A 57,671-nucleotide genomic window follows, 5' to 3' on the forward strand; every position below is an offset into this window, starting at 1 on the left:
GAAAGTTCATTTGAATTAACTCTTCATGGCTATACCCAGTAATTTCGCATAGGGCAGGATTAACTTGCAGAAATCGTCCATCCAACCCTACTAAAGTAATACCGACAGCTGCCTGATTGAACATTGCCCGAAACCTTTCTTCGCTTTCTCGCAAAGCAACTTCTGTTTGCTTTGCTGCTGTCACCTCTGCCAAAATAATCCCAATTCCTACCGTTTCACCGATTGCGTTATCAACTGGGTAATAGTTGCCCAGCCAGTAACCGTAACGTCTTGGTTGTCCTCTTGTCTCACCGCTGATTTCCATATTCAGCAGGGGTTCTCCAGTATCTAACACGCGCTGTAACTGTGGCTCTAACTCAGCCGCCATCGCTGCCAACACTTCCCTAAATTTGCGTCCTAGATGTTCTTCTATAGCTAAACCGTTAATGTCAGCGAAAACTTGATTAATGCGGATATATCGCAGTTCTTGATCCAAAAAGCATACAGCAATAGGAGCCGCTTCTAGCAGCGCATCTAGAAGAGATAGAGATTCAGCATAATGGACTAAAGCTTGGTGGATGTCTCGATAAAGTTGGGCATTTTCCACTGCTAAGGCAGCACGATGAGTAATATCTGTTGCTAAAGTTAGGTCAGTGCGATCGTAGCGATGATCCGATTGGGTGTTGATAAAGGTAATACAGCCGAGTATGCGCCCTTTTGCGATTAACGGCACAATCATTACAGACTTCATCCCCAATTGCCGAACAAGTTCTAAGTGTTCCTGATTCTGAGTAGTTGCTACTAATAGCGAGTCAGATACCTCTGAGATTAATTCGCTTTGCCCGGTTTGCAGTACTCTGGTAATTGCACTTGCACCCTTGTAATCTGTCACATACTCCTGAAGTTTACGCGCCAACTCTGCTTGCGATGGGTCTGCATGGGCAATGGGTAGGCGGCGAATGGAACCATCTTCATTTAAAATATCGACGCTACACCAATCAGCTAGCTGAGGAACTGAAATTTTGGCGATCTGTTGTAAGGTTTGTTCATAATCTAACGAAGTAGAAAGTACACTACTAATTTGGGCGATATAGCGGAGTCTTTCCTCAGCCTGTTTGTGCTCTGTAATATTTACACCTGCACAGGTAATACCTAAAATACTATTGTCTGCATCCCTTAGTGGTTCAACTAGCAAATCATAAAAACAGTCTTTTCCAGAAGTTGTCAGATAAACTTCTTCACGGGTTGCAACACCAGTCTCTATTACCTTTAGCTTAATTGCCTGCAATTGCGCTGCTACTGAGGCTGAAAATAGTTCATTATCAGACTTACCTAACATTTCCTCAGCAGTGTCTAGACCTTGAGGATTATGAATCCACTGATATCGCAAATCGCGATCCTGCTGAAAGACCACGATATCTGAACTACTTAAGGCTAATCGAAATCGCTCCTCACTAACTCTCAGCTTTTGGAGATTTTCATCAGCCCGTCTTTTAGCAGTTTTTAATGCCTCACATAAGATACTAAAGAGCAATCCTTGTAATGCAAATAACCCAATTCGCACAGAATTGGATAAATCAAAACTCAGCTCATAAGCTGGAGGGAGAAAAAAGTAATCGCTCAGTAACGCAGACAAGGAAGTTGCTAATAGCCCTGATTTCAAACCACCATACCAAGCGCTCACCATGACAGCGCTAAAAAATAGCAGGAAAGAAGTTCCATTCATGCTTAACCAGGGGTCTAGCATTAACATTAGCACTAATGCAAGTGCGACAATTAATACAACGATGCCATAACGCAATAACTGAGAATAATGAATATGGGGCATGAAAAGTTCTTGGAACAACCAATACTCATTGCAGAGGCTGTACATACCCTAAGCTAGTTTGCAAACTTTAGTAACTTATCTCAAGATAGATTTTTGCTGAGTTATAAAAACATCTTTTGCTAGAGGTTAACTTGTTATTTATCTGATATGTAAAGGAAAAATCTAACTCGCTCCCTCAAGATAAATGATACTGTTTTGCTAAAATAAAATACTAAATATACAAAGCTAATTAATTTATAACAAAAACTATAGAATAATATCTGGCTCAGGATCGAGATAAACAGAAAATATTGGCTGTAGTTGTGAGATAACCTATTTATCATCCAACTGCTTTTTTAATTATAGCTATAGTCACACAGGTTAGGACAGTGTTGATTGCTCAAACTTTTGAAAAAATTAGATTTTTACTCAGCACGGGCTAAACCTTAGCTATCCGCTAACAGCACTCAGCAAGCTATACCTGATCATTTGCCTGATTTACCAGAGGATAAATACATACTTTGACTTGCTAGAAGTACTTCTGCTGTCTCATATCTAAGAGGTTTAGAGAACACATAACCTTGACCAAATTCGCATCCAAGTTCCTGTAACCATTGAAGTTGTTGTGGTGTTTCAATACCTTCTGCAATCACGGCTAATCCGAGTTGATTGCTTAAAGCAATAATAGTACTAACAACCTGATAATTCCGGTTCCCTTCTTGCATCTGACTTACAAAAGAGCGATCAATCTTCAAATTATCAGCAGGTAAACGATGGAGATAATTGAGCGATGAATAACCGCTACCAAAGTCATCAATGCTGATTTGAATCTTTCTGTCCTTTAATTGGGTTAATAAATCAATTGTTTGACTGATATTTTCAATTAACATGCTCTCGGTAATTTCTAGGGCTATGGAATCGCCTTCTAAACCCGTTTGGGCTAGTGTTTGATCGATGCTATTAATTAAACTAGCTTGGCGAATATCTTGAGCAGAGAGATTAATACTCATCTTGAGTGGGAAGTGACTAGCAAACTTGGTTTTCCAGTTTGCTAGTTGTTGACAAGCTTTGTAGAACATCCAGCGATCGATTTGCACAATTAGCCCCGTTTCTTCGGCAACAGGAACAAATTCCTCCGGCAAAATAAACCCGCGAGTTGGGTGTTGCCAGCGCACTAATGCCTCAAATCCAATCAGCCGAACTGCTTGCTGCAATTCTCTACTAACGTGTTGGGTTGACCCGCCATAGGCATCGCCAAGTATGTCAACAATCGGCTGATAGTATATAACAAATTCTTCTCGTTCGAGAGCTTTACGGATATCGGTTTCTAGAGTTAGCCGATTTACGGCTTGAGTGTGCATTCCTATATCAAAAATTTTGTAGGAACTTCTATCTTGGGCTTTGGCTCTATACATGGCAATATCGGCATCTCGGAGTAAATCGGAGGCGTGAGCATAGTTCTTTGTTTCTAAGACGATACCGATGCTCGTACTGATAACTACTTCAGAATCATTAAGTATCAATGGTGTTTGAAAATCTTTCAGAATCCGCTCAGTAATTTGAATAGCTTTTTCAATACCAGAAATATCTTCCAGCAGAATTACGAATTCGTCACCACCGATTCGAGCAACTAAATCAATCTTTCGCAGATGAGTTTTTAGCTTCAAAGCAATGGTTTTAAGTAGTTGATCTCCAGCTAAATGTCCTAAGCTATCATTGATCACTTTGAAGCGATCTAGATCGAGAAATAAGACGGCGTAACGATAGGTTTCTATGCGTTTGGCTCGGTCAATCGATAATTCTAGCCGTTCTACTAAAAGCGTCCGATTTGGTAAATCTGTCAATGGATCGTGCAAAGCGTTGTGAATAATCAGTTCTTGTGCTTGTTTGCGATCGCTCACATCTAATAAAACACCATGCCAAACAATATCCCCGTTTTCTCGACACTCCAAACGTGCATTTGCCTGTACCCACTTGAGTTTACCAGAGGGTGTAACTAATCGCCATTCATAAGAGAATGGGTTTAAAGTTTGAGCGCTTTGTTTAGCAGCCGCATAACATCCGGCACGATCATCAATATGGATTTGTGCCAAGCAAAGAGAGGCATTTTCTAAAATTTGATCTGGTGTTAATTCTAGAAGATCCAGACAGCCGAAACTGATGTATTCAAAGACAATAGAACCATCAAAATGATATACAAAGCTATAAATTATTCCCGGTATATTAGATGCTAATGTTTGTAACAGATTTTGGGCTTGTTGGTGCTCTGCCCGCACCTGAGCATCCCGAAGTTCTCGACGCACCGCCACTGACAATCGGCTTAAGTTATCTTTCATTACATAATCATGAGCACCTGCTTTCATCATTTCCACAGCAGATACTTCGCCGATTGTGCCAGAAACGAGAATGAAAGGAATATCTTTCTGACTCTGCTTTGCTATTTCCAGAGCCATAGGAGCATTGAATCCAGGCAATCGGTAATCTGAAATTATCACATCCCAGGTACGGCTATTGAGGGCTGTGTGTAGCTCTTCGACCGTTTGGACACGTTGCCAGATTGGATTGAAACCACCGCGACGCAGTTCACGGATAACTAACATGGCATCGATTTCTGAATCTTCAACCATCAGGACGTTCAAGGGTTCACTCATGCCTCATACCTCATCATCTTTTTGGTAAAATTTGAGTTAATCCGCCACATTTTCATCCCAAACAACACCGATTAGCTGCTAGGAAATATGGCTAATAGATGCACCAACGATTTGCAAGCTGGTGAGTAAACGAGCGTTCAAGTGGCTGGCTAATCTCGCCCTTGTCTGCGCTCAAATGAGAAATGAAAAATAGTTTCTTTTAAGATACCTGCTTAGTTAACTCGACACTCCTCCTAGTAAAGATTCGGGGAAGTTTGCCTACCTTTAACCAGTTGCTTTGAGCAACTTGTCTGGTTAATTGAGATGGTAGCTGGATTGACGCCGTACTGTACTAGTAGCATAAGGCAGAATTTACGTATTCACGCATTCAAACAGGTATACAGCGTAAGCGTTTCATTAATTTGGAATGGTCTGTTTATTTCCGCCGTGTTGTACTAGTGTAAATATATAAATAATCAGAGGTTTGACTATTGTATAATCTGGCTTGCGAGTCAACCCTACTTTGCTCCTCAATGTCATAATTGAAGGCGGTTGAAGTATGCTAGAAATTCCTGAATATAAAATTTGGGCAAAAATCCATGAAAGTGCTAATTCACGGGTCTATCGGGGAATTCGGGAACGGGATCGTTTGCCTTTAATCTTCAAGATTTTGCAGAAAGACTACCCTACGCCAGAGGAAATCACGCGCTATAAGCTGGAATACGAAATTACCCGCAGCTTATCATTGGAAGGTGTTATCCAGGCTTACGACTTGCAGCAATATCAAAGTACTTTTGCGATCGTTCTGGAAGATTTTGGAGGCGAATCTTTAACAAAAATTATTGCAACTAGAAGGTTTTCCTTAATCGAGTTTTTGAAGTTAGGTGTTCAGATTGCTGAAATTTTAAGTGAAATTCATAGTGCAAATATTATTCATAAGGATATTAATCCATCCAATATTGTTTTAAATCTAGAAACACAACAACTGAAAATTATTGACTTTGGGATTTCAACTGCCCGATCGCGGGAGACATTAACTCTCAAAAATCCAACCGTATTAGAGGGAACATTAGCTTACATATCTCCAGAGCAAACAGGCAGGATGAACCGTTCTCTGGACTATCGAACTGATTTTTATTCATTAGGTGCTACCTTCTATCAACTGTTGACCCATCGGCTGCCCTTTGAATCTAGTGATGCTCTGGAGTTGATTCATTACCATCTGGCTCTAAATCCTGTTCCACCAGATGTTATCGATCCAGAAATTCCTGCAATAGTTTCAGAAATTATTCTGAAACTATTAGCTAAAACAGCAGAGGAGCGATATCAAAGTGCCTGGGGAATTAAAACTGATTTAGAACAGTGTCTAATTCAGCTACAAGATACGGGACGAATTGAGCCTTTTTTGTTAGCGCAACAAGATATTTATGATAAGTTTTATATCCCGGAAAAACTTTATGGTAGAGAAAGGGAGGTTGAGACATTATTAGCAGCGATCGCCAGAGTCGCAGGTAATAGAGTTGATCGGGAAAACTCTATTTCCCTACCTGCTTGTGGCAATCTGTCTGCTTCTCAAGTTGAACTGATGCTGATAGCAGGATACTCCGGGATTGGTAAGTCAGTATTGGTGCAGGAAATTTATAAGCCGATTACCCAACAACGGGGCTACTTTATTTCAGGCAAATTTGATCAGTATCAGCGCAATATTCCTTACTTTGCGATCGCTCAAGCCTTTGAGTCACTGATCAAACAATTACTGACTGAAGAAGAAGTACAGCTGTGTCAGTGGCGAGATCACCTCTTAGCTGCCCTTGGCTCAAGTAGTCGCGTCATTACCCAAGTAATTCCTACATTGGAATTAATTGTCGGCAATCAACCAGACGTACCAGTTCTACCGCCAATAGAATCCCAAAATCGCTTTCACCAAGTCTTCCAAAATTTCATTCGCGTCTTTACCCAGTCAGAACATCCACTCGTCATTTTTTTAGACGATCTCCAGTGGGCAGATAATGCCTCGCTAAAGCTGATTCAACTGCTAGCTACCTCCACCGAGAAACAATCTTTGTTGTTGATGGGGGCATACCGAGATAACGAGGTGAATACAGCTCATCCCCTGACCCAGATGGTTGAGGAAATTCGCCAAGCTGGAGCAGTAGTGAACCAACTTTCACTGACAGCATTAAGTCTACCTGATATCAATCAGCTGATTGCCGATACATTGCACTGCCAATCAAAGAATTCCCTGCCCTTGGCGTCACTGTTGCAACAAAAAACTGGTGGTAATCCCTTTTTCATCAATGAATTTTTGAAATCTCTCTACACTGAAGGGTTACTGGAATTCGATCGCCAAACCAAGAAATGGCAATGGTCGATAGAACTAATTCAGAATCGGGGGATTACCGATAACATTGTCGAGTTGATGGCAGGCAAAATTCAGAAGCTCAACGAAAAGACGCAGCAAGTGTTGCAGCTATCTGCCTGCATTGGCAACTCATTTAATCTGGAAACCCTGGCATTTGCCGCCCAATTATCCCAACAAGAAGCCGCGCAAGCTTTGGGAGTGGCGATCGCTCAAGGGTTGATTTTGCCCATGAGTAATGCCCACAAATCGGTTGTATTGGATGTGCCCCTCCCTAGCAATCCTGCCATTGAATATAAATTTGTTCACGATCGCATTCAGCAAGCAGCCTATTCTTTGATTCCAGAAGTTAAGCAAAGAATTATCCACCTGCAACTTGGACAATGCTTGCTACAAAATACTCCAGCCGAGCAACGAGAACAAAAGATATTTGATATCACTAATCAACTCAACTTGGGCAAAGCACTGATTCAACAGCAGTCAGAGCGGAATGAACTAATAGAGTTAAATTACTTGGCAGGTAACAAAGCCAGCGCCTCCTCTGCATATAATTCAGCCTTGCAGTATTTTCAGACGGGCTTGGCTCTATTAGGAGAAGATTGCTGGCAAAGGCAGTATGACCTTACCCTAAAGCTCTACATCAAGGCGGCGGAAGCAGAATATTTGAATATTCATTTTGAGCGGGCAAATATCCTGGCACAGATGGCTTTAAGCAACACTGCAAACTTACTTGATCGCGTCAAAGTATACGAATTGCAGATGCAAATTTGCATGGCACAGCTCGAAATGGTGAAAGCGACCGAGATTGGTTTACAAGTTTTGGAACAACTCGGTATTTCTCTGGTGATTCTAGAAAAAGAAGAGAGCCTGCTGATCAAGTTGCCTAGCCTTACTAACTTATCAGCCATATCTGTGATGACCGATCCCTACAAACTTTCTGCTATGCAGATTTTGAAAATGCTATGTAGCTCCGCATTTATGGCGAAGCCGGAAATTTCTCCCCAGATTATCATCACCATGATCAATCTTTGTATTGAGCATGGCAATTCACCACTATCAGCGTTTGCCTTTGGTATGTATGGCTTGCTGCTGTCTGCAACAGGTAGCATTAATGAGGGATATCATGCTGGAAAAGTTGCTCTAGAGTTACTCGAAATTTTTAACACCAGAGAACTCACCGCGAAAATTTATAACTTATTCAATTCCAACATCAGAGCCTGGAAAGAACACGTGAGAAATAGCATTGCTCCTCTGCAAGAAGCAGTGCAGATTGGGCTGGAGACTGGAGATATTGAATGGGCTGGTTATGCTGCCGCCAACCTCTGTAGCTATATGTTTTTCTCTGAAGAGAATCTGGCATCTACTGTACAACAACAGGCAATCTATATCGACCTCTGTATCAAAATTCAACAAGATATCCCAACCCACTTCACTCAAATATGGAGACAGCTAGGGTTGAATTTGTGCGGATTAGCTGAAGATAAATATCGATTGATTGGCGAAAGCTTTGATGAAACTCGTATGCTGCCACGTTTAATTGCAGCGAAAAGCGGCACGGTTCTGTACATTTTTTATGTTGCTAAGACTATTCTGCTGTATCACTTCAGCGAGTATGACCAAGCACTAAAACAGGCAAAATTGGCACAACAGCAAGCCGGTGCTGCCTTTGGGTTTATGCAGGTGGCAATTCTTAACTTTTACCATTCTCTGGCGCTTTTGGCGGATTATTTGGAAGTTCAGCCTAATTACCAACAAACTTATCTACAACAGGTTGAGGCAAACCAGAAACAGATGCAATTCTGGGCACAGCACGCCCCGATGAACTATTTACACAAGTGGCAGTTGGTAGAAGCAGAACGGCATCGGCTATTGGGTGAGATAGTAGTAGCAATGGATGCCTACGATCGCGCGATCGCCCTAGCAAGAGAAAATAAATACCTGCAAGAAGAAGCGCTGGCCAACGAACTAGCAGCAAAGTTTCATCTGGCAAACAACCGGATGACAATTGCTAAAGCCTATCTGCAAGAGGCAAGGTACGCTTATTTAAGGTGGGGTGCAACCGCTAAAGTCCAAGACTTAGAAAGACGTTATCCCCAACTGCTAGAACTGCGATTTGAAAGAACTGGAACAGGTAAAGTTAACACTACAGAATCGGCTGCAACCAAATTAGAAGCACTTGATTTAGAAACAGTGTTGAAAGCCTCCCAAGCGATCGCCAGTGAAATTTTGTTAGATAAACTCCTGGCAAAACTGATGACTATCCTGATTGAGAATGCCGGGGCGCAAAAGGGTTATCTGATTTTGCCAACACAAGATGAATGGCGGGTTGAGGCGATGGGGTCGATTGGCAATGAAACAGTAGCCGTTTTGCAATCAATTCCCCTAGAAGCAATATCAGCAGACAGCACTCCTTACTTGCCAACTGCCCTGATTAATTACGTAGTTCGCACCCAAGAAAGCATCGTCCTCGATAATGCTGCTCAATTGGGCAACTTTCAATCTGAACCCTGGATTGTGCAGCACCAATCGAAATCAATTCTTTGTGCGCCTCTTTTGAACCAGGGAAAACTAACTGGAATTGTCCTTTTAGAAAATAATCTCACCACCAGCGCCTTTACCCCAGAGCGAATTGAAATCTTCAGTTTACTTTCTACTCAGGCAGCTATTTCCATTGACAATGCCCGTTTGTGGAAACAGGAGGCAGAACTAAATGAATCCTTACGGGCTGAAATTGCCGAACGCCAACGAGCCGAGAAAGACCGCGATCGCCTAATTACCATCCTAGAAGCATCCACCGATCATATTGGCATGGCTACTCCCCAAGGCAATGTTTTTTGGAATAATACTCAAGCCAGAAAATTGGCAGGCATACCACTGGATGCAGACATTACTACCATGAATATCCCCAAATACCATCCCCAGTGGGCATTAGAGATTATCCAAAATCAAGGCATTCCAGCAGCTATCCAAAATGGGATCTGGGTTGGTGAAAGCGCTTTGTTGGGCGGTGATGGCAGAGAAATTCCGGTTTCGCAAATGATCATTGCTCACAAAGCCACAGATGGCAGTCTGGAATATTTTTCTACGATTATGCGCGATATCAGCGCCCTGAAAGCGGTAGAGGCAGAAGTCCGCCAACTCAATGCTGAATTGGAAGAACGAGTAATCCAGCGGACAGAGCAATTGCAAGCTGCTAACAAAGCCTTAGAGGCTTTTTCCTACTCCGTTTCTCATGATTTACGAGCACCGCTGCGGGCGATCGTTGGCTTTGCGAGAATGATGCAAGAAGATTACGGTGAGCAACTCGATGCGGAAGGCAATCGTTACCTAAAAATTGTCCGAGAGAATGCCAAACGCATGGGTGAGTTGATTGACGATTTGTTGAACCTATCCCGCCTAGATCGTAAAGAAATGTCCCGGCAGCCCGTCTTGCCAAATGATATAATTCAACACGTGCTGAGTGATTTAGCCCCAGATTTGCAGGGTCGTCAGATTGAGTTTGCGATCGCCGATTTACCTATATGTCAGGCTGACCCTTCACTGCTCAAACAAGTCTGGATAAATCTATTATCGAATGCGATTAAATACACCCGCTACAAATCCCCTGCTTATATTCAAGTAGGCTATGAGGTTATGAATGGGGAAGGAGTGTATTTCATTAGAGATAATGGAGCCGGATTTGATATGCGGTATGCCGATAATCTGTTTGGGGTATTCCAACGTCTACACCGCGAACAAGAGTTTGCAGGTACGGGGATCGGACTAGCGATCGTGCAACGCATTATTCAACGCCACAGTGGACGCATCTGGGCCGAAGCAGCGATCGATCAAGGCGCAACCTTTTATTTTACCCTTCAAGGGTAAATTAACCCATGATATCAAGTCCGGTTAATCACTTATGATTACTGGATCTATGCAAAAATCCCAAAAGCCTCTTTCCCCCTGCCCTCTGCCCCCTGCCCCCTGCGGTCTAAATGATAAGTCTTTGACCGGAGATGATATGAGTGACCAACCCATCGATCAGCCCAATGACCCATCTTTAAAGCAACCAATTTTCATTGTATTAGTTGAAGATAATCCTACTGATGCCGAGCTAACTATCCGAGCATTGCGTCGCGGTAGAATTGGCAACAATATTCAACTACTTCAAGATGGAGCCGAAGCCCTAGATTTTCTCTTTTGTCGGGGAGAGTACGCCCACCGTAGCATGACGAATCAACCCAAAGTCATTTTGCTAGATTTGAAACTGCCAAGGGTAAGTGGATTAGAAGTTTTACGGCAACTCAAGTCTGATCCACGCACACAAATGATTCCAGTTGTGGTGCTGACCTCTTCTGCTGAAGACCAGGATATAATCGAGAGTTACCAGCTTGGGGTGAATAGCTACATCGTCAAACCTGTTGATTTTGAACAATTTAACCAAGCAGTCCAACAACTTAGTTTTTATTGGATCTTGTTTAATCAATTGCCAGCTTTGTGAAAGGGATTGAGGATTGGGGATTGGGGACTGGGGATGGTGGGGCCCCCTCTGGGGATAAGGGGTAATGGGGATTGGGAAGAATTTTTCCAAACTCCTAACTCCTAACTCCTAACTCCTAACTCTCCCACTCAGCATTCAGCAATGTGATAGTACTGCTACCAATTTTTCAATATGTACTACTTCATGAGTTGCCATCACAGATATTCTGATTCGACTTGTGGGCACTGTCGGGGGACGAATTGCTGGGGCAAAAATGCCAGCATCTCTTAGCTGTTTTGCAGCTTTGAGGGCATCTGTAGCATTAGGCAATTGAAAACATAATATGGGTGATTCAGAAGGCAGCAATTTCAGGTTAGGTAACTGTTGCAGCAAAGTTTTCAAGTAATGTATATTCTCCCACAATTGGGCACGATGTTGCGGTTCTTGTTGCACAATCTTGATTGCTGCTAAGGCTGCGGCTGTATCAGCAGGTGAAAGCCCAGTGGTATAAATCCAACTGGGTGCGCGGTTCCGCAAAAAGTCAATTAGGGCGCTACTTCCTGCTACGTACCCGCCTAAACTGCCTAAAGCTTTACTCAAAGTGCCAATTTGAATTAACTGCTTTCCTGTACACCCAAAATGTTCAACACATCCAGCACCAGTTTTTCCTAGTACCCCACTGGCATGAGCTTCATCGACTAGCAGCATACAGCTAAATTCATTAGCAAGATCCAACAGTGCAGGCAATGGACATAAATCGCCATCCATGCTGAAGACGGTATCAGTAAGAATCAAACAGCGTCGGTAATTTTGCCGCTGCTGGTTCAACTGAGTTTTTAATACTGCCATATCACAGTGCGGGTATTCCACAACTGCTGCACCGCTGAGAATCGCTCCATTTTTCAGACTGGAATGATTGTACTGGTCAGAGAATATTAAATCACGCTTGCCCACCAGGGCGGTAATTGCACCCAAATTGGCTAGATACCCGGAACTAAATACCAGGGCATCTTCTGTTTGTTTGGTAAATGCGATCGCCAACTCTAAATCTCTGTGTAATTCTCGATGCCCACTGAGTAATCTCGAACCAGTACTACCAGTGCCAAATTCAGCAACGGCTGCGATCGCCGCTGCCATCAAACGCTCATCTCCAGCCAATCCCAAATAGTCATTGCTGGCAAAATTAATTACCTCTTGCCCAGCTAAAACCACCGTTGCACCCGAACGACCATTGATCGGTTGTACTGAGCGATACCAGTCCGCCCGATGAATTGTTGCTAAGGACTGTTCTAGCCAAGCATAAGGGTCAGTGGGCATGGGGAGCAGGGGAGGCAGGGGAGGCAGGGGGAGAATAAGAAATAACTAATGACTAATGACTAATGACCAATGACTAATGACAAATGACAAATGACCAATGACAAATGACTAATGACAATTAAACTTGTTCGCTGCTGAGATGAGCGATCGCTTGTTTAATCCAGTCTTCGACATAGGCATCTTTAGGTAGTCCGATGTCTTCGCTGACCACATGCAGGGCGTGACTGACTTCATGGGCAGTATATCCCAAGGCGAAGAGGGTCATTTGCACTTCTTCGAGAATTCCCGGTGCTGGCCCGCCTGTGGCAACGAAGAACCCGGCTGATTTGCGCCACTCGACTAATTTGCTTTTCAGTTCCAAACAGATGCGTTCGGCGATTTTCTTACCGACACCGGGAGCCTGAATTAATATTTGTGTATTGCCAGCGATAATTGCTTGGACTAAATCTGGTAGTTCCAGAGTGTCTAAGAGTGCGATCGCTAAGGCTGCACCAATACCTGTGACAGTCAGCAAGTGGCGAAATAAATCGCGTTCGGCTGGGGAAGCAAAGCCATATAGAAAGGGCACTTCTTCACGAATTTGCAAATGGGTAAAAATTTGCGCCACTCCTCCCGACTCTGGTAATTGATTTGCTAGCCGTTGAGGAACTTGCAAATCATACCCCAAGCCATTTACTTCCAAAGTCAGAATTACGCGATTAACACCAATTGTTTGGATACCAGCCACTATACCTTTTAAATAACTAATCATTACAAGAGACCAAAATAATTTAACAAAGTGTAGGGGTTTAAATCCCCGGCTTCTATCAAGCCGCAAGTGTTGTGGCGGGGTCTAAATCCCTGTTACAACACGGAAAAAGCGAATTGCGTTAGCGCAGCGTTAGCGAGTCTTCGAGCGTCATTGCGAATTGCGAATTGCGAATTGGTTTAAGCCTTCGATAATTCCACCTGCACAAAAACATGAAGCCAGGTAGCGGTAGTCTGCGGGATACTCATTGTGCCATTGGAGTAACTCTTTGCGGGCATTCCCCACAATGATTCCGCGTTCGTTGCCTACAGCAAATAAAGCAATATCATTACCTAAATCACCACAGACAACTGTTTGTTCTGCTGCAAATTTCCACTTTTGGCGCAAAAACTGCATTGCTTGACCTTTATCGCTGGTCAGGGGTACAATGTCAAGGTCTATTCCGCTACTGTAGATTAACTTTACATTTAATTTATATTTCTGCAACTTTGCTTCAAGTTGTGGTAATATGCTTTAGTTTTAGCAGTTCTGCCGGGGTATAGTAGGGGGTGCAGTGTGAAACAATTTCTTTTAGTCACCGACCTGGACTATACCCTAGTAGGTGATGACCAAGCAATGGCAAGGTTAAATCAACGGCTAGAACAGCATCGTCAACAGTACAAAACAAAGATTGTTTATTCAACTGGGCGATCGCTTTTTCTTTATGAAAAGCTTACAGATAAAAAAGCACTTTTAGAACCAGATGTACTTATATGTGCTGTAGGTACGGAAATTTACTACAGTAGCACTAATACTATAGATCCCAAGTGGTCAGATAAGCTTTCTGAAGGTTGGGATAGAGACTTAGTTGTAAAGATATCTAAAACTTTTAGTGAATTAAAGCCCCAGCCAGAGAGCGAGCAAAGACCTTTTAAAGTTAGCTATTGGTTTGAAAAAGAAAAAGAAATCTCTGGAAATTGTTTGTCAGACCTAGAGTCTCGTTTGCTAGAGCAAGGATTAGATATTCAAGTTATCTGTAGCCTTGGTAGCTCTACTCATATCAACAACCTTGATAATAATTACAAAGATGGTAAAGATTTAGAGATTCAAGTTCTAGATATTCTGCCACGTAAGGCTAATAAAGGTATGGCAATGACCTTTGTACGTGAAAATCTAGAAATAGATGTAGCACAAACTGTTGCTTGTGGCGACTCCGGTAACGATATTGCCCTGTTTGCTGACAAGAAAGAAAAAGGTATTATCGTCGGCAATGCAAAACAGGAATTGCTGAAATGGCACGAAGCTAACCCAAACCAAAATCGTTACTTAGCAAAAGCTCAATTTGCGGCTGGAATTGAAGAAGGTTTGCAGCATTTTGGATTTTTTGAAGGATAAAACTTAATTGTTGAGTTCAATTTAATTCGACACACTAGAAATTTTTCTATCCCTTGAAGCCCCCAATTCTTCCAGCGCATCAATTTGGGCTTCGTCTAAACCTTTAACGCCCAAAATATTCATACCCTGATATAGTTTACCAAGTTCTATGGTATTAATACTAATATTAATATAGGACTATGATTTGATTGCGTGAAAAAACTCCGTACAACTCGAAAAGCCTTCAGCCCTATTCCCTACTCCCTACTCCCCATTACCCCTTATCCCCAGCTACGTAAATAATTTCAGAAATCAAATATGATTCCTATATCTCCCTCTACATCCCAAAACTTAATAGTCTGATCTTGGCTACAGCTAATAAGTCTCTTGCCATCAGGACTAAATACTACGATTAGCATATCCTTTCAGGGTCTGTTTAGATTTCCATTTGTCGTTTTCGTTTTCCCAATGCCAAAGTTTGACGGTACGTCCATCACTACCGTTTATTAAAAGTTTAGGTTCGTTAGTAGGGTTAGGGCAAAATGCAGAAATGTTGAATATTGATATAAAACTTTACATTTTTAATTATACTAAACCTAAAAAGCCTAAAATTGTCAACATAACATCATCTCTTCAAACCAATGAATATAACTGATTTTCTGACACATACAATACTGAAGATAGCGGAATTTATCTAATAATGTATTTCCCCATTGTTCGGGAACAGATAAAATCTGTAAAATTAGATAAGCTATCAAACTTACATAGATTTGTATGGTGATACCATTGACGTTTTTGGTAATTAATTTGTCAAGTTTTAAGTGCATCTTTAAAAACTTCCACAACAATTCAACTCCCCAACGTAATTGATAAATCTCTCTAATTTAATCATCACTAACGGCGGTTTCTTCCGACGCTGGTAAATTAGTCACATTAACGTTGTTTCATGAATAAACAAAAGGATCAGATTTATCGTTTGATTTCTTTTTGAAGGATCAAAGCGATGTCTACAACAAGCTCGTCTACACACCTCTATATGCACAAATTTGCTCGTTTTTGTGTTGAAATAGCCGAATATTATCAGTACATATTATTACTAGATTCTTTTTTTACTCTGCACACTGTATAAATGCTAGAATCCTCAAGTAGACAGTTAGGATACCTAGATGCCAGTTGTAGCTAACTCAATCAAGTTTGGTACAGACGGCTGGCGAGGCGTTATTGGTGACGAGTTCACCTTTGAACGCCTAGCCCTGGTCGCGCCAGTTGCAGCCAAAGTATTATATAATACATATTTTTCTACAGTGGGTAGCCGGACAATAATTGTCGGTTATGATCGCCGATTCATGGCAGAAGACTTTGCTCGTGCTGTTGCCGATACTGTTACTGCTGTCGGTTTTGATGTGCTGTTGAGCGAGAGCTATGCTCCAACCCCAGCTTATAGTTGGGCGGCAAAACAACTCAATGCTTTAGGGGCACTGGTAATTACAGCCAGTCATAATCCCGGTTCATATTTAGGGTTAAAAGTCAAGGGTTATTTTGGTGGGTCGGTACCGCCAGAAGTTACACAAGAGATAGAAGCACTGTTGGCCGAAGGAGTACCACCCGCAGCAACTCCAGGCAAGCAAGAGAAATTCGATCCTTGGCCTAGTTATACCAAAGCACTAGAACGTAAAGTTGATATTGCCAAAATTAGAGAAGCGATCGCATCTGACAAATTGACGTTATTTGCTGATGTCATGCATGGCGCTGCTGCGACTGGATTGGCGAGACTATTAGGCAATCAAGTCAAAGAAATCAACAGCGAACGCGACCCCCTCTTTGGTGGCGGTGCGCCAGAACCCTTGCCTAAACACCTTTCAAAGCTATTTGAAGTCATTAAGACTCACCGAGAAACCAATAAATCAGGTTTAACGGTGGGATTGGTATTTGATGGAGACTGCGATCGCATTGCAGCGGTGGATGGAGAAGCCAACTTCCTAAGTTCCCAAGTCTTAATCCCAATATTAATCGACCACTTAACCCTGCGGCGCAACTTTAAGGGTGAAATAGTTAAAACTGTTAGTGGTTCCGACTTGATGCCCCTTGTAGCAGCACTACACAACCTGTCAGTCTTTGAGACAGCCGTTGGTTATAAATACATCGCTGACAGAATGTTAGCAGCAAAAGTGTTGCTGGGTGGCGAAGAGTCGGGAGGAATTGGCTATGGCAGCCATATTCCCGAACGCGATGCCCTGCTGTCAGCCTTGTACGTTCTAGAGGCGATTGTAGAATCTGGTTTGGATTTAGGTGAGTATTATCGCCACTTGCAGCAACAGACAGGGTTTAGTTCAGCTTATGATCGCATCGATTTACCCTTAGCAAGTATGGAAGTGCGATCGCGTCTTTTGCAACAACTGCAAACCCAACCCTTAACGGAAATTGCAGGTAAAACAGTGATTGATTGCCAAACAATTGACGGCTACAAATATCGCCTAGCTGATAAAAGCTGGTTAATGATTCGGTTTAGCGGGACTGAGCCAGTTTTACGGCTATACTGCGAAGCCCCAACAATTGAGCAAGTGCATCAAACTCTTGCTTGGGCGAAACAGTGGGCGGAGTAAAATTAATTATTAGTCATTAGTCATTTGTCCTTTGTCCTTTGTCCTTGGTAAATGACCAATGACCAATGACCGATAACCAATGACTAATGACCAATGACCAAATTACTTGTAGTAGCCACAGGAAATCCAGGTAAGTTACTTGAAATGCAAGCTTACCTGGAAAATTCTGGTTGGGAATTAGCCCTCAAACCGGAAGAATTGGAAATTGAAGAGACGGGCGAAACTTTTGCCGCTAACGCTTGTCTAAAAGCGTCACAAACTGCTAAAGCTACGGGAAACTGGGCAATTGCTGATGATTCAGGCTTGCAAGTAGATGCCCTAAATGGCGCACCAGGGGTGTATTCTGCACGTTACGCCAAAACCGACTCAGAACGCATTGCTAGGGTACTCAAAGAATTAGGCAACGAGGTAAATCGGCAAGCTCAATTTGTTTGTGCAGTGGCGATCGCTCGTCCTGATGGTGCGATCGTATTACAATCTGAAGGTATTTGTCGCGGCGAAATTCTCCACGTACCTCGTGGTGATAGTGGTTTCGGCTACGATCCAATTTTTTATGTGCAAGAGTTGCAATTGACCTTTGCTGAAATGACACGAGAATTGAAGAGGTCAATTAGCCATCGAGGCAAGGCTTTTACGGCTTTACTTCCGCAACTAGGCACATTGTTTAGTCCTGAGTCCTGAGTTAGGATGAAAAACTGATTTAAGAAATGAAAAGCTATCTAAGAATTAGTACTTTTGGCGTTGCAGAATAATCAGACTAAATATAGCAATCAAGTAAAATACAACAAAGGCTTATGGTATCAAAGCTAAAAGTGATTTACCACAAATTTTCAAAGTGTAAATGCTATTTACCTTTATTGCTTGGTTGAGGCAATTGCCTCCCTAAGTTTTTGAAGAGTTGCTTCTGACCATTTATTTATGCAGCTGGTTTTTCCAGCAGGAATACGCATATGGTAAATTGGATTGTTACGTAAAGCTAAGATTTTTATTCTCTGAAGAACATCATGGTTACGTATATTTAAAAGTTCAGCTAAATGAGTACATGTATAAGGATAATGTTCTTCTTTAGGAAGGCTAATCGCACTCAAAGCAATATCTGTATTATCGAGATTAGTTGTGACTCTTAAAGCAGCATCTTCAGAGCTTCCATTTCGTACAGCTTCAAACTGACCTACTACTCTGTTAATACTGTTCTCCAATCGAGTCAGCTTTCGTGTCAATTGATCGCTAACAACTGAAGATAAAATATCTCTGAGCCTATCTTCAGACACCTCAATCATAGGGCTAGTACCCTTACGATTGAGGCGTGCTTGGCTTAATGGGGTTACATTATTAGCTTCTGAGTTCGGCTCAGATGACATAAACAAATCCTCACGCTACATTGGAATGTTGGAATTTTTGTTGAAGACAATCCAAAATATCATTTTCGGTTTTTTGAACGATTTCTTCAATTTCTTCCTGCGATAATATGTTACCCAACTCTTCCTGCAAAATTGCTATTAATTTTTCATAACTAATATGAGCTTGAGTTTTAGCCAAATATTTAGCTAAATTTTGACCTAAATCTAACCCCGCAGATACATCACAATCTACTTCATCTTCAAGTTGAACCGCCCACTGTAACCAAGAATTACTCGATAAATACTGCATTGCTCTACCCCTTCCTGACTATCCATAACCAAGTTAACCAGCTAACTAGATTGGCTGAGTATTTTCTCAGCTTGGTCTGATGAAATCTCAAAGTATCTTAGTCCTTGTTTATTGGAATCATATCCCAAATCAACCATTCCAAATTTTCTGTAAAAATTTTCTGCGCCAGGTAAGGAATGTAAACCAATCCTACCTTTGTAATCTAAATCAAAGCTATGTTCTATAGCGAACTTTAGTAAACTAGTTCCAACACCTTTATACATTGGTGGATTTTCTATAGAGCGACGATTCCAAGGGGCTATAGTTAAGTAATCTACATAAACAAGATTCTTAGTAGATTCTAAAAGGGAACGATAGCAATCTAACTCCAAAATCATAAGTCCTTGAGTAATCGCTTCACATTCTAATGCGAGCCTTTCATAATTCGGCGTTGAAAGCTTAAAAAATTTATCTATCCATGACCAATGACTGTCTTCTTCAGATGAGTTTTGAAGTCTTTGTTTCCAAAAGGTTTCAAAGTCTGAAATATGTTTAGAAGATAGATTACATAATTCTGCTTCAACTAAGGCTGAGTCTTTAACACGGAATAAGGGGAGCTTAACAATCGCATTCAAGGCAACAACTCACAAGTTTAAATTAAGCTAGACAAGTAAAAGTTCAGATTTCTTCTCGTCTACAGTTTCAAAATAAAATTTTTCACCTTGCTCTATACGTTGCTCAATCAGCCCCATCATCCGTAAAGCTTGCCGTAACACTGCTGACTTATTCATGTCCTTTTTTGCACTAAGACTATTTAGTAGCTCAAGCTCAGTGTCCGACAAGTTAAGCGTGATTAAAGTTTTTTTGCTCAAAACATTTTTACCTTACATTTTTACCTTTATTTTTTATATATAGATTATATATCAAATATACATAGTACATGCGTTCTATGTCAAGAGTAAAGCTAGTTTTTGTCGTAGCCTGTAGCCAGTAGGACATGGGAATATGCCTATATGTAACTTACGGAGTCATATATAGGCATATAGTTCAGAAGCTGATCAAAACTTAAACTGCTTCTGTGTTCTTTTCGCCAGTGCGAATCCGAATCACTTGCTCAACAGGCGAGATGAAAATTTTACCATCGCCGATTTCACCAGTGCGGGCAGCAGCAATAATTTTGTCTACCACCATATCAACCTGATTGTCGTCAACTACGATTTCCACTTTGAGTTTTTGCAGAAACTCAACGGTGTACTCAGAACCACGATACCGTTCAGTTTGACCTTTCTGCCGTCCGAACCCCCGAACTTCAGAAACAGTCATGCCAACAATACCAGCGTTAACTAAGGCAATTTTCACCTCATCTAGTTTAAATGGGCGGATAATAGCTTCTACTTTTTTCATCTTCTTGACTCCTGACTTCTACTAGCTTCGTTTATATATCTAACCAGATCCGCTGTCTGAAGCTGTAACTAGCAGTGCTTTTCCTAAAAAATATGTAATAATTACAACTTTTTTAAAGTGTAAGTGCTTTACTTGAGGGTTTATAACATGAAAAGTGGCAAGGATTTATTAATTGGATAATCTTTAAGGTTCTAACATAAAGAAATTGCTGTCAATTTAGCATTTTATGTAGCTTTTATAACCTAAAAATAAATTGTTCCCGCCATTTAGCAGATTTGCTCGGATATTTTAGAGAGTGATTGCAGACAAATTGCACGGTAGCCCGAAAGCCTGCTATTGCTTCTGACTGTGGGAATGTCAACTAACGTTTCTGATGTTCAAACAAGGGACGCACAACGAAATACCCAGCACTAAAGGCAGTTAGCATGATTAACAAGATGGTAATAATTAACCACCAGCCATTGAGTCCCTTGACATCTGGCTCAGTAGTGGAATAATAACTGACTTGTTGCTCTTCTATAAAAACTGGTTCTGATATCGGAAAATTCATTTCCATTACAGGTGCAGAAAAGTCTTGGTGGCGGCTTTTTTCGGCTGGTTGTTTGGACACAACAGATGGATGCGAACGAGAAACCTGCTGAGGTGAACGCGCTTGTGTTACTGGCTGTTTGACAGCACTTTTAACGTCGCCAGAAGCTTGGTTAGCTTGGGGATAATTAGCTGTAGTAGCATGGGAATCCACAAAATTTTGCAAACGAGAAAAAGACTCAACGACTTTGGTAATTTCTTGGCGTAATAGTTGATTTTCTTGTGCTAGTTGCTGATTTTGGGTGGTGAGTGCATTTAGCCTCGCCTGTGCTGCTTGCAACTCTGTTGACAATTCCCTGTATACAGATAGTGGTACAGAGGGAGGGTAGGGTTGAGTAGTCGGTATTGGCGAATTTTTGTGAACAGAACCTATGGTTGTTCGCATCGGGGGCTTGGTATTAAAAATCAAAGTAATTAGATCGTACAGAGATGCTAACAGAGATAGTCACCCCTGAAACTATGCCCAAGAATAATAGAAAAATACCGAAAGGGCAAAGATTTTTTATTTGAGCATTGGGGATGAAGTACTGAGAAAACTTTTCTCTAGTCCCTAATCCCCAGTCCCTAATCCCCAGTCCCTAGCCCCTAGTCCCCATTGCCCCTTATCCCCAGAGGGGGCCCCACCTTCCCCAGTCCCCACAATGGGAAGAAGTGTCCCACAGGGCCTTGCCCTTCGCCAATATCTAGGGCGTAAGTGAGTGCGGTAGTCACATACTCCTTTGCCTGTTGCACTGCCTGCCACAAATCTTTTCCTTTAGCTAGATTAGCAGCGATCGCAGCTGATAGTGTACAACCAGTACCGTGGGTATTTTTTGTCTCTACTGGTTGGCAAGTCAAAACTTCCAACTTGTCCCCATCAAACCAGATATCAACGCCACGCATATCTGCCTGCATACCTCCGCCTTTGACTAAAACAACCTTCGTCTTTAAAGTCTTGTGAATAATTTCTGCAGCGGCTTGCATATCCTCTAAAGAATTAATTTGTAAACCGCTCAAAATTTGGGCTTCATAGCGATTAGGCGTGATCACAACCGCTTTGGGAATCAGGGTATGGCACAGAGTCTTTATAGCATCATCATCAATCAATTGTGCTCCCGTGCGTGACACCATTACTGGATCAACTACTAAATTATTGATTTGTAAAGCTTCTACTTGCTGGGCAACAGCAAAGATAATTTCCTGATTGAGCAACATTCCCGTTTTGGCAGCTTGGACGCCAATATCCTCAACTACTGCCTGAATTTGCGCCACAACAGCCTCTGTTGGCATAGTATCGACCCTTTTCACTCCTAGAGTGTTTTGTGCCGTGACGCAGGTTATAGCACTAGTACCGTGGACACAGTGAAAAGCAAAGGTACGTAAATCAGCTTGAATTCCTGCACCGCCACCGCTATCTGAACCAGCAATGGTTAAAGCAACAGGTATTCTGGAGTTGATTTCAGTGTTCATATTATAAAGATTAAGTAAGTTGGCGTTATCAAACCAAACTATCTCAAAGATTGATGAACTAGGCTAAAAGCCTCTTCCTCTTGCCGATTTCAAGACTGATTCCACTAGACACTTCCATAGTTTTTTTAAAACTGCTGTAAAAAACTTTACAACATTCAGGATATTCACTGATATCAAGTGCTATTTGTAAAGGTTACTTTTAACTAAGTTCACAAAGCTCAGTTACACCGCTTAAAACAGGTTCAACTAAGTTGTTACATTAGTCTCCTTAAGTTAAAGGGTCAACCTAACTAAAGTTTCAACTAATTTAACTTTGATCGCTTTAACTTTAAGTCCCCAGTTATCAGCCAAGGGTGAATTTTACCATGCAGATTTGGCAACCTCCTCACCTAAAACAACACAGAAAGTTCAGAGGAATTACTATGCCAAATACGATCGTTTTATTGAAAAAAGCAGATGCTAAAGCTGGTTTGCAAAGAGCAGCGATGTCTACGACGGGCTACGCCTACGTGGCTGTTAAAGATGAAGATACAATTCAATTCAACTTTATCCAGTCTAGCTAAAAGGATGTCTGACGACAAGTCTGAAGTAGAAGCATCTACACGCTAATCGTCCAATTACTCTCAACAAAACTCTGACGATTGACGGTATCAATATTCCTGATTTAACCATCAACGGTTGACAGGAGAAAAATTTTTCAGGTTTACAACAGCGTTTCTATAATCGACGCAATTTTAAGTTGCGATCGGACAACTCTGACTGTCCTTAACAGTGCAGATAGATGACTCATTCAAATAACTACTTAGCAACTGAAGAAAGTTGCTGAGATTGTACTACCAATTTCCCTTACACATATTCGGAGTAAACAAATGGCTGGCAATACATATTACGTTTCTGCAACAGGTAGTGATAAAAATAAAGGCTTAGACGAAGAATCTGCATTTCTCACCTTGGGTAGAGCTGTGTATGAGATGAAAACAGGCGACACGCTCTACGTCATGAATGGAAATTATCAAATGAAAGGGGTTACGCTTTTAAACTTGAATGGCTCACCAGATAACTGGACAACAATAAAAGCTTATCCAGGGGCTACGCCGACGATAACAACAACGGGAAGTGGCATTAATATATTGAGTTCATCCTACGTGCGGATTGAAGGACTTGATATAAAAGGCAATCGGGAAAACATCACTCTCGAATATGCCTTGCAAGAGAAGGATAACCTTAAAAATCCCTTGACCAATAGTAATGGAATTGCTGTTAATGCATCGAAAAACGACGCTGGTGTAATAACTGGTACTAATCCCCATCATATTGTCATCACTGGTAACACAATCCGTAACTTTCCAGGTGGAGGCATAGCATTCAGTAATTCAGACTATATAACTGTTGAAAAAAACATTGTGTCTGGAAACGCTTGGTATTCGGCTCACGGCAATCAGGGAATAACCTCTCTCCACAGTTTTAATTTTGATAACAATACCACTGACTACAGAACTATTTTTCGAGACAACATTGTCTACGATAACCAAAGTTTAATTCCGTGGAAAAATGGAGGCACTGACAAAATCACTGAGGGACATGGGATTATGCTTGATACTACCAATATCAGCAAAGATAATGTGGCCTATACAGGTAAGGCATTAATTGCAAATAACATTACTTACAACAATGGAGGTGCAGGCATTAATGTTTTCAAAGCTACCAATGTTGATGTTATCAATAACACGGCTTACAAGAATGCCCAGGTTCTTCCAGCTTCTGGAGAGATTGGTGTTACTTACTCGGAAAATGTACGTGTATACAACAACATTTTGTATGCAAGCGACAATCAAAATGCTAATAGAGTTAAGTATGCCACAAATGTCACCTTCGATCGCAATCTTGTTTATAACTCGGACCAATTCCAAGCTTCAGATAATTTAAACGCTACAGGGTTACAAAATCTTTTGGGTCAAGATCCTCAATTTGTTGATGCAGACAATGGAAATTTTGCACTCAAACCTGGAAGTGTTGCGATTGATGGTGGTTCCAATGCCTTCAATAGCATCACTAAGAGGACTCCTCAGGATGGTGATGGTAATGGTAGTACAGTCGTTGATATTGGTGTATATGAAGCTCCCCGCAACTCTACCAAAACCCCAGAAATTCAAGTTCTTAATGGCACAGTTAATATTACAGATGGCAGCACTACCCCCATTAACTTTGGTGAGACTCTCGTTGGTGAAACCGTAACTAAAACCTTTACCATCAAGAACACCGGTATAGCTGCACTCAAGCTGAGTAATCTAAAACTTCCCGACGGATTTAGTTTGGTTGGAACTCTTCCAACAAGCCTAGCTGCCAATGCTTCCACCACCCTTTCGGTGGCACTCAACCCCACTACAACCGGCGTCTATAGTGGCAGCCTCAGTTTAAACAACAACGATATTAATGAAAGCCACTTTGACTTTGCCATTAGTGGCACAGTTAATGCCCCAGAAATTCAAGTTCTCAATGGCAATGTTGATATTACAGATGGCAACACCACTGCCATTAACTTTGGTGAAACGACTGTTGGTGACAGCTTAATCAAAACCTTTACTATCAAGAACACCGATACAGGCATACTCAAGCTGAGTAATCTGAAACTTCCTGACGGATTTAGTTTGGTCGGAACTCTTCCAACGAGCGTGGCTGGTAATGCTTCTACTACCATATCGGTAGCACTCAACCCCACTACAGCCGGTACTTATAGTGGCAACTTCAGTTTAAACAACAACGATAGTAATGAAAGCCCCTTTAACTTTGCTATTAGTGGCACAGTTAAACCCGCTCCTGCCTCGGAAACTCAAGTTCTCAATGGTACTAACTCCAATGACACCTTTGTTATCCGACGAGGCGATGGCAGTTACAGCATCACCAACTTTGGTGCTGTAGGTACTGGCTCAAATCCTTCGGCTGCGGTCATTGCCAAGATAGATACCTTACAATTTATTGGGGCTGAATTGACTGCAAGAAATCTGCAATTAACTCAAAATGGCAACAATTTAGAAGTCAGCTTTGGAAATGTGGCTAATACCAAAGTCACTCTGCAAAACTTTAAGTTAGAAAACCTAGACAACTTAGCCGCATCGTCAACAAGACCTGCTATTGGCAATATCATCTTTGACGGAGAAGACAGTGTTACCAAAAGCTTTGATGTGATTAATGGCAGCTCCACTCAAACATATATTTCTACAGCAAACACTGTCACTTTCCTCAATGACTTGAACAATAACATCAGCGGTTTTTACAGTTCCAACGATGTGATTAATGGTCAAGGGGGTAATGATACCATCGATGGCAGCGGTGGTGACGACCTGCTGCGGGGTGGTACTGGCAACGATCTTCTGATTGGTGGACAGGGCAACGATACTCTTGTGGGTGGTACAGGTGCTGACTCTTTCCTCTACGACACCAATTCTATTTTTAATAGCGCTGTTGTGGGTATTGATACCATTGCTGACTTCAATCGCTCTAGTGGTGATAAGATTGTCCTCGATAAGACTACCTTTAGTGCTATTACTTCTGATGTAGGAACGGGTTTTAGTAACGCCAGTGATTTTCAAATCACCAGTTCAGGGGCACTTAGCAATGGTGTAATTGTCTACGACCGGATGACTGGGCAGTTATTTTACAATCAAAATGGTAGCGATGCTGGTTTCGGCAGTGGTGGTCAATTTGCACAACTTACTGGTGCGCCTAATCTTACTGCCTCTGACTTCATTATTCAAGCATAGCTGGGTCGGGTCAACCGAATGCAAGTGTAATCCAAACATGAATCGAGTTTTAAGGCGGCTTTCAATTAGATAGACCACACCCATAGGAGCGCAACATTTGGTGAAAAAGAAGGTAGAGATGTAGCCCGTGCTACGTCTCTACAAAGGTTTTTGGATAACGTATATTTAATTTATGGACATGTTGAATAAATGGCAGTCAAGTAAAAGCCATTCCAAAAAACATCTTTCTAATAAAAACGTCATTGCCTATGAATAATATCACTACTAGCGATCTAACTTTTTGACCAGAAATAGCCGTCTTATTTGTCACTTATAGTTTTAATATAATTACTGCTGTGGTTGCGATCGCAAGTCTTGTAATCGCCCCTGCAAAAACTTACCCCATTCTGTTGCCAAAGGGACTTCTGTAAACGGAACCCGCACTGAGTTAGTAGATTCAGAAAATAGAAATTCTAATTCTATAGAACGACCTCTTTCAGGTGGATTGTTTATATCTACTGATTTTTCATCTACTAACACCTGGATTTGTTTGATATCAAGCAAGGAGAATGTTTCTAGTTTAATCGGCCCTTGAGGCGTGGGTTTTCCCCAAGTTATATTGTTATCTTTTTGACCCAATACAGCATAAATATCATACTTAGCCCGTTCAAATTGCTCCGCCCAAGTGCGATAGGCTTCGACTTTTTGATACTCCTTCGAGCCTTGCCAAGCCAACCAGAAAAACATTACTAACAGGGGCAACCACAAAAGACCACGTTCCATCGTTAAAAAAATCCTGATTCCTGAATACAACTTGTAACTAAAAGTGCAAAATCTACCAACAAGGGGTGCAGATAAGTTATGGTAGTGAGCAAACTGGCAAAAAGCGGTGATGAGTTAATATGAGAAAGCTTATATTATTGTGCTTGTTTGTCATTGGGCTGGGAGCTACCATATTTAGTTTCCTGAATTTTCAGGGATTGGCAGCCAAAGGAGAGTTTGAGACGATTTTGCTTGATTTTCGGGAAGATATTCCATCACTTGTAGTGGAACAGGATTTGCAAGCGATCGCCAAACAATACAACGTTACACCCCAATTAGACAACAAGTTTTCCAAAAAAGATAATGTATATATTATCAAGGGCGATCGCCAACGGCTCCAAGAACTGAAAAAATCTCAGTTTGCCCAAGCTACAGAATTCATTGAACCAAACTATATCTACAGCAAGATTCCACAACCAGGTAAAGCCGCTTGGCTAGCTGAATTTTTAACACCCCAAGAAGATGAAGAAGCAAATCCTTCATTAACTGGCCCCAATGACCAATATTACAGCAAGCAGTGGAACTTGCACAAAATCGGTGTTGAAGGGGCATGGAGTCAAACCAAAGGCAGTGGCATTACAGTCGCAGTGATTGACACTGGAATTACCAAGGTTCGCGACTTGTATGAGACAAAATTCGTCAAGGGCTATGATTTTGTTAACGACAGAGAAGAAGCCACAGACGATAATGGTCACGGTACCCATGTTGCTGGAACTATTGCCCAAGCCACAAATAACAAATATGGCGTCGCTGGAATTGCCTACGAAGCCAGTCTGATGCCGCTGAAGGTACTCAGTTCTTATGGCGGTGGTACTGTTGCCGATATTGCCGAAGCGATTAAATTTGCTGCTGATAAAGGCGCAGATGTGATTAATATGAGCTTGGGTGGTGGCGGTGAAAGCAAGTTGATGAAAGAAGCGATCGAGTATGCCCATCGAAAAGGTGTAGTTATCATTGCCGCTGCGGGGAATGAAAATGCCAATGGGGCAGGCTATCCAGCCCGCTATCCCTATGTTATCGGCGTTTCGGCAATTGGCCCAGATGGCGAAAGAGCGCCCTATTCTAACTTTGGTGCAGGGGTAGATATCTCTGCTCCTGGTGGTAGTGAAGCTGGTAAGATTCTCCAAGAAACCATCGATGAAAAAGGCGAAGGTGTATTTCTGGGCTTCCAGGGTACAAGCATGGCTTCTCCCCACGTTGCTGGTGTTGCGGCATTAATCAAAGCTGCTGGCATCAAAGAACCAGATGAAGTTTTAAAAGTTCTCAAACAGTCAGCACGAGTGATTCAGGATGATGGTTTGAACTATTATGGCGCTGGACAACTCAATGCAGAAGCAGCAGTCAAACTAGCCTTCACGGGACAAATCAGTTTTCCAGATTTCTTCCGGTGGTTACGGGATAGCGGCTATCTTAACCCCGGCTTTTGGATTGATGGTGGTGCGATCGCACTCCTACCCAAGATTTTAATGGTAGTTGGTTCCTATCTGCTAGCTTGGTTTTTACGCGTTTACTTCCCCTTTACTTGGAGTTGGTCTTTATCCAGTGGACTAATTGCCGGCAGTTCTGGCTTATTCTTCCTCAAGGGAATCTATATTTTTGATCTTCCCCAATGGCCTTTCCGGGTTTTGGGCAGTTCAATTCCCGAATTAGGAAATACTCTCCAGGGAACTGATGCATTAAATCCCCTATTTGCCAGTGTACTGATTCCCATTGTGTTGATGGCATTGCTGCTGGGACATCCTAGTTGGAAATGGTTTGCCATTGGTTCAACTTTAGGTGTAGCAGCGTGCTTAACTACAAGTGCGTTTTTCGAGCCGGCAGTTTGGGGATTGGGAAGTGGTAACTTAGCACGCCTCTTCCTCATTGCTAATGCCCTAGTCTGTTATGGACTTGTTCGTTTAGCATTGAAAAACGAAGAAAAAACGGCATAAAAAGTGACTGGGGAGTGGGGAGTGGGGGAAGAATTCTTAATAACTCCCTACCTCCCTACCCCCTACCCCCTACTCCCTACTCCCTACTCCCCACTCCCCCACTATGATTACACTTACAGGTACAGTCGAACGTCGTGATATTGGTACAGGCGCATGGGCATTAGTTACAGAAGAGGGCGTTACTTACGAAATCCTCAGAGGAGCTGACAAAGACTTACTCAAAGCTGGACAAAAAGCAAAAGTTAAAGGACAGGTGCGTGAAGATATCATGACAACTGCCATGATTGGCCCTGCCTTAGAGGTCAAATCTTTTGAGGTAATTAGTTCTGATTAGCTGTGGAATTCAGAACTTCTTGCAGACGGCTTCTAAACTCCCCTTTGGGATGACCTCCTTTTACTTCACCAACAATCTGAAATTCCCCCTCTGGAGAATTGCAGATAATGTAAGTAGGCCATCCCATTTCTGATTTATCGGGATATTGAGTCAATAAAATCTTGCGATACTTGCGGTAAGCAGTCGTATCTTGCATCTTTACATCAATAAATTCTAAACCCAGTTCTTCAGCCACCTTTTTGTCATAAAAAGACATTTTGTGGCAGATGCCGCACTCTTCTGAAGAGAACTTAATTACAGCTAAACTCATGGGTTGGCTACTCTTTGATTATAAACAAAGTTTTTTAGCATAATGCCATGAAATATTACCATATAGCTGGTCATTAGTGTCAATCTTAGGCTGAAACCCCGATCCAGTATTTTTCCCTAATAGTAGCCTCTTAAACCAATTCGCAATTCGCAATTCGCAATTCGCAATTCGCAATTACGTGTTGTAACGGGGATTTAAACCCCGCCATAACACTTGCGGCTTGACAGAAGCCGGGGACTTAAACCCCTACACTTTGTTAACTTTAAATTGATGGGTTCATCGGTGACAAATCAGTTCAATGTCTACGACGGGCTACGCCTACGCCAAAATATTAAGTAGGATGTGAAGATCAGTCCAAAGCTATTCACTATCTGGATTTGAGCTTGTATTTAACATAATACAGTTCAGTTAAGCATTTCTCCTTCTCTCTGTGCTGCGCCAGTTGCTTCAAGTCTCTTAACCGCAAGGGCGCACTGGCTTCTCTGCGCCTGGAGTGGTTCGTTAAAAAAACTGACTTTGACAAAGAGTTTTAGCTTTAACCCAAGCGTATTGGTATTTAACAATATCCAAATTTCGATTCAAAAAAATAAGGTGCGTTAGCTGTCTTTGTAACGCACCATCTACTCGCAATTGCAGATTAAGAAATCCAAATTCCTTATTCTTCTGGCTCTAAATCGGCTTCTTCCTCTTCATCGTCTTCACTGGCTTTAGCTACGGAGTTAGCAGAAACAACAGCGCCTTTATCTAACTTTTCACGCACTAGTTTCTTCATTTCCTCAGCAAATTCAGGTTTTTCTTCTAGATACTTAATGGCGTTGTCTCGTCCTTGGGAGATATTATCGCCGTTGTAACTGTACCAAGCTCCTTTGCGGACAATAATGCCAGTTTCTTCTGCTAAGTCAACAAGACAACCCAAGGTAGAAATACCTTTACCAAAAATAATGTCAAACTCCGCTATTCTAAAAGGCGGTGCTACTTTATTTTTGGCGACTTTGACTTTAACGCGATTACCAAATTCATCAGTACCTTTTTTCAAGGTTTGAATTCGGCGAATATCCAAGCGCACCGAAGCGTAAAACTTCAATGCATTACCACCAGTTGTGGTTTCTGGGCTACCGTAAGTAACACCGATTTTTTGCCGCAACTGGTTGATAAAAATTACTGTACAACCGGATTTACCAATATTGCCAGTAATTTTACGTAGTGCTTGGCTCATTAACCGCGCTTGCAGACCAACGTGAGCATCACCCATATCGCCTTCAATTTCAGCACGGGGAACCAGCGCTGCTACTGAGTCTATAACTACAATATCAACCGCAGCAGAACGAACGAGCTGATCGACAATTTCCAAAGCTGATTCGCCTGTATCAGGTTGGGAAATCAGCAAATTGTCAATATCTACACCCAATGCAGCAGCATAAGTAGGGTCTAGGGCGTGTTCAGCATCAACAAAGGCAGCAATACCGCCATTTCTTTGCACTTCGGCGAGGGCGTGTAGCGCTACTGTAGTTTTACCGGAACTTTCCGGGCCATAAATTTCAATTACCCGACCCTTGGGTAAACCACCACCCAATGCTAAATCTAGGGTAAGCGCCCCACTGGAAATCGTTTCCACCCGCATTCGGGTAGCATCGCCCAAGCGCATGATTGCTCCTTTACCAAAGCTGCGCTCAATCTGGTTGAGCACCATAGTCAGCGCTTTTTGCTTGCCTGAAGTATCTGTGTTGATAGCCATTCCTGCCTCTAATGCCTCTAAAATATATGGTTTTAAGGAGTGTTGCTCTGGGAGTTTGAGTAGAACAGATATACTATTTTAACCAGAAAATTCTGGAATAGGACTTCTCAAATCAAAAAAGGGGTGTGACAAGATCGTAACTCGATCGCTACCAAATTAGGGTAGCTCTGCACAATGATACCAACTTGCATTCAGAGATAGCTTTTTTTTGGCTGAGTAAGCAAGGGATTTTAAAGAAAAAATTACCTAAACAACTGACCTTACGCAGTGTACATAGTTAGACTGCTTGATTTTAGAGAGATAAAAGCTTAATACAATGCGGCACGATCAATCATTCAACCGTTGAATTTTGCTCATTAACAACATAAACCGTAGTCTCCAGCATCGATAAGTTTAGTAAAGTTAGCGTCTTTGTTGAATCTGGCCTGTTGGCATGGAAATTATATACTGGTAAGATAGTAATATAAATCACATTAACTATTCTAAGCAAACGTGAATAAGTCACAGGCTATTAAGCTACTTGAAAGTGAGGCATGGACAAAAGCAGATGCTATGCGTGCTTTGGAAGTAATTGACTTTAGTACCAATCCTGATGAGATTACCATTCGCAGAGCTATTTCGTCTTTTGCTGGTTCTGAATTAATTAAGCGTCAGCGTCTTCAAGCGGTCCAGAAAGGTCTGGTAACGAAAAAAACTAGAGAGATTGAGTTAAAGGAAAAGGAGTATGCTGCCAAAATTGACCAAGTTAAAAAGTATCCAAAACAGGAAAGAGAAAAATACGAAGCTGAAATTAAAAGCTTGTCTCAAAAAAATAATATTTTAGAAGTTGAGATCAAGACAATATATTCTCAAAATAAAAACTTAATAGAAGTTAATGAACAACTCAAAAAAGACAATAAGTCTCTAAAAAATTTAGTCGATCAAATTAAACTTAAGTTAGCTATTAATACTAAAGAAATTCTCAAATATGAAGATAGTGAAATTCGGAAAGCAGTAATTACTTTTTTCAAATGGACTTTAGGATAAAGCACTGAATATATGACTGATCAAAAAGGTAAAAAAAGGAATTTTAGAGGAATGAGTTATCGGGTTGTTCAACTCGCTAACTCCAAGAATCGGAGTAAGCTTCATGAAAAAGATCAAATTTGGCTAAAAGAAAACTTTTATAAGAATATTGGCTGGGATAATGTTGTTAATCTTTATCAAAAAATAGAGGAATTTATAAATAATTATCAGTTGGAAGCATTGACACTTGAAGAATTATTTATCGAGGCTGATCGTATTGGGAATAGATATCTCACTAATCAAGAAATACAAGACTATAACCAGAGCTTATCTAAAGAAGTTAACGAGGTAGCAGAAGAAATAGATAAGCAGTTTCCTGAGACAGAAATGGAATTTATCGATTTTAGTCAAAATACTAATATTAAATATAAAAAGAAGCAGAATCAAAAGACATATAGAACAGTGAAGATTTAGCTGTAAATATGGTGAATATTGAATATAAAGAACTTAAAGAATTATTTGAGCTTGCGGACACAATTGGTAACAAACGATATCACAAGCTAACTCATCAAGATTTTGAAACTTATAGGAAATTCGATTTTTGGCGCTATATTAATGGTGATTATGAGTGTGGTACAACTCAAAATAGTAAAGATTGGGTAAGAGAAAATTCTAACTGGTACTGTCCAATTTGTGGGTATCATTACTCTGACAAAGGTGGTAAGACGATAGATCACAAGCTACCTCGATCGCAGTATCCTTGGTTATCAATGGAATTCAAGAATTTATGGGTCATTTGCCAGGTTTGCAACAAAGAAAAGGGTGAAATGCATTGGTACAAATATGAACACTATATATTTGTTCGCTATCCGAATCTTTATCTTGCTGTGAAAATGGCACGTCCTATCCAGTTACTCCAGTCTCTAAAAGATTAAACCAAATAGTATAATCAGTTATTGCTTTAACCCCCACTGAGAAATCTAACATTCAATAAAGAGTTTTACATCTGCATTAGAGCATTTAGCTAATGGCGAAGCTTGATGGCACTTCATCCATCACCCTTGTTACTATAAACGCCAGTTATCTAGTCTTAGTGAATAATCTAAATCCTTTGATAATGAGATATAAATTAAAACAATTCGTTGGATAATTTACTAAATTCATTTATGTCTAATGGAATTTGAAAGTATTTCCAATTTGATAATTCAACACAATAGCTATCAATTAACGTTATTTGCTAAAATTTGACTAGGTTTTTGCTCCCGTGCATCTTTGATGACTCTCGATCTTCCCGACTCTCTGATTCTCGATACTGCACTTTCAGTATCTGGATTAACTGACTATATCCGCTTGCTGTTAGAGCAAGATGAACAATTACGGCAAGTTTGGGTAACTGGTGAAGTTTCCAGTGCTAACCACCATCGCAGTGGTTTATTTTTCACGCTGCAAGATCCGGATCGCACCGCCGGAATTAAGTGTGTAATATGGAATAGCCAATTGCCAAAACTTGCGCAGATACCTGTTCCTGGTGAGCAGATAATCATTTTGGGCAGCATTCGCGTCTATCCGCAACGGGGAGAGTATCAGTTATCAGTTTGGCAGACTTTACCTGCTGGTGTTGGTTTACAGGCGCTACGCTATCAACAACTCAAAAATCGCTTGCTGGCTGAGGGGTTGTTCGACGCGCAAAGAAAGCGATCGCTTCCCACTCATCCCCAAACGATCGCTGTCGTCACTTCACCAACAGCTGCTGCTTGGGGTGATATTCAAAAGACTCTCAAGCAAAGGTATCCAGGTTTACACGTTTTATTTTCTCCCGCGACAGTACAAGGCGAGCAAGCGCCGGAATCTATCGTCAAAGCAATTGAGCGAGTGGAAAGAGATGGACGCGCCGAAGTGCTAATTTTATCGCGGGGTGGTGGCGCGGTGGAAGAGTTGGCTTGCTTTAATGATGAACGAGTGGTGCGATCGCTTGCTAGTTGTTCTATTCCTGTAATTACTGGTATCGGCCATCAACGAGATGAATCTTTAGCAGATTTAGTTGCAGATGCTTGTGTCCATACACCCACTGCGGCAGCGGAAATGGTTGTGCCAGCACTTTCAGAGTTGTATACTGAGCATCGCCAGCGAGTTGTCGCTTTACATGAAGCGGTACATGACTTTAGAGAAAATGCTGAGAATAAACTGCAAGTATTACGGAACCGTTTGCGACGTTTGCGGTTAGATCGACAAGTGCAGCAGGAGGTGGAAAAGCTAGCTTGGAAGCGTCAGCATTTGGTGCAAATGACGACGGGGCGATCGCAGCAAGCAACGCAGCATTTAGAATTATTGCGGCAGAAGTTGGCTAGTCTTGACCCGAAAGCGGTGTTACAGCGTGGTTATGCGGTGGTGAGGCGGGAAGATGGAGCGATCGCTCGTTCGGCAACGGAGTTGGCTGTGGGGGAAGAGTTAGTGATTCAATTGGGGCAAGGTGGGGTTAAAGTGAAGGTTATGGAAGTGAACGAACCGCCAAGACGCCAAGGACGCAGAGAGTTGAATGGTTAAACGTAAGGGTGCTTCTAGTTCTGAGGAAGGTTGGAATTATGAAGCGAAGGTTGCTGAGATAGAGGGAATTATTACTCGCATTGAGGCGGGTGAGTTGGAATTAGAAGCTGTGTTTGACCAATTTGCAACTGCTGTGGAGTATTTGCGTCAGTGCGAAGGTTTTTTGCAGCAGCGACAACAGCAGGTAGATTTGTTGATTGAAACATTAAATCAAGAATAGAAGCTAGAGCCTGCCATTAAGGCTGAAACAGTCAAATCTCAACCTGCAGATCCCCAAATTTTTGGAAAAGTCAGGGACTTGTTTATGCGCGTTTGATTCTGGATTGCTATAGTTAAAGTATCTATTTAAAACCTGTATATTTTATATAGGAATCCGGTTTAATTTTTGAACAAAATTAAGTATTTTTAGTGGCGTGTCAAGGTTAAAATAGTGCAATAGAAAATGTTCGTAGTTGCGCTTTAGCGCTAAACAAAGCTAAAATCTATCGCAACATTTAACGACTTGCCACGCCACTACGTATTTTTTCAAAAATCAAATAGTAGTCCTATAGAGAGTATTACTAGTCAGTTAAATATAATTAAAAATTTAAACAGCTAAAAAGAAATAATTTGACTATATATTAAACATTTCTGATTTCTGCCAGAGTTCTAATGAGGAGTTTAAGAAACTGAGAATGACTGATGAGATCATTGATTTGACAAACTGCGATCGCGAACCAATCCACATTCCCAATCTGATCCAGCCTCACGGGGTTTTACTGGTTTTGCAAGATTCTACCTTGGAAATCCTTCAGGTGAGCAGCAACACCCAGGAAATTATTGGCCGTCAACCTGATGAATTGCTGGGGAAGTCGCTGTCAGATTTACTCGATGCCAAGCAAATAAAGCTGATTCAACAATGTCTGTCCGAGGATTTTGAAAGCGTTAATCCCCTCAATCTGTCTATCAAGTATTTGAATAAATCACTTTATTTTGATGGCATTGTTCATTCCTTTAATAATATAATTATTCTGGAATTAGAGCCGAAAAAAGCCAGGGGCAAAACAAACTTTTTTGACTTCTATCAACAGGCAAAAGGAAGTATCACTCGCATTCAGAAAGCACCAACGCTGCTAGAAATGTGCCAGGTTGTGGTGACAGAAGTTCGGCGAATCACTGGCTTTGATCGCGTCATGGTCTATCGATTCGATCAAGAAGGGGCAGGCAGAGTGATCGCTGAAGACACCAATCACGAAACACTCTATTTAGATTTACACTATCCGTCCTCTGACATTCCCAAGCAAGCCCGACAGCTATACACCCTCAACTGGCTGCGGCTGATTCCAGATGCCAGCTATCAGTCTGTCGCCTTAATTCCACCGAACAATCCCTTCACAAATCAACCGCTCGATTTGAGTTTATCGGTGTTACGGAGTGTTTCTCCGTTACATCTAGAATATCTGAAAAATATGGGTGTGACTGCCTCCATGTCTATTTCCCTAATGCACGAGCAAAAGCTTTGGGGATTAATTGCCTGTCATCATTCATCGCCCAAATATGTTTCTTACAATATCCGCACCATCTGCGAGTTCATTGGACAGGTGATGTCTGTAGAACTGGCAAATAAAGAAGCGAGTGAAGATATCGATTACAAAAATCAATTAAAGTCATTACAAACTCAATTTGTGGAAGAGTTGTCTCAGGCTGAGTATTTCCTAGATGGCATGGTGCAACTAAAATCTCAATTACTCAATCTGGTCAGTGCCACGGGAGCAGTGATATGCAGTGGGAACCAGTATATTCGTGTGGGTAAAACCCCATTGGAGTCAGAGGTTCACGCCTTACTTGATTGGATTCAACCTCAGCTCCATCATAACTTGTTTGAGACGCGATCGCTCGCGAAAAATTACCCTGCTGCCGAGTCATATAAAGCGATAGCCAGTGGCGTTTTAGCCCTGGAAATTTCTAGAGTTCATCACAATTACATTCTCTGGTTTCGCCCAGAGGTAATTCAAACGGTGAATTGGGGCGGCAATCCCAACAAGCCTGTGGAAGTTTTCTCAGATGGCAGTTTAAGAATGTCTCCTCGTAAATCCTTTGAATTATGGCAAGAAACGGTGCAAGGGTCTGCCCTACCCTGGAAACCCTGTGAAGTTGAGGCGGTTATTGAACTGCGAAGCCTGGTTGTGGGCGTGGTGTTGCGGCAGGCAGACAAACTGGCATCGATGAATTTTGAATTACAACGGAGTAACGAAGAACTCGATTCTTTCGCCTACGTTGCGTCCCATGACCTAAAAGAACCGCTGCGAGGCATTCACAACTACGCTAACTTCTTAATGGAAGACTATGCAGATGTACTAGATAACGATGGAATTGCCAAACTCCAAACCTTGGTGCGGCTGACGCAGCGAATGGAAGACTTGATTAATTCACTCCTGCATTTCTCGCGGTTGGGACGCGCCGAACTGATCCGGCAACCAGTGAATCTAAACGAGTTAGTACCGCAGGTAATCACCACCTTGACTATTGCCCGACCGCAGAGTAAAGTTGAGTTTCGCATTCCTCAACCTTTTCAGAGCATTCGATGCGATCGCACTCAGATTAATGAACTCTTCACCAACCTAATCAGCAACGCCATTAAATACAACGATAAACCTGAGAAGTGGGTCGAAATTGGTTTTATCGAAGGAAATGGAGAAAGAAAAGTTGCTTCTACTTCTGTGACTTTCTACGTTCGTGATAACGGCATTGGTATCGCCCAAGAGTATCTTGACAAAATCTTTCAAATCTTCCGCCGCTTACATGGACGGGATGACTTTGGCGGTGGGACTGGGGTCGGGTTAACCATTGCCCGCAAAATTGTCGAACGTCACGGTGGTAAAATTTGGGTGGAATCTACGCCAACTCTTGGCAGTACCTTTTACTTCACCCTGTCGGCGGAGGCAAATACATGACTCAAATTTCAGCCTTCCGTATCCAGGAAACGCCACTACTTTTAATTGTGGAGGACAGCAACGAAGACTTTGAGACACTGCAACGATTTCTAAGACGCTCTGCCATTGCGTTCGCCATTCAGCGATGTGTGAATGGCGAACAAGCCTTGGCGTTTCTTTATCGGACTGGCAGTTATGTAGAGCGCGAAAGTGCGCCCCGACCCGGCTTGATTGTGCTTGACTTAAACCTGCCCGGAACCGATGGACGAGAAGTGTTACGCCGGATTAAACAGGATGACAACTTGAAGATGATTCCGGTGGTAGTGTTTACTACCTCTAACAGTCCTAAAGACGTTGAAGTATGTTATCAATATGGTGTCAACAGCTACATCGTTAAGCCAATTAATTTTGCTCAACTGAAACGAGATATTCAGATGCTCGTGGAATATTGGTTTGAAGTGACGACGTTACCTGATTATCCAAAGGATTAGTCATGAGTCAGAGATCGCGCACTGTCTTAATTGTTGATGATTCACCAGAAAATCGAGAACTCTATCGGCGGTATTTACTGCGTAAACCGGAGTATTCCCATACCAATTTTAGAGGAAGTGTTTGGCAGCTTAACCGCGAAACAAAGCCAGTTTTTAAACACCATCGAACAGTGTGGGGAACACTTAATGACATTGATTAACAATATTTTAGACCTCTCTAAAATTGAGTCATGACAATTAGGATTCAAATCATATTCCGCAGATATGTAAAAAGAGATAAAACCAATTCGCTTTTTTGCCCATTCGCAATTAAACTAAGCCACCCACAACACAATATGAGTGGGGTTTTTACCTACCTTGAGACACAAGGAATTTTTCGCGCCACTTGCGGACAAGGTTTTTAACCTTTACTTTTTAGATAAAAAGGGTTTTAAGTTGTTTACATAAAATGTCTATAATAACGAATAAAGCAGATATAGCAATTCTAAATCATTCGTGAAAAGTTAGATACCCGACAACTTTTACGAAGTGGGGGATCTGCACACCGAAAATTTTCACAAATCAGATATGATTGCTATATGCTCTTCATAAAAAATTTGTATTAGTAAATGAATAGTTATAGATTGTTCTCTGGGAAAAGTGATATAAGTCTTCTAATTAGGTTAGAAGCAAAATATACATCAAAACGCTAAAACGAGTTAATGCAAAGCTGATGTAAAGAGCAACAAATAAAGTCTATCAAGTATGTTAAAATCCTGGCATCATAAGGATTTTAGCATTGATTGAAAAATACCAATTTTTCTATGCCAACCTGCGGAATATGGGTTAACTCATACTCGATTAATTAATTCACGATGTCTCAGCAACAGCGCACTCTCTTAATTGTCGATGATTCGCCAGAAGATCGAGAACTCTATCGGCGGTATTTGCTGCGCGATCGCGAATATTCTTACACTATCCTAGAAGCAACGCTGGGACAACAAGGGCTAGAACTTTGGCAGCAACATCAGCCCGATGCTGTGTTGCTTGATTATCGGCTACCTGACCTAGACGGACTGGAATTTCTGGTACAATTGCAACTCTCGACCCAACAGCCTTGCCTACCTGTGATTGTCGTCACCGGGCAGGGCAATGAGGCGATCGCAGTTAAGGCGATCAAAGCGGGCGCACAAGATTATCTTGTCAAAGAGCAAATTACCCCAGAAAAGCTGCAAATAGCAGTCAATGGGGCGATTGAAACAGTGCGGCTACACACCCAACTACAACAGCGTATTCAACGAGAGCGTGTAGTCTCACATATTACCCAAAAAATTCATCAGTCGCTAAATCTGGATGAAATTCTTCAGACAACTGTCACCGAAGTGCGAAAATTTCTGCACACCGATCGCGTTTTGGTTTTTCAGTTAAAACCTGACGGAGATGGGACAGTAGTAGCAGAATCGGTTGGGACACAGTGGCGATCGCTCCTTTACTCCACTATGTACGATCCCTGCCTCGCTAAGAAATACCTTGCATCGAATCCACCAGAAATTGTCAGCAACGATCCCGCCTTTGTCGAAAATTATATCCAACGCTATTGTCAGGGTTACGTAACAGCAATATTTGATATTCAAGATAGCAGCATTGACCCATGCCACTTAGAATTGTTGGCTCAGTATCAAGTAAAAGCTAATCTGATCGTACCGATTATTTACGATGACCACTTTTGGGGATTGCTAATTGCTCACAACTGTGCTAGTGCAAAAAGATGGCAACCCTTAGAGATTGACTTGGTTAAAGAACTGGCGATTCAAGTTGGGATTGCAATTCGACAGGCGGAACTCTATCAGCAGGCAAACAATGAACTGACCGATCGCAGACGGGTAGAAGCAGAATTACGGCAAAGTGACGAACGGCTGCAATTGGCACTATCAGCTTCTCGGATGGGAACGTGGAACTGGAATATCCAGACGGGAATAATTTCCTGGTCAGATAACCTGGAAGCCTTATTTGGACTGGAAGCAGGAGAGTTTGACGGCTCATTCGAGATGTTTGCCGCGCGGTTGCACCCTGATGATCGCGATCGCGTTTTAGCTGCCGTCGAGCGTGCTGTCGCCAAGGGAGAAGACTATGACATTGAATTTCGGGTAGTATATCCCAACAGTAAGATTCGGTGGGCACTGAGCCAGGGCAAGGTATTTTACGACCAACACGGACAACCAATTCAGATGGCCGGTATCGATTTAGATATCACCGAACGCAAACGGTCAGCCGAAGCCCTGCGCCAGAGTGAAGAATTTAAAAACCGTATTTTAGATAGCAGTTCTGACTGCATCAAGGTATTAAGCCTCGACGGGCGGCTCCTGTACATGAATACAGGTGGCTTGTGTTTGATGGAAATTGATAACTTAAATTCCTATCTCAATACTGAATGGCTCTGTTTCTGGGAAGGCAGTTCTCGGCAACAGGCAGAGCAGGCACTCGCTAGCGCTAAAACAGGCGAAGTCAGCATTTTTCGCGGATACTGCCCAACTGCAAAAGGCACTCCGAAATGGTGGGAAGTGGTCGTTAGCCCGATTCTGGATGCCTCCGGGAAGTTGGAACGAATCTTATTGATTTCGCGAGACATCACCGATCGCAAAAAGATAGAACTCCTCTTGCAGGAGAGCGAAGCTCGGTTGAAATTGGCGTACAAAGCTACGGGATTGGGACTATGGGACTGGGATATTACCCGCAACAGCACTCATGTATCTGAAGAGTACGTCAATCTGTTTGGACTCGATCCAACCACAGAGAAAATCAGCTATGAACTGTGGTTAAGCCTCCTGCACCCAGACGATCGCACCTCAGCCAATGAAACAGTGAGTCACACCATTGAGCAACAGCAAGAGTACTATGAAGATGATTACCGTATTCTACATCCTGATGGCATTCGCTGGTTAGCGGCTAGAGGTCAGGTTTTCTATGATGCTGCGGGCAATGCAGTACGGATGGTAGGTAACGTACAGAATATCACCGATCGCAAACAAGCTGAAATCGAACGCGATCGCCTATTGCAACTAGAACAAGCAGCAAGAGCCGAAGCCGAACGCGCCAATCGGATCAAAGATGAGTTTCTGGCGATTCTCTCTCACGAATTGCGATCGCCTCTCAACCCGATTCTCGGCTGGACAAAACTGCTGCAAACCCGCAAATTTAGTGAAACCAAAACAGCTGAAGCTTTAGCCACCATCGAACGCAACGCTAAAGTGCAAACTCAACTGATTGATGACTTGCTCGATGTCGCCAAGATTCTGCGCGGCAAACTTAGCATAGATGCGGCTCCTGTGAATTTGGCATTTGTGATTGAATCTGCGCTCGACACAGTAAATACAGCAGCCCTTTCCAAATCAATTGTGTTGCATTCAGTACTGCCGAATATTGGGCAAGTCTCTGGAGATTCTAACCGCCTTCAACAGATCGTTTGGAATTTACTTTCCAACGCGATCAAGTTTACCCCCAAGGGAGGACGAGTAGAAACCAGACTAGAGCGAGTTGACGATCGGGCACAGATTATCGTTAGTGACACTGGCAAAGGCATTAACTCAGACTTTCTCCCGTATATTTTTGAGTCATTCCGTCAGGAAGATGTCTCAATTACTCGCAAGTATGGCGGGTTAGGATTGGGGTTGGCGATCGTCCGGCAGTTAGTTGAGGCGCACGGCGGCACCATCACAGCTAATAGTCCTGGTGAAGGCTTGGGAGCCACCTTTACAGTCCAGTTGCCACTACTGAATGTTGAACCGGAAATCAACCAGCCAGATGAGTTGCCACAACAAGCACTCGAACTCACGGGGATTCGAGTTCTCATAGTTGATGACGATCCCGATGCTCGTGAGCTATTAACAGTATTGCTTGCTGAATACAAAGCGCAAGTCCTGACTGTTGCCTCTGCGATGGAAGTATTAGCAAACTTGGAGTCCTTTAAACCCGATGTCTTAGTCAGTGATATTGGGATGCCTGAAATCGATGGCTATTCTCTGATCAAACAGATCCGTGCTTTAACCCCCGAAAAAGGGGGAAAGATTCCCGCAATCGCTTTGACTGCTTATGCCAGAGTTGAGGATTCCCAGCTAGCGATCAGCAGTGGCTATGAACGGCACGTTACCAAGCCCCTCGATCCAGAAGAGTTAGTTCAAGCTGTGGTGGCACTGGCGCAGACTCAAGTAAATAATACCATTCCTTAAAATGATTCGGTTTAACTCTTTTTAAAGACTTATCAAAACAGAATAGAGGCGTCAGTCGCCAGAAAAAGAAATTGAATTCTGAACGAAAGAGCGGATAGCGCAGTGTTAGCGAGTATTCGAGCGTCGCGTCTGAATAAACGGCGTTTTTGCACCTCCACTAAATCTTCTCTACGAGACGCACTCGCGTTCGATAAGCGTGGTCAACTTTCGTAGTGGCGGGTCGAATCCCCCACGACGAAAGGAATATTGTCCTAATAATTTGCCATTGTCAGCGATCGCCCCATCTACACAAATCTCAATAATCACATATATAAACATTAATAATCCTTAATAGGATTAACTATTAAGGATTGTTAAGAGGAGCAAAAGATGCTCACAAATGTGATTTTTCCTTAAAAATCATCAAGAAACTGACTAAGGCGACTGATTACGGGGTCAACCTCTTGAGGAGGGGTAGCAACAGTATAAGAAGTATTATTTACTACTTCTAATTGAGTTGGAGACGGAATGAACGATCGATCGTTGACTATGAGTGCCAGTTGTGCAACTTGTTGAGAAAGTTGCAGTAGATGATGTTCCATCGCCTCCAAACGATTAGATCCCTTGGCAAAAAAACGTTCCTCAAGTCCAGCCACTTGACGTTGCAGTTCACCGATTTGTTGATCAATCGGTGTTGTTACTGCTGTTTGTGGAGCAGGTTGTACAGGTTCCGGTACACATAAAGATTGCCACAAGGCTTCTTTACAGAGGTCGCTGAAAGTCTTGTCTGGTTGTTTTTCCAAATAACTTTCTACTTGCGCTAACAAGCTTTCATCAGCAAGCTCTGGGTTGAACGTGACGGATTTAACTACCTTTTTTGACCATTGGAACATCAGCTTTATGCCCTAGCAGCGCGATTGGAGGATAATTGTGCCTCTCCATAAATATACTGCCCCAAAGCATTCGCCTGTCGGGAAGGTGCTGCTAAATGAGCATTAATCTTTGCTTCCTTGAGCAGACGTTGAACGTCATCCCAGAAGAACTCACCACCGCCGCCAGTCAGAATCACATCGGTGACGCGTTCTGGCAACCAGGCTAGCACACGGCTACAGATTTCGCGCGAAAACATCTCTGTGAGGTTGGGAAGAAAATCGTCTAGGTTGGTGGGCTTGCTAGCGCCTTTAGGACGGTAATAGCGTTCACCTCTGGGTTTGTTAACAGCAGAAATCAGCGCGAGAGATTGACTATCTGCTCCCTCGATTTCGGCAGACACCAATTCATAAAACTTATTCATTCCGAAGTCTTCACTCTTAGAAGCACCTCTGGCAAAACGGAAGTTATCTACCATCAAAAGATCGACAGTTTGATGTCCAATATCGACGATCGCCACTGATATTTTTGTAAAATCGGGACTGCCAGGGTTTTTCTTGGGTTGAGCTTCAGACCACAGCAAGCTGCCGTAGCCTTCTGGCATCACCCATACCTTACTGACGTTCAGCGATACAGATTCGCCTCGGAAGTTCAACACATGAGGGCCACCGACTTGGCTAATTAGCTGTGCTTTTTCCTTTTCAAATTGCTCTAAGGAAAGAAAAGGCAGACCCAGTACAACTGAGATATCATCTCTGAGTTTGAAGTAGCCAGCACTTGCTAATACTTTTACCAGTGCAGCTTCTACCTTAGATTGTCCAACTCCTAAATTCGCCCCAAAATCGGCTGCCAGTTGACCAACAGCATATCCATTTCCTTGATACTCCAGCCACAAATCCATTAAGGGGTCAGTAGCTCTGGCTTCAAAAACACCACCGCGTACTTGTTCGATTGACATCTGCTTGACGTTGGCAGGTACGAACACCACACTGCCTGGTTCACGACTCACACAAGTTTTTGTGGAAGTTCTGCCTAAATCAACACTGAGAATGGTTTTCCCTGGAACACCGCCTGTCTTGATACCGGAAGGAGGATTATTATTAACAGCATTTATGGGAGTCGATGCTAACGGCTGCCTATTCATGGGTATAGCAGCGGCATTGATGGGGGTAGCGGCGGAAGGTTGGTCTGTCATGAAAGCTCCTAGTTCAAACTTAACTGTAAAAAGTTGTCATGCTCATCTTACAAAAATGCGAGCAACCAGAAATTCTAGGTTGCGTCAAGTGTAGCTAGAAATACGCCAAAAATTAATTTCGACGATACCTCTGGTAAGCTCTGCCAACGTACATCTAGTATTATTTGGCATAGTGTAGGCGAATTTTGGCCAGATGTAACCCCTGCTTTCACTGCTTTCAAACCAAAAGCGTCCGTGTTTTATCTTCTAGTGCGTCTTAACTGGCGCTTGAATATCCAGAAAACAAATGCTAGAACCAAACCGCCAAGTACGATTTTGGATACAGGAGCAAGGTACTTGTCCACAAGTTCATACTGACTACCCAATATGTATCCTGAGTATGTTAACAAACCCACCCAAGCAGCGCTACCTAAGGTTGTATAAAACAAAAATGGTAGCAAAGGCATATTGCTAATACCTGCAGGAACAGAAATCAAGGTACGGATTCCGGGCACAAGACGACCAATTAATACTGCTGTTCTACCTTGTCGGTCAAACCACTCTTTGGCTTTGGTGATGTCTTTACTGGATATAGCCAACCATTTGCCATATTTGTCAGCCCAAGCTTTCAAACGGATTTCACCCAAAAACTTACCCGGATAGTACCAAATAAGCGCGCCCAATACAGAACCCAAAAGTCCTGCGAAAAACACACCAATAATATTCAGCTTTGCCCCTCCTGGTTGATATGGACTTGCTGTAAATCCAGCCAGTGGCATAATCAATTCTGAAGGAATGGGGGGAAAAAGGTTTTCTAAAAACATTAGTAGGGCGATTCCCCAATAGCCAAAATAGTTGATAGTATTAGTTATCCATTCAAGCATTGAGTCAATTCCTGAAATTGCTGGACTAGTCTTGTTACTAAATTGAGCTTTAGCTTTTTTAAAGGGCTAGTCCTACAGTATTACCTGTAGGCCTTAGGCAAAAATAAATTGTCGAAATTTCAGGTAGATGCGATCGCATTTGATTTATTTAGGGGAACTCCAAAAAATAAATTATCCAATTTCTGGACTTCACTACGACTTTACCTCCCCCTGCTAAGAGCTCCCTGCTCCCCTGCCTTCAAAGCGATGGGATATTTTTTTATTTGGAAGTCCCTAGAGCGATCGCACAAGCTCATCGTATTGGTTAATTCAAAGCATCAGCGATCTTAATACCAAGGTGCTGCAATGCTTTTTCTTTCACAAATTCAGCTGCACTACGAGCCGATTCCGCCAAAATAGTATCGGTGTTTGGAGTCAGCTTCAGCGCTCCTCCGAGGTATCCCAAAGCTTTGCAATAATAATCAGTCAGGTTGGTAGATGCCAGTCTCTTTACAGTTTGATGATCGCCACTCTGAAAAGCTGTTAACGCTTTGTGGTGTAAATCATTTTCTGGCTTTCCTAGTACTTCAAGAATTGCGTTCACAGCTTTATCGACTTTTTCTTGTGTTAGTTCTGTGGATACTATTGCTTGCATGTTTATCTCCTTTTGTTCATGAATTTGCAAGTTGTCGGTAGCGTTCTTGAACCTCCTGAATCGAAAACAAAGTTTCAAACTTCAACCCTGCTGACTGGTACAACTCACCTCCCCCTTGCTCTCTGTCTATCAGTGAAATTACTTGATTTACGGTATAACCTGCATCTTTAATACGTTCAACTGCTTTGAGAGCAGATTGCCCAGTTGTGACTACATCTTCCAAAACTACTACTTTTGCGCCCTCTGGTAAACTGGGGCCTTCTATATAAGCTCTTGTTCCATAACCCTTGGCTTCCTTGCGAATAATCAGCGCTGGTATTGGGCGGTTTTCATAAACTGAAACTATACTTACTGCTGTCACAATTGGGTCAGCCCCCATTGTTAAACCACCTACAGCCTGTGTATCTACAGGTAATAAAGGAAATAGTAACCGTCCAACTGCCAAAGCGCCTTGAGGATGAAGTGTTACCTGTGTTTTATTGACGTAATAAGAACTACGCAGCCCAGAAGAGAGGAGAAAATCACCCTCTTGATAAGCAAGTTGGCAAAATAAATCTAGTAGCTTGTGGCGCAAAGTGGTCAAATCAGAGGTGGTTGCCCAAATATCTGAGTGGGTAAGATTTTCAGTAGGATACGTCATTACAAAACATTAAAAGTTGTGCTACACCAAAGGTTGAACTCATCAGAGTTCTGAACTTCAGCATAAATTAAGATTCGCCTAAAGCAAAAGTTGAGGAGTTAGAAACGTGCATATAAAATTTAAAACCTTTGGCGGTTTATTGGTACTGCTTACTGCTGGTATTGCTTTTCCCTCTATTGCATCTGCCCAAACAGCAACACCCAATTCTGAAAATACGAATGATGTATTTGAACGAGCTTATTTTCGTCACGATCGCAATTTCTACGAAAATAACAGCCTCAAACGTCAACTAGACTCATTTCTCGGATCTGGTTCTAGTTTCGGTGGTTCCTTCCCAGAAAATGAAATTGCCCGCGATGCTAATTTGATTAATACTTTATATCATGATGTCCTGACTCAGCAAGTTGGCAACGATCCTTATATTCGTACTCCTGATTTACCAAATCCTTATGACACATCGCTAATGATGTCTCCTCGCTATAGCAACAAACTTAAAGTTGGAACTGAATTCCGGTTTGAAACTTTACCATCTCGGTAAGATTGGGGAGTGGGGAGTCAATAAGGGAATAGGGTACAGATTATTCCCTATCACCTGTCACCTCTCCCCTAATCCCAATGCCCTTCTATTAGTAGTTTTTGATGATTCAGTGCGCCCTGCTGGAATCGAACCAGCCTGAAGACGAATTATGAGTTCGTTGCCTCCCCAATCGGCCAAAGGCGCTTGTTTTGTAAGTTTGTAGGTTGCTACAAGTTAATTACTTCAACTCTTAAGTCAACCTCATTTGCTAATTTTAGAGTGAGAAAAATACCTCACCCACTGAGTTTAGCCAATTCCATGAATATAGCACAAATTTACCACGTGTGAATACTGGACAATAGTTTACTAGATTTTTATACTACATAATTTGATCTATAGATATAGTGCAAACTAATATTGATTGAGTTCCTTTAAGGATTGAGGTCAAAAGCTTCACTATTCTTAAATAGACCAGCATTCTATTGTGATAGCTTGTCAGCAATGAAAATAAATTCTACTGTACTTCTTACTTTGATTTTGTTAATTCTGATGATGGGAGCAGGTTCTGTGAGCGCTTTTTTGGGCTTTGAACTGGGGAGTTCAGCACTTAAAGGCGTGACTACACCAGATGGGCGTCCCACAACCAAATTTGCTAGCAATAAGGCAAATAACTCTCAACAGGGAGGGCTGGTACTATTAAAAGAGGAAGAGATTCTAAAAATTGTCAAGGCGCGAATTGAGGGTAAGACCAAAGCCGCTAAATCGGAAAAGCCAGAAGAAGATGATGAAGAAACCAATAGCAGCAAGCAGAAGCCAGAGGAAAAACCCCCAGAAGTAGTTGAAGAAAAGCCCCTACCAGGTTTTCCGGTTACTGCCCAAAGTCAAGGTGTAACAATGACTGTGCAATCTGCTCGTTACTCTGGCGGTGATTTACTACTGAAAGTGAAAATGCAGAACAAAGGTAAGGATTCTGTGCGCTTCTTGTATAGTTTTTTAGATGTTACCGATGACAAAGGACGAACCCTGAGTGCAAGTACAGAGGGTTTACCAACAGAATTGCCTGTAAATGGGCCAGCTTTTTCAGGTACTGTGAGCATTCCTACTGCTTTACTTGATGATGTCAAGAAAATATCACTTGCTCTTACTGATTATCCCGCTCAACAATTGAAGCTAGAGGCATCGAATATTCCTGTAGAAAGGTAGAAAGGGCATTGGGCATTGGGCATTGGGCGAAACAGTTCCGAGTTCCGAGTTCTGAGTTCCAAGTAAATAAGTGAGATTCACAACTCAGCACTCAGCACTCAGCACTCAGCACTCAGCACTCAGCACTCCCCACTCCCCATTCCCTATTCCCTATTCCCCCTAAATGGAGAACGTGAGTTTTACACGAGCTTTGGCGGTGAGTGGTTTTCCTAATTTAAGTTTGATAGAAGTGGCGCTGCGGTTGTTGTCAGTGTTACTACTGATTGCCATAAATGCCTTTTTTGTAACGGCGGAGTTTTCGATGGTGAGCGTGCGGCGATCGCGTATTCACCAGCTAGTTAAAGCTGGGGATATTCCAGCGATCGCTGTAGAAATGTTACAACGCAGTATTGACCGACTGCTATCTACCACCCAGTTAGGCATTACTCTCTCTAGTTTGGCACTGGGATGGATTGGCGAAAGTACGATTGTCGTGCTGGTGCATGCCTGGTTAAGATCCTGGCCTTTACCCAGTGGGATGACTAGCTTCCTCGCCCATTCCCTATCAATTCCTATCGCCTTTTTCTTGATTGCCTATTTGCAAATTGTGATCGGAGAACTATGTCCCAAATCCTTAGCCATGCTGTACTCAGAACAGCTAGCGAGGTTTTTGGGGCCTCCGGTAAAAGCGATCGTGCGTTTTTTTGGCCCCTTCATCTGGATTCTTAACCAATCAACTCGTTGCTTTTTGCGGATTTTTGGTATCCAATACACAGGTCAAGGCTGGCGACCGCCTGTAACTCCCGAAGAATTGCAACTGATTATCTCTACAGAATGGGGATCTACTGGTTTACAGCGTGCGGAGCGAGAACTGCTCAATAATGTCTTTGAGTTTGGGGATGTCATGGCCCAAGATGTGATGATCCCCCGCACCAGTATTATCACACTACCAAAAGATGCTACCTTCCAGACATTACTCAGGGAAATGGCTTCTACTGGTTACTCTCGCTATCCTGTGATTGGTGAATCTTTGGACGATGTTCGCGGTATTGTTTATTTTAAAGATTTAGCACAACCTCTAGCTGTAGGAAAGCTCAGTTTAGAGACACAAATCCAACCTTGGATGCGTCCCGCCCGGTTTGTTCCAGAACACACGCCCTTGAGTGAACTTTTGCCCATGATGCAGCAAGAGAAACCCGCTATGGTTATGGTAGTCAATGAATTTGGCTCTACTGTGGGACTAGTGACAATCAAAGATGTGATTGCCGAAATTATTGGCGACCCCAGCGAACCTGAAACCAGTGAAGACTTACTGATTCAGATGTTAGATGAGCAAAAATTTTTGGTGCAAGCACAAATCAACATTGAAGACCTCAACGAAGTTTTGCATCTCAATTTGCCCCTGACCAGAGAATACCAAACACTAGGGGGCTTTTTGCTATATGAGTTACAGAAAATTCCGGCCATTGGCGAAACCTTTTGTTATCAAAATCTCGAATTCACCGTGGTATCGATTGTTGGCCCACGCCTACATCAAATTCAACTGCGACGGTTAGAAGAGTTAGGAGTTGAGAGTTAAGAGTTAGGAGTTGAGAGTTAAGAGTTGAGAGTTAGGAGTTGAGAGTTAAGAGTTAGGAGTTATGAATTTTAACTCCTCACTCCTAACTCCTCACTCCTAACTCAAGAAGCATACACCAGTGGATCGACAAGTCCTAATTCGGCAAAAGCTGCTAGCCGTAAGCGACAAGAATCACACACACCGCAGGCAACATCTCCACCAGTATAGCAAGACCAAGTTAGTTCCCAAGGAACTCCCAATTGGTTCCCCAATTGGATGATTTCGGTTTTTTTCAAGTTGATTAGGGGTGCAACAATATTAATTGGTCGTCCCTCACGCCCTTGTTTGGTTCCCAGGCGAAAAACTTCTTGCATTGCTTGGATATAGTCGGGGCGACAATCAGGATATCCTGAGTAATCTAAGGCATTAACGCCGATATAGACACGCTCTGCGGCGATCGCTTCGGCATAACTCAGAGCAAAGCTTAAAAAGATGGTATTACGAGCTGGAACGTATGTTACAGGAATATTTTCAGACATTTCATCCAGCGATCGCTCCTGGGGTAAATCAATGGCATTATCGGTAAGCGCCGAACCGCCCCATTGTCGTAAATCAAAGTTAACTACCTGATGTTTTGCGATCGCAGCTTTTTGAGCGACACTGAGCGCTGACTGTAACTCTCGTCGATGTCGCTGCTGATAATCAAAGGAAATAGCATGACATTCACAGCCATCAGCTTGAGCTTTGTACAGAATTGTGGAAGAGTCCAATCCCCCAGATAACAAAATTACAGCTTTCATCTCGGTTGCAAATTTTGGATTTCAAATCACTGCATCAAACCTTAACAAGATGCCAGAAAGCAATGCCAAGGAGAATTTATACTTAAGTCTTACTGAAAGTTTTAAAGTTAATAAAAATACATATATTTTTCTAGAAAGTGCAAAATCCAAAGCAAACTCGAAATATCTATACAAAAGATATTTGGATTACGGGAACCGATGACAAACTTTGAAATTCTTCATAAACATAGGCTCTATGTTACCATCTGGATGGTTTTAGACGGATCGTAACCGGCTTTCGAGTATAAACGCCAACGGCCGTAGCGTCTCTAAATTTGGTGGTTGAGGAGAGAATAATAGTGCAAAATAGCATGTCACTGGCAGAACCGAATCCATATACACAGCGCAACCAGCCACGACCAATCCGCATAGGCGTGATTGGAGTGGGTAACATGGGACAACACCACGCTCGCGTCTTGAGTTCAATGAAAGATGTTGAACTAGTAGGTGTAGCAGATATTAACGTCGAACGAGGGTTAGAAACTGCCAGCAAGTACAAAGTGCGTTTTTTTGAAGACTACTGTGACTTGCTACCCCTGGTGGAAGCAGTTTGTATTGCTGTTCCCACCCGCCTGCATTATGCCGTCGGTATTAGCTGTCTCTTGGCGGGAATTCATGTTTTGATTGAAAAACCGATCGCAGCCAGTATTTCTGAGGCAGAGTCTTTAGTAAATGCCGCAGCTGAGTCTGGGTGTATCCTGCAAGTAGGTCATATTGAGCGTTTTAACCCAGCTTTTAAAGAACTGAGCCAAGTTCTAAAAACAGAGGAATTACTGGCGCTAGAAGCCCACAGAATGAGTCCTTACTCAGATCGGGCAAACGATGTTTCAGTTGTGCTGGATTTAATGATCCATGACATCGACCTACTTCTGGAATTAGCTGCTTCCCCAGTCACGAAATTGACTGCTAGCGGTACTCGCTCCCTAGACTCTGGTTATTTAGATTACGTAACCGCCACCTTGGGGTTTGCCAATGGTATTGTTGCTACTCTGACTGCCAGTAAAGTCACCCACCGCAAAATTCGCCGGATTGTCGCCCATTGCAAAAATTCATTTACTGAGGCAGATTTTCTCAAGAATGAAATTTTGATTCACCGACAAACGGCTGCCAATTCTCTCACCGACCACCGACAAGTACTTTATAGACAAGATGGTGTAATTGAAAAAGTTTACACCAGCAATATTCAACCACTGAGCGCAGAATTAGAACATTTTGTCAACTGTGTACACGGTGGCAATCAACCCTCAGTAGGTGGTGAACAAGCTCTCAAAGCCCTGAGACTCGCAAGTTTAATTGAGCAGATGGCGCTGGAAGATCGAGTTTGGAATCCCTTAGACTGGCAATCGGAACCAAGGGTACAATCTTTGACCCCTACAGTCTAGAAGAAGAAGGGACAAGGGGGACAAGGGAGACAAGGGGGACAAGGTGAAATTTTCTCCCTTCTCTCTTTGTGCTACCCCACAGCCCCAACTTCAGTAGAAAATCTAGAGTATATTTTTAAATTTGCCATCAAACCTTTAGATCCTTCCTAGTCCTTTTAAAAAGCAAGCTAAGGGGGGTCTAAAAAATTAGAAAACAAAATCTAGTCCTATAATATTATTTTAAAATTCCAAACAATTCGGCAACACTAATTTGCGAAAAGTTAGCATAATTAAATTGAGTCCAAAAACCAGCCCCCAGAAAATTAATTTGCCAATTGCGACATATAATTTGCGAATGTATGTAAAGCCAGCAGCGGGATTTGAACTCGCGACCTTCCGATTACAAGTCGGATGCACTACCACTGTGCTATGCTGGCAACTTGACGATTACTCTTAATCAGCAACCACAATTCGATTTATCATTGTACCATAATCCATTTATTTGTCTAGCTGTAAATTCTAAAAAATATCTGCGTCATCAGAAATTAGGCTAAAAGACCAGAACTTTGAGCAATATCGCTGCTTGTATACGCCTAGATAGTTTTTCTGACGTTGTTATTGTGATTAACCAGAAAAAATCAGTGATTCAGAATCACTGAGAAAGTTGATAAATTAATATTCATACCAAAAGCTAGCTCAAATACTGGGCTGAACCCAAAAATAGCCGATCAGTTCTAAAACTATATTTTCTTGGCACGGCTGAATAAAGGAACAGAAATATATAATTATTTTTTACAGATTACAAGCATGGCAGCATTGCTCGGACGAGACTTATTAAGTCTAGCGGACATTAGTTCTACGGAACTTCAAGAACTCCTGCAATTGGCAACTCAACTTAAATCACAACAGTTGAAGTTGCAGTGTAATAAAGTTTTGGGGTTATTGTTCTCCAAAGCTTCAACTCGTACACGGGTAAGTTTTACTGTGGCGATGTACCAACTGGGTGGACAGGTAATTGATCTCAACCCTAATGTCACTCAAGTTAGTCGTGGGGAACCTTTGCAGGATACAGCGCGGGTGTTAGATCGATATCTGGATATTTTGGCAATTCGCACTTTTGCCCAGCAGGATTTGGAAACTTTTGCTCGCTATGCCAAGATTCCGGTAATTAATGCGCTTACCGATGCAGAACATCCTTGTCAGGTATTAGCTGATTTATTGACGATTCAAGAAAGCTTTAACACTCTTGCTGGGTTAACTTTAACCTACGTGGGTGATGGAAATAATGTTGCTAATTCTCTGATGTTAGGCTGTGCTTTGGTGGGGATGAATGTTAGAATTGCTACTCCTAGTGGATATGAGCCAGATTCTAGGATTGTAGAGCAAGCAAGAGCGATCGCTAATCATAAAACTGAAGTCCTCCTGACTCACGAGCCAGAATTAGCTGCTAAGGGAGCTGCTGTACTTTACACTGATGTTTGGGCAAGTATGGGACAAGAGGCAGAAGCCGATAACCGGATGCCAATTTTCCAGCCTTACCAAATTTCGGAACAGCTATTGAGTCTTGCCGATCCAGAGGCAATTGTTTTACACTGCTTACCAGCCCATCGCGGTGAGGAAATTACCGAGGCAGTTATTGAAGGTTCCCAATCACGAGTTTGGGAACAGGCAGAAAATCGCCTCCACGCGCAAAAGGCTTTGCTTGCAAGTATTTTAGGGGCAAAATGAAAGGAGTTTGGAGTTTGGAGTAGAGACGCGATTAATCGCGTCTCTACAGGAGTTAGGAGTCAGAATGGCAAGTGTACAGCTGACTCTTGACTACTTAATTTCTAAAAAATCAAGAATAAATGGGTAAAAGAAAAGAGAATATTCTTGCTTTTACCTTTGATAATTTTTACTTTTCTCTTGTTATGGGGAGTTTTTTGTAGTACTAATGTTCTAGAGACATTTATAATTACTTCCCGCAAATTTATGGAACGTCTAACGGAAGCTCAACAAGAACTTTACGAATGGTTGGCAGAATACATTCGATCGCACCAGCATTCGCCTTCTATTCGGCAAATGATGCAAGCGATGAACTTGAAGTCACCAGCACCAATTCAAAGTCGTTTAGAACATTTACGGACTAAAGGATATATAGAATGGACAGAAGGCCAAGCGCGAACGATTCGGATTTTGCGTCCTGTTAAACAAGGTGTACCAATTTTGGGCACGATCGCTGCTGGTGGTTTAATAGAACCGTTTACTGATGCTGTAGATCATTTAGACTTTTCTAATTTCGATTTACCTCCCCAAACTTACGCTTTGCGGGTAGCTGGCGATAGCATGATTGAAGATTTAATTACTGATGGCGATGTGGTATTTCTGCGTCCAGTAGCAGAACCAAATCATTTGAAAAATGGTACTATCGTCGCCGCCAGAGTTGATGGATTTGGTACGACATTAAAACGTTTTTATCGCCAAGGCGATCGGGTTACCCTCAAACCAGCAAATCCTAAGTACAATCCCATTGAAGTCATGGCTCAACAAGTACAGGTACAAGGTTCCCTCGTCGGTGTTTGGCGCGGTTACAACTGAGTAGTAAGAAAGTGATGAGTTATGAGTGATGAGTGATGAGTTTTAAATTACTAACTCCCAACTCCTAACTCCTAACTCCTAACTCCCAACTCCCAACTCCCAACTCCTAACTCCTAACTCCTAACTCCTAACTTTCACTATGTACTTGACGAAAAATTCAGTGCAGCAACTGCCCACTTTCCGGTTGAAATTACCATTTGCAAGGGAAAGTAAGGGCAGTTATTACACGCAACCATTACCAGGATGCCCAAGAATGCCTGCATCTCTGCAATTGCGGCAATATCAGCGCCAAGCGATCACTAGCTGGTTTACCAACAATGGCAGAGGGACGCTGAAAATGGCTACCGGTAGTGGTAAAACAATTACTGCACTAGCGATCGCTTGTGAATTATATCAGCAGATTAATTTACAAGTTCTGTTGGTAGTGTGTCCCTATCGTCATCTTGTCACCCAATGGGCGCGAGAATGTGAAAAATTTAATTTGCAACCCATTTTAGCTTTTGAGAATTTACGCACTTGGCAAAGTCAACTTTCTACCCAAATTTATAATTTACGTTCTGGTTCTCAACGGTTTGTCACGGTGATTACTACAAACTCTACATTAATTGGAGATGGGTTTGGGTCTCAACTCAAATATTTTCCCGCCAAAACTTTAATTATTGGGGATGAGGCGCATAATTTAGGCGCACCCAAGTTAGAAGAAAGTTTGCCGCGTAGTGTTGGGTTGAGACTAGCTTTATCTGCCACACCGGAGAGATATTTTGATGATTTTGGTACGCAATCTTTATTTGATTATTTTGGCCCAGTTCTCCAGCCAGAGTTTACTTTGAGGGATGCGATCGCTCAAGGTGCTTTGGTACATTATCTTTATTATCCGGTGCTGGTGGAATTAACTGAAGTAGAAAGTATTGCCTATTTAAAGTTAACTAAAAGAATTGGGCGATCGCTACTTTATAGAGGACGGGAAAATAGCGGAGATTTTGAAGACAATGAAGATTTAAAGCCGTTATTGATGCAAAGAGCAAGATTAATTGGTGCAGCCGAAAATAAATTAAATGCTTTGCGGGATTTAATGGCAACTCGCCGCGAAACTACTCACACTCTTTTTTATTGCAGTGATGGTTCACAGGATGCGGGACAACGTTCATCTCTACGTCAACTCAAAGCTGTTGCTAAAATTTTGGGAGGGGATTTGGGGTATAAGGTAAGCACCTATACAGCACAAACAACTTTACAAGAACGAGAAATTTTGCGTCATCAATTTGAAAGCGGGGAATTGCAAGGTTTGGTGGCAATTCGTTGTTTAGATGAAGGTGTTGATATTCCGGCAATTCAAACTGCGGTGATTTTATCAAGTTCTGGTAATCCCCGCCAATTTATTCAGCGACGGGGGCGAGTTTTGCGTCCTCATCCTACTAAGGAACGTGCAACAATATTTGACATGATTGTTTTGCCACCAGATTTAGATAGAGAAACGATAGAAGTTGAACGCAATCTGTTGAAAAAGGAATTGCGTCGTTTTGTGGAGTTTGCTGATTTAGCTGATAACGCAGGTGTTGCAAGAATGAAGTTACTTGATTTACAAAAGCGATATGGTTTATTAGATATTTGATTATGGACTATATAGTTGTATTATTTTGTAAAATTTTTCGAGTTTTGAAAAAAGAGGCATTAAGTATGAAATAATAAAATTATGAGTTTGATCATAATGGGATGTAAGCGGCTTTAAAAATTTCAGTTACATCCCATTATGATCTAGATTATTAATATTAATAATAACAAAAGATTATTCAATAGTAAAGTCTTTTTTCAAAGAAAGTTATAAATTTGAAAAAATAGTTTTTGCAAAATTAAAGATAACGCTAACAGTGGCTTTACGGAGGTAGATGCACTACTAGAGAAAGTTAAAATATAGAAAAACCATATTTCCAAACCGAAGATGTCACAAGATGCGAATATTGATGATGTGCAGGAGCCAATAACTAGCGCTTCGCCGGAAGTACGGCAAATTATTGAGCGGGTATGGAAGCTAGAAAAAGGCAGGCTAGATAAGAAGATTAACAGCCATATAAATGATAATATTTTGGACATTATTAAGGAAGAGGTGCGATGAAGCTGACTTCAATCAAGCTATGCAACTTTCGCTCCTTTTATGGTACGACACCAGAGATGATTCTAGCTGGGGGGGATGCTCAGAACACGACGATTATTCATGGCAATAATGGTTCGGGAAAAACCAGTTTGCTAAATGCCTTTACGTGGGTATTGTATGATAAATTTAGTGCGGCATTTGCATCGATAGAACAGTTAGTAAATAAGCGTGCGATCGCAGAAGCTCAAAAAGGTCAAGCTGTAGAATGTTGGGTAGAGATTGGCTGGGAACATGAAGGTAAACGCTATCGAGTCAAACGCGCCTGTCGGGGTTATAAAAACGAAGGTGATTTTGACGCTGGCAAAACTCAATTAACCATGTGGGTTGGTGCAGATGATGGCAAATGGAATATACCAATTCAGCAACCAGACGATATAATTAATCAAATTTTACCCGCTACTTTACATCAATATTTTTTCTTTGATGGCGAACGAATTGAAGAAATCGTTCGTTCTGACAAAAAAGCTGAAATTGCCGAAGCTACAAAAATTTTCTTGGGTGTCGAGGTAATCAACCGTTCCATCAGACATTTGGGAGATGCTAAAAAAACTTTAGAAAATGATTTAAAAGCTATTGGTGATTCTGAAACTAAACAACTGTTACGACAGCAAGAAAAAATAGAACGCGAACGCGAACGCATTACCAAACGGCAAACTGAAATCAAAGAAGAGTTAGAATATCAACAAACTTTTAAAAAAGAGACAAGTAGCCGTTTGCGAGAATTGAGTGCTGCTAAGGAATTACAAGAAAGATGGCAGGATTTAGAATCGCAGAAGGCGGCGAATCAAGAAGAATATAAAAAAACCAAGGAAGCGCTGAAAAAAGTTATCTCTGCGCGAGGTTACACAGTCTTACTGTCAGAGACTACAGCACAGTTCCGAGGAATTATCAATGATTTGAAGCAGCGCGGCGAGTTAACATCAGGAATTTCAAGAGAATTTGTGAATGAT

49 protein-coding genes, 2 tRNA genes and 2 pseudogenes (2 of these 53 cut by a window edge) are annotated in these 57,671 nt (G+C 42.1%); 27 read left to right on the forward strand and 26 right to left on the reverse strand.

Annotated features, from left to right (window positions below):
• On the reverse strand, window positions 1-1,807 hold the 5' portion of the coding sequence (locus RMY63_RS11945) for a PAS domain S-box protein (protein ID WP_322728908.1). Its footprint begins 2,426 nt before the window's first position; 1,807 of the gene's 4,233 nt are visible here — the first part of the coding sequence; its start codon is at window positions 1,805-1,807; the stop codon falls past the left edge of the window.
• A gap of 464 nt (window positions 1,808-2,271) precedes the next feature.
• Window positions 2,272-4,437 carry an EAL domain-containing protein gene (locus RMY63_RS11950; RefSeq protein WP_322728909.1) on the reverse strand — a complete coding sequence of 722 codons (2,166 nt, stop codon included), beginning with the start codon at window positions 4,435-4,437 and terminating at the stop codon, window positions 2,272-2,274.
• 538 nt (window positions 4,438-4,975) lie between these two features.
• On the opposite strand from RMY63_RS11950, the gene RMY63_RS11955 reads away from it, so the two are divergent.
• Window positions 4,976-10,639 carry an AAA family ATPase gene (locus tag RMY63_RS11955; RefSeq protein WP_322728910.1) on the forward strand — a complete coding sequence of 1,888 codons (5,664 nt, stop codon included), beginning with the start codon at window positions 4,976-4,978 and terminating at the stop codon, window positions 10,637-10,639.
• A gap of 136 nt (window positions 10,640-10,775) precedes the next feature.
• Entirely contained in the window at window positions 10,776-11,255 is a 480-nt protein-coding gene (locus RMY63_RS11960) for a response regulator (protein WP_322728911.1), read from the forward strand.
• Window positions 11,256-11,390: 135 nt separating this feature from the next.
• On the opposite strand, the gene bioF is transcribed toward RMY63_RS11960, so the two are convergent.
• From bioF to RMY63_RS11975, 3 genes and pseudogenes are all read right to left on the reverse strand, one after another.
• Complete coding sequence (gene bioF / locus RMY63_RS11965) at window positions 11,391-12,551, reverse strand: 8-amino-7-oxononanoate synthase (protein WP_322728912.1); 1,161 nt, start codon at window positions 12,549-12,551, stop codon at window positions 11,391-11,393.
• 118 nt (window positions 12,552-12,669) lie between these two features.
• Entirely contained in the window at window positions 12,670-13,302 is a 633-nt protein-coding gene (gene ruvA, locus RMY63_RS11970; RefSeq protein ID WP_322728913.1) for a Holliday junction branch migration protein RuvA, read from the reverse strand.
• Window positions 13,303-13,449: 147 nt separating this feature from the next.
• Window positions 13,450-13,812: pseudogene (locus tag RMY63_RS11975) on the reverse strand (HAD-IIB family hydrolase); the annotation flags it as partial.
• A 42-nt stretch (window positions 13,813-13,854) separates the two neighbouring features.
• Between RMY63_RS11975 and RMY63_RS11980 the strand changes: the two are divergent.
• The gene (locus RMY63_RS11980) at window positions 13,855-14,673 is read left to right on the forward strand and encodes a sucrose-phosphate phosphatase (RefSeq protein WP_322728914.1); all 819 of its coding nucleotides are present in this window, start codon (window positions 13,855-13,857) and stop codon (window positions 14,671-14,673) included.
• A gap of 284 nt (window positions 14,674-14,957) precedes the next feature.
• On the opposite strand, the gene RMY63_RS41760 is transcribed toward RMY63_RS11980, so the two are convergent.
• Entirely contained in the window at window positions 14,958-15,071 is a 114-nt protein-coding gene (locus RMY63_RS41760) for a hypothetical protein (protein ID WP_416212509.1), read from the reverse strand.
• A 195-nt stretch (window positions 15,072-15,266) separates the two neighbouring features.
• Window positions 15,267-15,584: pseudogene (locus RMY63_RS11985) on the reverse strand (transposase); the annotation flags it as partial.
• 234 nt (window positions 15,585-15,818) lie between these two features.
• On the opposite strand from RMY63_RS11985, the gene RMY63_RS11990 reads away from it, so the two are divergent.
• Together RMY63_RS11990 and rdgB are read left to right on the forward strand one after the other, a co-directional pair.
• Complete coding sequence (locus RMY63_RS11990; RefSeq protein WP_322728915.1) at window positions 15,819-17,255, forward strand: phosphoglucomutase/phosphomannomutase family protein; 1,437 nt, start codon at window positions 15,819-15,821, stop codon at window positions 17,253-17,255.
• Between the two features lie 93 nt (window positions 17,256-17,348).
• The gene (gene rdgB / locus RMY63_RS11995; protein WP_322728916.1) at window positions 17,349-17,936 is read left to right on the forward strand and encodes an RdgB/HAM1 family non-canonical purine NTP pyrophosphatase; all 588 of its coding nucleotides are present in this window, start codon (window positions 17,349-17,351) and stop codon (window positions 17,934-17,936) included.
• A 173-nt stretch (window positions 17,937-18,109) separates the two neighbouring features.
• Here the strand turns inward: rdgB and RMY63_RS12000 are convergent, their stop codons facing one another.
• From RMY63_RS12000 to thiD, 7 genes are all read right to left on the reverse strand, one after another.
• Entirely contained in the window at window positions 18,110-18,616 is a 507-nt protein-coding gene (locus RMY63_RS12000; protein ID WP_322728917.1) for a hypothetical protein, read from the reverse strand.
• Window positions 18,617-18,626: 10 nt separating this feature from the next.
• Window positions 18,627-18,905: a hypothetical protein gene (locus RMY63_RS12005; RefSeq protein WP_322728918.1), complete on the reverse strand. Its 279-nt coding sequence runs from the start codon at window positions 18,903-18,905 to the stop codon at window positions 18,627-18,629.
• Between the two features lie 41 nt (window positions 18,906-18,946).
• Window positions 18,947-19,519 (reverse strand): GNAT family N-acetyltransferase, encoded by a 573-nt coding sequence (locus RMY63_RS12010; protein WP_322728919.1) that lies wholly within the window; start codon window positions 19,517-19,519, stop codon window positions 18,947-18,949.
• Between the two features lie 27 nt (window positions 19,520-19,546).
• The gene (locus RMY63_RS41765; RefSeq protein WP_416212510.1) at window positions 19,547-19,675 is read right to left on the reverse strand and encodes a hypothetical protein; all 129 of its coding nucleotides are present in this window, start codon (window positions 19,673-19,675) and stop codon (window positions 19,547-19,549) included.
• A 274-nt stretch (window positions 19,676-19,949) separates the two neighbouring features.
• Window positions 19,950-20,288, reverse strand: a complete 339-nt coding sequence (locus tag RMY63_RS12020; RefSeq protein WP_012410794.1) for a P-II family nitrogen regulator — start codon at window positions 20,286-20,288, stop codon at window positions 19,950-19,952.
• A gap of 361 nt (window positions 20,289-20,649) precedes the next feature.
• Window positions 20,650-21,261, reverse strand: coding sequence for a hypothetical protein (locus RMY63_RS12025; protein WP_322728921.1), 612 nt, complete (start codon window positions 21,259-21,261; stop codon window positions 20,650-20,652).
• A 200-nt stretch (window positions 21,262-21,461) separates the two neighbouring features.
• Window positions 21,462-22,325, reverse strand: a complete 864-nt coding sequence (thiD, locus tag RMY63_RS12030) for a bifunctional hydroxymethylpyrimidine kinase/phosphomethylpyrimidine kinase (protein ID WP_322728922.1) — start codon at window positions 22,323-22,325, stop codon at window positions 21,462-21,464.
• 422 nt (window positions 22,326-22,747) lie between these two features.
• Here thiD and RMY63_RS12035 point away from each other — a divergent pair, with 422 nt between their 5' ends.
• Window positions 22,748-22,888 carry a hypothetical protein gene (locus RMY63_RS12035; RefSeq protein WP_322728923.1) on the forward strand — a complete coding sequence of 47 codons (141 nt, stop codon included), beginning with the start codon at window positions 22,748-22,750 and terminating at the stop codon, window positions 22,886-22,888.
• A gap of 306 nt (window positions 22,889-23,194) precedes the next feature.
• Window positions 23,195-26,086, forward strand: coding sequence for a choice-of-anchor D domain-containing protein (locus RMY63_RS12040; protein WP_322728924.1), 2,892 nt, complete (start codon window positions 23,195-23,197; stop codon window positions 26,084-26,086).
• 327 nt (window positions 26,087-26,413) lie between these two features.
• Here RMY63_RS12040 and RMY63_RS12045 read toward each other — a convergent pair whose 3' ends face one another.
• Window positions 26,414-26,848 carry a hypothetical protein gene (locus RMY63_RS12045; RefSeq protein WP_322728925.1) on the reverse strand — a complete coding sequence of 145 codons (435 nt, stop codon included), beginning with the start codon at window positions 26,846-26,848 and terminating at the stop codon, window positions 26,414-26,416.
• A gap of 119 nt (window positions 26,849-26,967) precedes the next feature.
• Between RMY63_RS12045 and RMY63_RS12050 the strand changes: the two genes are divergently transcribed.
• Both RMY63_RS12050 and RMY63_RS12055 read left to right on the forward strand, forming a co-directional pair.
• Window positions 26,968-28,818, forward strand: a complete 1,851-nt coding sequence (locus RMY63_RS12050) for a S8 family peptidase (protein ID WP_322728926.1) — start codon at window positions 26,968-26,970, stop codon at window positions 28,816-28,818.
• A gap of 103 nt (window positions 28,819-28,921) precedes the next feature.
• Window positions 28,922-29,152, forward strand: a complete 231-nt coding sequence (locus RMY63_RS12055; RefSeq protein ID WP_322728927.1) for a hypothetical protein — start codon at window positions 28,922-28,924, stop codon at window positions 29,150-29,152.
• Here the strand turns inward: RMY63_RS12055 and RMY63_RS12060 are convergent.
• Both RMY63_RS12060 and recA read right to left on the reverse strand, forming a co-directional pair.
• A complete protein-coding gene (locus tag RMY63_RS12060) occupies window positions 29,139-29,462 on the reverse strand; it encodes a thioredoxin family protein (protein WP_094327275.1) in 324 nt (107 codons plus the stop codon). The two genes, RMY63_RS12055 and RMY63_RS12060, sit on opposite strands and share 14 nt — an antisense overlap.
• A gap of 655 nt (window positions 29,463-30,117) precedes the next feature.
• Window positions 30,118-31,197, reverse strand: coding sequence for a recombinase RecA (recA, locus tag RMY63_RS12065; RefSeq protein ID WP_322728928.1), 1,080 nt, complete (start codon window positions 31,195-31,197; stop codon window positions 30,118-30,120).
• A gap of 492 nt (window positions 31,198-31,689) precedes the next feature.
• Between recA and RMY63_RS12070 the strand changes: the two genes are divergently transcribed.
• The 9 genes from RMY63_RS12070 (at window position 31,690) to RMY63_RS12110 (ending at window position 42,354) form a co-directional block, all read left to right on the forward strand.
• Window positions 31,690-32,223: a hypothetical protein gene (locus RMY63_RS12070; protein WP_322728929.1), complete on the forward strand. Its 534-nt coding sequence runs from the start codon at window positions 31,690-31,692 to the stop codon at window positions 32,221-32,223.
• A 12-nt stretch (window positions 32,224-32,235) separates the two neighbouring features.
• On the forward strand, window positions 32,236-32,676 hold the full coding sequence (locus tag RMY63_RS12075; protein WP_322728930.1) for a hypothetical protein: 441 nt from the start codon (window positions 32,236-32,238) through the stop codon (window positions 32,674-32,676).
• An 8-nt stretch (window positions 32,677-32,684) separates the two neighbouring features.
• Complete coding sequence (locus RMY63_RS12080) at window positions 32,685-33,137, forward strand: HNH endonuclease signature motif containing protein (protein ID WP_322728931.1); 453 nt, start codon at window positions 32,685-32,687, stop codon at window positions 33,135-33,137.
• 340 nt (window positions 33,138-33,477) lie between these two features.
• Window positions 33,478-34,746 carry an exodeoxyribonuclease VII large subunit gene (gene xseA, locus RMY63_RS12085; RefSeq protein WP_322728932.1) on the forward strand — a complete coding sequence of 423 codons (1,269 nt, stop codon included), beginning with the start codon at window positions 33,478-33,480 and terminating at the stop codon, window positions 34,744-34,746.
• Entirely contained in the window at window positions 34,739-34,966 is a 228-nt protein-coding gene (xseB, locus tag RMY63_RS12090) for an exodeoxyribonuclease VII small subunit (RefSeq protein ID WP_322728933.1), read from the forward strand. Before xseA ends, xseB begins: the two co-directional genes overlap by 8 nt.
• Before the next feature lie 454 nt (window positions 34,967-35,420).
• Window positions 35,421-37,679, forward strand: coding sequence for an ATP-binding protein (locus RMY63_RS12095; protein WP_322728934.1), 2,259 nt, complete (start codon window positions 35,421-35,423; stop codon window positions 37,677-37,679).
• On the forward strand, window positions 37,676-38,149 hold the full coding sequence (locus tag RMY63_RS12100) for a response regulator (RefSeq protein ID WP_322728935.1): 474 nt from the start codon (window positions 37,676-37,678) through the stop codon (window positions 38,147-38,149). The genes RMY63_RS12095 and RMY63_RS12100 overlap by 4 nt, the downstream gene beginning before the upstream one ends.
• 36 nt (window positions 38,150-38,185) lie before the next feature.
• A complete protein-coding gene (locus tag RMY63_RS12105; protein ID WP_416212511.1) occupies window positions 38,186-38,383 on the forward strand; it encodes a histidine kinase dimerization/phospho-acceptor domain-containing protein in 198 nt (65 codons plus the stop codon).
• A 620-nt stretch (window positions 38,384-39,003) separates the two neighbouring features.
• Complete coding sequence (locus RMY63_RS12110; RefSeq protein WP_322728937.1) at window positions 39,004-42,354, forward strand: response regulator; 3,351 nt, start codon at window positions 39,004-39,006, stop codon at window positions 42,352-42,354.
• Between the two features lie 168 nt (window positions 42,355-42,522).
• On the opposite strand, the gene RMY63_RS12115 is transcribed toward RMY63_RS12110, so the two are convergent.
• The 6 genes from RMY63_RS12115 to pyrE all read right to left on the reverse strand — a co-directional run bounded on the left by RMY63_RS12115 (window position 42,523) and on the right by pyrE (window position 46,535).
• Window positions 42,523-42,672: a hypothetical protein gene (locus tag RMY63_RS12115; RefSeq protein WP_322728938.1), complete on the reverse strand. Its 150-nt coding sequence runs from the start codon at window positions 42,670-42,672 to the stop codon at window positions 42,523-42,525.
• 74 nt (window positions 42,673-42,746) lie between these two features.
• Window positions 42,747-43,226, reverse strand: a complete 480-nt coding sequence (locus RMY63_RS12120) for a plasmid segregation centromere-binding protein ParR (RefSeq protein WP_094347280.1) — start codon at window positions 43,224-43,226, stop codon at window positions 42,747-42,749.
• Between the two features lie 5 nt (window positions 43,227-43,231).
• Complete coding sequence (locus RMY63_RS12125) at window positions 43,232-44,398, reverse strand: ParM/StbA family protein (protein WP_322728939.1); 1,167 nt, start codon at window positions 44,396-44,398, stop codon at window positions 43,232-43,234.
• A gap of 239 nt (window positions 44,399-44,637) precedes the next feature.
• Window positions 44,638-45,261: a DedA family protein gene (locus RMY63_RS12130; RefSeq protein WP_104906145.1), complete on the reverse strand. Its 624-nt coding sequence runs from the start codon at window positions 45,259-45,261 to the stop codon at window positions 44,638-44,640.
• 304 nt (window positions 45,262-45,565) lie between these two features.
• Window positions 45,566-45,895, reverse strand: a complete 330-nt coding sequence (locus RMY63_RS12135) for a hypothetical protein (RefSeq protein ID WP_322728940.1) — start codon at window positions 45,893-45,895, stop codon at window positions 45,566-45,568.
• A 16-nt stretch (window positions 45,896-45,911) separates the two neighbouring features.
• On the reverse strand, window positions 45,912-46,535 hold the full coding sequence (gene pyrE / locus RMY63_RS12140) for an orotate phosphoribosyltransferase (RefSeq protein ID WP_322728941.1): 624 nt from the start codon (window positions 46,533-46,535) through the stop codon (window positions 45,912-45,914).
• Window positions 46,536-46,641: 106 nt separating this feature from the next.
• Here pyrE and RMY63_RS12145 point away from each other — a divergent pair, with 106 nt between their 5' ends.
• Window positions 46,642-47,073, forward strand: a complete 432-nt coding sequence (locus tag RMY63_RS12145) for a hypothetical protein (RefSeq protein WP_322728942.1) — start codon at window positions 46,642-46,644, stop codon at window positions 47,071-47,073.
• Window positions 47,074-47,183: 110 nt separating this feature from the next.
• Here the strand turns inward: RMY63_RS12145 and RMY63_RS12150 are convergent.
• A tRNA-Ile gene (locus tag RMY63_RS12150) sits at window positions 47,184-47,256 on the reverse strand.
• 297 nt (window positions 47,257-47,553) lie between these two features.
• Between RMY63_RS12150 and RMY63_RS12155 the strand changes: the two genes are divergently transcribed.
• Together RMY63_RS12155 and RMY63_RS12160 are read left to right on the forward strand one after the other, a co-directional pair.
• On the forward strand, window positions 47,554-48,255 hold the full coding sequence (locus RMY63_RS12155; protein WP_099102321.1) for a hypothetical protein: 702 nt from the start codon (window positions 47,554-47,556) through the stop codon (window positions 48,253-48,255).
• 163 nt (window positions 48,256-48,418) lie between these two features.
• Window positions 48,419-49,813, forward strand: coding sequence for a hemolysin family protein (locus tag RMY63_RS12160; RefSeq protein WP_322728943.1), 1,395 nt, complete (start codon window positions 48,419-48,421; stop codon window positions 49,811-49,813).
• Between the two features lie 101 nt (window positions 49,814-49,914).
• On the opposite strand, the gene queC is transcribed toward RMY63_RS12160, so the two are convergent.
• The gene (queC, locus tag RMY63_RS12165; RefSeq protein WP_322728944.1) at window positions 49,915-50,592 is read right to left on the reverse strand and encodes a 7-cyano-7-deazaguanine synthase QueC; all 678 of its coding nucleotides are present in this window, start codon (window positions 50,590-50,592) and stop codon (window positions 49,915-49,917) included.
• A gap of 338 nt (window positions 50,593-50,930) precedes the next feature.
• Here queC and RMY63_RS12170 point away from each other — a divergent pair, with 338 nt between their 5' ends.
• The gene (locus RMY63_RS12170; protein ID WP_322728945.1) at window positions 50,931-52,013 is read left to right on the forward strand and encodes a Gfo/Idh/MocA family oxidoreductase; all 1,083 of its coding nucleotides are present in this window, start codon (window positions 50,931-50,933) and stop codon (window positions 52,011-52,013) included.
• A 344-nt stretch (window positions 52,014-52,357) separates the two neighbouring features.
• On the opposite strand, the gene RMY63_RS12175 is transcribed toward RMY63_RS12170, so the two are convergent.
• Window positions 52,358-52,429 (reverse strand) — tRNA-Thr (locus RMY63_RS12175).
• Window positions 52,430-52,799: 370 nt separating this feature from the next.
• On the opposite strand from RMY63_RS12175, the gene argF reads away from it, so the two are divergent.
• The 5 genes from argF to RMY63_RS12200 form a co-directional block, all read left to right on the forward strand.
• A complete protein-coding gene (argF, locus tag RMY63_RS12180) occupies window positions 52,800-53,720 on the forward strand; it encodes an ornithine carbamoyltransferase (protein ID WP_322728946.1) in 921 nt (306 codons plus the stop codon).
• Window positions 53,721-53,963: 243 nt separating this feature from the next.
• Window positions 53,964-54,569, forward strand: coding sequence for a transcriptional repressor LexA (gene lexA, locus RMY63_RS12185; protein WP_322728947.1), 606 nt, complete (start codon window positions 53,964-53,966; stop codon window positions 54,567-54,569).
• A gap of 139 nt (window positions 54,570-54,708) precedes the next feature.
• Window positions 54,709-56,181, forward strand: coding sequence for a DNA phosphorothioation system restriction enzyme (locus RMY63_RS12190; protein ID WP_322728948.1), 1,473 nt, complete (start codon window positions 54,709-54,711; stop codon window positions 56,179-56,181).
• A gap of 327 nt (window positions 56,182-56,508) precedes the next feature.
• The gene (locus RMY63_RS12195; RefSeq protein ID WP_322728949.1) at window positions 56,509-56,682 is read left to right on the forward strand and encodes a hypothetical protein; all 174 of its coding nucleotides are present in this window, start codon (window positions 56,509-56,511) and stop codon (window positions 56,680-56,682) included.
• On the forward strand, window positions 56,679-57,671 hold the 5' end (the start) of the coding sequence (locus RMY63_RS12200; RefSeq protein WP_322728950.1) for an AAA family ATPase. Its footprint extends 1,080 nt past the window's final position; only the first 993 of its 2,073 coding nucleotides appear in the window; the start codon lies at window positions 56,679-56,681; its stop codon lies off the right edge, out of view. Before RMY63_RS12195 ends, RMY63_RS12200 begins: the two co-directional genes overlap by 4 nt.

It is taken from the genome of Nostoc sp. ChiQUE01b (genome assembly GCF_034531255.1).
Classification (GTDB): Bacteria; Cyanobacteriota; Cyanobacteriia; order Cyanobacteriales; family Nostocaceae; genus Nostoc.

Bases quoted from the DNA above. Each gene is read 5' to 3' on its own strand.
- RMY63_RS12035 (WP_322728923.1), top strand. From the start codon at position 22,748: ATGCCAAATACGATCGTTTTATTGAAAAAAGCAGATGCTAAAGCTGGT.
- RMY63_RS12105 (WP_416212511.1), top strand. From the start codon at position 38,186: ATGATTCACCAGAAAATCGAGAACTCTATCGGCGGTATTTACTGCGTA.
- xseB (WP_322728933.1), top strand. From the start codon at position 34,739: ATGGTTAAACGTAAGGGTGCTTCTAGTTCTGAGGAAGGTTGGAATTAT.
- RMY63_RS12110 (WP_322728937.1), top strand. From the start codon at position 39,004: ATGTCTCAGCAACAGCGCACTCTCTTAATTGTCGATGATTCGCCAGAA.
- rdgB (WP_322728916.1), top strand. From the start codon at position 17,349: ATGACCAAATTACTTGTAGTAGCCACAGGAAATCCAGGTAAGTTACTT.
- RMY63_RS12130 (WP_104906145.1), bottom strand. From the start codon at position 45,261: ATGCTTGAATGGATAACTAATACTATCAACTATTTTGGCTATTGGGGA.
- RMY63_RS12060 (WP_094327275.1), bottom strand. From the start codon at position 29,462: ATGAGTTTAGCTGTAATTAAGTTCTCTTCAGAAGAGTGCGGCATCTGC.
- RMY63_RS11955 (WP_322728910.1), top strand. From the start codon at position 4,976: ATGCTAGAAATTCCTGAATATAAAATTTGGGCAAAAATCCATGAAAGT.
- RMY63_RS12050 (WP_322728926.1), top strand. From the start codon at position 26,968: ATGAGAAAGCTTATATTATTGTGCTTGTTTGTCATTGGGCTGGGAGCT.
- RMY63_RS12120 (WP_094347280.1), bottom strand. From the start codon at position 43,226: ATGTTCCAATGGTCAAAAAAGGTAGTTAAATCCGTCACGTTCAACCCA.
- pyrE (WP_322728941.1), bottom strand. From the start codon at position 46,535: ATGACGTATCCTACTGAAAATCTTACCCACTCAGATATTTGGGCAACC.
- RMY63_RS12020 (WP_012410794.1), bottom strand. From the start codon at position 20,288: ATGAAAAAAGTAGAAGCTATTATCCGCCCATTTAAACTAGATGAGGTG.
- queC (WP_322728944.1), bottom strand. From the start codon at position 50,592: ATGAAAGCTGTAATTTTGTTATCTGGGGGATTGGACTCTTCCACAATT.
- thiD (WP_322728922.1), bottom strand. From the start codon at position 22,325: ATGAACACTGAAATCAACTCCAGAATACCTGTTGCTTTAACCATTGCT.
- RMY63_RS12080 (WP_322728931.1), top strand. From the start codon at position 32,685: ATGGTGAATATTGAATATAAAGAACTTAAAGAATTATTTGAGCTTGCG.
- RMY63_RS12195 (WP_322728949.1), top strand. From the start codon at position 56,509: ATGTCACAAGATGCGAATATTGATGATGTGCAGGAGCCAATAACTAGC.
- RMY63_RS12125 (WP_322728939.1), bottom strand. From the start codon at position 44,398: ATGACAGACCAACCTTCCGCCGCTACCCCCATCAATGCCGCTGCTATA.
- RMY63_RS12000 (WP_322728917.1), bottom strand. From the start codon at position 18,616: ATGTCATCTGAGCCGAACTCAGAAGCTAATAATGTAACCCCATTAAGC.
- xseA (WP_322728932.1), top strand. From the start codon at position 33,478: ATGACTCTCGATCTTCCCGACTCTCTGATTCTCGATACTGCACTTTCA.
- RMY63_RS41765 (WP_416212510.1), bottom strand. From the start codon at position 19,675: ATGAATAAGTCAGCAGTGTTACGGCAAGCTTTACGGATGATGGGGCTG.
- bioF (WP_322728912.1), bottom strand. From the start codon at position 12,551: ATGCCCACTGACCCTTATGCTTGGCTAGAACAGTCCTTAGCAACAATT.
- RMY63_RS12190 (WP_322728948.1), top strand. From the start codon at position 54,709: ATGTACTTGACGAAAAATTCAGTGCAGCAACTGCCCACTTTCCGGTTG.
- RMY63_RS12135 (WP_322728940.1), bottom strand. From the start codon at position 45,895: ATGCAAGCAATAGTATCCACAGAACTAACACAAGAAAAAGTCGATAAA.
- RMY63_RS11950 (WP_322728909.1), bottom strand. From the start codon at position 4,437: ATGAGTGAACCCTTGAACGTCCTGATGGTTGAAGATTCAGAAATCGAT.
- RMY63_RS12095 (WP_322728934.1), top strand. From the start codon at position 35,421: ATGACTGATGAGATCATTGATTTGACAAACTGCGATCGCGAACCAATC.
- ruvA (WP_322728913.1), bottom strand. From the start codon at position 13,302: ATGATTAGTTATTTAAAAGGTATAGTGGCTGGTATCCAAACAATTGGT.
- recA (WP_322728928.1), bottom strand. From the start codon at position 31,197: ATGGCTATCAACACAGATACTTCAGGCAAGCAAAAAGCGCTGACTATG.
- RMY63_RS12005 (WP_322728918.1), bottom strand. From the start codon at position 18,905: ATGCAGTATTTATCGAGTAATTCTTGGTTACAGTGGGCGGTTCAACTT.
- RMY63_RS12075 (WP_322728930.1), top strand. From the start codon at position 32,236: ATGACTGATCAAAAAGGTAAAAAAAGGAATTTTAGAGGAATGAGTTAT.
- RMY63_RS11990 (WP_322728915.1), top strand. From the start codon at position 15,819: ATGCCAGTTGTAGCTAACTCAATCAAGTTTGGTACAGACGGCTGGCGA.
- RMY63_RS41760 (WP_416212509.1), bottom strand. From the start codon at position 15,071: ATGCTAATCGTAGTATTTAGTCCTGATGGCAAGAGACTTATTAGCTGT.
- RMY63_RS12160 (WP_322728943.1), top strand. From the start codon at position 48,419: ATGGAGAACGTGAGTTTTACACGAGCTTTGGCGGTGAGTGGTTTTCCT.
- RMY63_RS12045 (WP_322728925.1), bottom strand. From the start codon at position 26,848: ATGGAACGTGGTCTTTTGTGGTTGCCCCTGTTAGTAATGTTTTTCTGG.
- lexA (WP_322728947.1), top strand. From the start codon at position 53,964: ATGGAACGTCTAACGGAAGCTCAACAAGAACTTTACGAATGGTTGGCA.
- RMY63_RS12115 (WP_322728938.1), bottom strand. From the start codon at position 42,672: ATGTTTATATATGTGATTATTGAGATTTGTGTAGATGGGGCGATCGCT.
- RMY63_RS12155 (WP_099102321.1), top strand. From the start codon at position 47,554: ATGAAAATAAATTCTACTGTACTTCTTACTTTGATTTTGTTAATTCTG.
- RMY63_RS12025 (WP_322728921.1), bottom strand. From the start codon at position 21,261: ATGCGAACAACCATAGGTTCTGTTCACAAAAATTCGCCAATACCGACT.
- RMY63_RS12100 (WP_322728935.1), top strand. From the start codon at position 37,676: ATGACTCAAATTTCAGCCTTCCGTATCCAGGAAACGCCACTACTTTTA.
- RMY63_RS12040 (WP_322728924.1), top strand. From the start codon at position 23,195: ATGGCTGGCAATACATATTACGTTTCTGCAACAGGTAGTGATAAAAAT.
- RMY63_RS12055 (WP_322728927.1), top strand. From the start codon at position 28,922: ATGATTACACTTACAGGTACAGTCGAACGTCGTGATATTGGTACAGGC.
- RMY63_RS11960 (WP_322728911.1), top strand. From the start codon at position 10,776: ATGAGTGACCAACCCATCGATCAGCCCAATGACCCATCTTTAAAGCAA.
- argF (WP_322728946.1), top strand. From the start codon at position 52,800: ATGGCAGCATTGCTCGGACGAGACTTATTAAGTCTAGCGGACATTAGT.